Raw genomic sequence first — 54,902 nt, 5'->3', positions numbered from 1 at the left:
CACCGCGATGTGATCGGCGGTGCGGTATTCGAGACCTTCCGGAAGAGCGAGGCGGACAAAGCGTTTGACGCGCCGGTAGTCGGGAGCGGTGAGGCTGCGCGTCGCGGTGACGGTCATCGCGGTCACGTGGACGCCAGGACCGCACTTCTGGATTGGTCTGTGTCATGCTGCGGCTAGTTGGATCCGTCCAGCGGTTGCCGGCGGCCGGAACCTGGTGCGCTGCAGAACATCCGGAAATGCCGATTATGTGGTACGAGACCGCAGGCTCGAACAGCCCGGATTGCCAGCAGGCGGCGGGCTTGTTCGACTGCATGGATGGATTGGGTGGATCAGTCGTAGTGGACGGGCTGGTGCTCTCCGACAATCGCGCGGACTTCGTAGCGGGTCAGTTCGGCGAGAATGCGATCTCGGTTCGGTCGGGTCGTGGTGTCGGGAAACAACCAGTCGTCGAGTAGCGCGCTGGCGATGATCATGGCCATGGTCGCGGGTGCGGCGACTTCCACGTCGATGTCGTCCCAGCCGCGAGCTTTTCGCTCGGCCAGTGCCTGGGTGACCACATTGTTGATCGTGTCGATGAACGAGGCTTTGACGTTGCCCAGGCTGTCATCGTCGTGCGCATCCGCCGCGATGAGGGTGAGCATAATTCCGCGATGGGTTCGAGTGAAGTCGTAGAGCTGCTGGGTGAATCCGGCAATCAGTTCACGGGTGGGCAGCGTCGATGTGGACGCTCCTTGCCAGTCTCGAACCAGCTCGGCGAGGAACTCCTCGAAGGGGTGTAGCACGGAGTGCTCGAAAAGCTCCGCCTTGCTCGGAAAGTACCGGTACAGCATGGCCTGGGTGGTGTTGGCCTGGGTAGCGATCTGCCGTAGCGACGCCCCGTGGTAGCCGACCTCGATGAACGTTTTACGGGCGGCCTCGATGAGTTCTTGCCGGGCCTGGCCGATGGGACGTCGGGCTCGGCCCCGTGAATCTGCCTCGGCGGTCATGGCCATCAGCCTACCGAACCTTGCGTAGATAGCAGTCGACTTCTATCATTTCGAGGATCTGATCGACTGGTACCGGCAAGGGAGCACAACATTGTCTCAACTCGGGTCGCGGGTCTTGTCTCGGAAAGCGCAGCTGATGTGCGCGTGGACGGGCCCGATCTTCGTGATTGTCTTCATGATCGGATTCCTGCCGATTGCGCACATGTTGCCGGCGCCGAGCCCATCGTGGACCGGCCAGCGTGTCGTGGACTGGTACCGCGACAACCTCACAGGCATCCGGGTCGGCATGGTCATCGACGTCCTGGCGATCGCGCTGCTCGCGCCCTACGGTGCTGTCATCGCTGTGCGCACCCGCAAAACTGAAACCGGCCTGCCGATCTACACCTACATCCAGCTTGCCTGCCTCGGCTGTGGGGTTATGGACGCGATGATGACTCCTCTGGTGTTCTCCTGGGCGGCCTTCCGCCCCGGCGAGATGGATCCCGACATCACCCGCTCCATCAACGACTTCGGCTGGTTCGCCTTCTTGTTCACCTTCCCGCCGTTTACCGTGTGGTGTATCTCCATCGCCTGCGCGATCTTCACCAACCGCAGCGAACATCGGCTGCTGCCGCGCTGGATCGGCTACGTGAACATCTGGGCCGGCCTGCTGTACTTTCCTGCGGCCATGCTGCTGTTCTTCAAACGCGGAGTCCTCGCGTACAACGGCCTGCTCGCCCTGTACGTCCCACTCGCGGCATTTCTACTGTGGATGGTGCTCACGACCATCGAACTCGTCAAGACCATCAAGGCCGACACTGGACGCACGTCGCTCGAACAGGGAGTAGATGCGGTGACTGAAATCGTCACCGCTGGGCGTGGACGAGATCTTGTGTGATTGATCTGGTGGACTGACAGGGCGGTAGGGCGAAATGCTTTGCCGCCCAAAACCATGACTATGGGACAAGATACCGACGACCAGCGCGACGCCGGATGTAGATGCGCTGGCCGAGCACGGCCGGATCGAGCCGATGTCGATTCGATCTCGGATCGCGTTGCCCGACTATCCAACTCGAATCGTCGTCGATCTCGGTAACCGTCAGCGGGGTCAGACCACCGGTGGTGCGCCGCGGACCTCTCGATACTGGCCATACTTAACTAGAGTGAGCGGTAATGCCGCTGACCGCGCTGACCGAACCGGCCAGCGCGAGACGCCAGCGGCGAGACCGGCCGCGGCGCAGGAACATCCGCTACGGCCGCTACCCGCGCGATCCCAAGCAGCCGGCACGGGCGTGTGGAAGATCAACGGGCCGTGGGCTGCTCGGTCGTCGGCAGTGCACACGCTGCCGATTGGAGCTCAACTGGCTGAGTACCCGGTCAAGCGGGTGGGAGGGCGAGATCGCGACCGTCGAGCACCTCGATCCCCGTCACCCGATGGGATGGACCTGTCGGATCGATACGCAGAAACATGACGGGTTCGCCGTCGGATTCCAATATCACTACCGCGCCGTTCGGCGAGCCCAACGGCGCAGTCAGCAGGACCGGACAGGTGAGCGTGCAGGTGCACCGACCATGAAACCTCAAGTTGCGGACCGTTTGAGCGAGATGTTCGTCCTCGGGTTCCAGCAGATCGACGATCTCGGTAACAAGATCTGGGAATACCTCCGCCAGGTGCGGGAACTGAACCGCCGTCACGCCCCGAACCCTACCGCCGACACCGCCCGAACGGAGGTCGCCTGAACCCTGCCGAACCACAGGTATTGACAATTTCTCTGCAACGGGGCCAGGTCGACGAACCGAGAGCTGTTGAGGACCTCCAGGATTCGGCGTCGCTCCAGCGGGCTCAGCTTGTTGGCCGGATCGATCGCCGCCCGCGCCCCGACTACTGCGGAGGCGTTGCCCCGGCGGATCGCGGTGGAGCGCACCAGTCCGGTCAGCGCGGCCGCGTGCCGAGTGCAGACACCGGCGCCGGTCAACGACGCATACGCGGTCCTCAACGCTTCTTGCGCGGCTCGTCGGTGTCCGCTCTCTCGGACAGAGATTCCAAGCTTGAGATTTAACCCTCCTTCTTGTCGCCCCACGCCTTCGATGCGTCCGTTTTGCGAAGTTCTGATCCGAGTCGATAACGGGGCGCTGGGGTGTTGCCCCTTCCTGGTGGCCGCCCGGGGCCGGGACGGGTGGTTTTCGGCAGACGGGCCGGGGTGCCGATCCGGTCACGGAGATGACGAAATGCGCGTCGAACACGGTTGGGGGTCAAGGGTTTTCCACGACGCGGTCGTCGTTCCCAGGGGCGCCGCAGGTCGCGAGCCATGGTGCGGGCGAGCCGGAGTTGGGCGTAGGCGGCGATGAGCAGCCAGGTCCAGCGCACTGCCTGCTGGGGGTGTCTGACTCGGGCCGCGGTCCAGCCGAGCTGTGATTTCAGCAGCCTGAAGGTGTGCTCCATGTCGAAGCGGCGCAGGTAGGCCCGCCAGCACACGTCCAGATCGGGCGCTTGGGGGCCGGAATGCCACAACCACAGGGTGCGATGCGGGCTGCGGCCGTCGGGCAGCCGCTCGACCCGGACCTCGACCACGCTGCCCTCGATGACCGGCAGCCGGGAGAACAGTTCGGCATCAAGACCGGCGAAATATCCTGTGCGCTGGACCTTCTGGTGCATCCGATGCCAGGCGCGAACCTCTACGCGCCCGTAGTTGATGGTGTCGGGCACGATCAGAAGCTGATCGGGCCGGCGCAGATTCACCGGCGCGGCCAGTTCGAAGCGGTGGCCGTGGACACCGTTGCGGCCGGGGCCCGGTTTACGAGGTCCGGGCCGACCGTCGTAGAACACCCTGTCACCGGAAATACGCACCAGCAGTTGAACTTCCGTATCTGCGAGAGCGTGGGTGAGCGCGGCAGCGGCGTAACCCTGATCGAGGACGAACAACGGTGCATGCTCGTCGCCTGCCCGCGGCCGATCCTTGACTCGATCGGCGACCGCGCGGATCTGCTCCGCCGTGATGGTGACCGGGCACGAGCCTGCCGGGACGCGTCGCGCGTCGACCGGTAGCGTCCACGACGAGCTTCCCCACTCCAAGCCCATCACCCACTGAAACTCCCAGCCCGGCACCACCTTTCGATCCCCATCGCAGCGGCATGGCGCATAGTGCAGGCCCCGGTCCGGTGAGCATTCGGCGTTCGGACGCGGATAGGTCGTGGCATCGACACCGAAGATCAACGGCCCTCCGGCCGGAAGCTGATCGACCAGCAGGTCCCGCAACCGATCTTCGTCAACCCCGCCCTCGGACAGCGCGTCATACAGGGCTCCGTGTCCGCGCCGGAACACCGGGGCGAGCGACAACTCCACCAGCGACGTCACCGTGCCATCGGTGCAGATCACCGCGTCGGCCAGCTCGAACAGCGTGTCCGCGCGCGCATCCAGACACTCGTAGAACCGGTCACGGAATCGGGACAACTCGGCCAACGTCTCGACGTCGGCGTCCTTGTGCAGCACACTCACTCCTGCGGCCTTTGCGGATCGGTGTCGACTTCAGCGAGAAGACACGATCCCCGAAGGCCGCTCCACTGTCCGGCAAACGACGAAACCACCGCCGCACCGATCTTGGATTGGATAAATCTCAAGCCAAGAGAGCGTGTGCTTTCCTACGAAATCCAAGGTGACCACGGGCTGGTGAGTGCACGCGGATGCGACCGTCACCGGGTGACGGGGAATCTCTCGCCGACGGTTATGTGTTGTCGCTCAACGGTTTCAGTGTGACCTCGTATCCGAGGGTTTCCAGTTGTCGGACAGCGCGGGACTTGGCGGACCCGGGTTTTCGGGTGGTGAAGTAGTCCGGGCCCGGATCTCGGTAGAAGTCGCCGTGGATGAGCATGGCGTGGGCGGCGGTGACCATCGCGTGCTCGACCGCGACGATCGCTTTCATCGGACCGCGTCGGGCGGTGATCCGACGATACTTGGCAGCGAAATAGGTTTTCTTCGAACGCGATACCGAGATCGCGGCAATGCCCAGAGCGCCCTTCAGATGCCGGTTTCCCGGACGCGTCTTGGTGGACTTGATCCGGCCCGCGGACTCGTTCGCCCCGGGACACACCCCCGCCCACGACGCCAGATGCCCGCCGGTGGGGAACACGCTCATATCGCCGCCGGTCTCGGCGAGGAACACCTCGGCGACCGTGGTCGAGAAGCCCGGGATGCTGGCCAGCAGCTCCCTCGCCTGGGTCATGGTCGGTGAGAGCGCAGAGGTGATCGCGGCATCCAAGTCCGCGATCTCGGCGGTGCACGCGTCGGCCAGACGCAGATGCATCCCGATCAGAAACCCGTGATGGGCGGTGAACCGGCCGGCCAACGACGCGGTCAACGCCTCGGTCTTGGACCGCATGTTGGGCACCACGAGAGCGGCGATCACGGCCGGATCCCGCTCGCCGGAGATCAACGCGCCCAGCATCGCCCGCCCCGAAACCCCCATGATGTCGGTGACGACCGAGGTCAGTTTGATCCCCGCGTCCTCGAGGATCTTCTCGATGCGCTGCACCTGCCGGGCGCGGTCGCGCCGCAGGCTGGTGCGGGCACGGGTCAGATCCCGTAACCGGCGGATCGGTGGCGGCGGCACCAGCGACGCCCGCAACAGCCCGTGTGCCCCGAGATCGGCCAGCCACGCCGCATCGCTGACATCGGTCTTGCGACCGGGCCGGTTGCGTGCTTCACCCGGGTTGACCAGCATCACGTTCAACCCGTCCTCGAGCAGGTAGTAGAACGGCTTCCAATAGTCGCCGGTCGACTCCATCACTACGCAGGTCACCTCCTGCGCGATCAGATACTCACGCAGCGCCAGAATCTGGGCGCTTGTCGCACCCCAGGTCGTCACCGTCGAGGCCGTCGCCCGCCGGCCGGCGCCCTGCACCCGCACGCAAACCTTCGCGTCCTTCTTCGAGATGTCGATCCCCGCGCACCTGCCATGCACGACCTCCACCGCGACCCACCTCTCCCTCTCGCACGAAACCTGTTGTCGGCGTGCGTATCACGGGGAGGCGAAAACAAACAGGAATTTCCTACACGTGCTCGGGGCAACAATCCACGGATCCCGCGAAGGACGAGAACCGCCCTGCCTCCACCACCATCTTTCCCATCGGGCTCACCGGCACCGCAAAGCGTTCGGGGTCATCCGTGACACGCACCCCACCATCGTCCACCCCGCACCCACCCCGCAACGCAAGAACCGCACAGGATTTCCGCCTCCACGCAGTGGCGCTACGCGGCTCTGAGATTCTTTCCCATAATGTCCAGCGCGGTTTCGGTGGTCGCCAGCCGCTTGTTCGCACGCGCCAACTCGGCTGTGAGCCGGGCGATTTCGGCTTGCTCGGCGGTCAATTTGCCGATCTTCTCACCCGGCTTGCGGCCCGCGAGCACCCCAGCGTCGCGCTGCTTGCGCCACTCGCTGATCAACGACGAATACAGGCCCTGCGACCGCAGATACGCCCCGCCCTCACCGCGCTCAACTGCTTCCTCGTAGGCAGCCAGATGCGTGAGCTTGTCCGAAGCGCTGAACGCGCGTCGCCGCTTCGGCTCGTCACCGCGCGGCCCCACAGAACCCATGCGCCCATTGTGGTCGCTGACCCTCGAGGCCCTCGTACTGGTCATGAAATATCGATCCGTATCTCGCCCCGCGTCAGGCCGATTTGCTCTGAACCAATGGACTCAACTCAGCCTGACACGCAGGGGACCGACGAACTGATCGCGCAGTCCTCGCTGGGAAGCGATGGCGCACTGGCCGTCCGATACAAGGTTGCGCCGGGGCGCGCGAACAGGATCGTCTGCGAGCTGACCCCCGAACAGGCCGACGGAGAGCAGGCGTACGACGGGACGGAACTCGACGAAATGCCTCTCGCCGGCCAGGCGTGACTATCAGCCCTGAATCAGGGTCATGTCCTGCCCTGGCCAGCTAATGGTGGTGGACGGATTCGACGGTGTACAGATGCGGATCATACGAGGCGATCGCAGCGGCAGCGCTGGTGTGCCTCTGGGCGGCGGGATCGGCCAGCATCGCTTGTAATGCCCCGGCGCTTTCCCACTGGGCGTAGTTGACCACCCGCGTGCCGTCGGTGCTGGCGTGAATGTTCGCCGAGATAAAGCCGGGTACATGCTGGATGACCTGCTCCGTCGCTTCAATCAGCAAGTCGACAAGTTCACGCTGATGCTCGGGGACTACGGTGAACACGTTGATCAGCGTGACATGTGGGGGGTGCGGGCTGATCGTCGTTGGTGACATGGATTTCTCCTTCGACGGGCGGCGTGTTTTCCGCAGGTTAGCGGTCGCGTTCGTCACTCTACGGCGAACTCAGGAGCCGGTTTTCGTACTCACAGCCCGGCCGGTTGGTCGGTGTGCCGGAGGTCTGGTTTCGTGCCCACATCTCGCCCGCGCACAGCGAGAACATCAACTTCTTCGGCGCGATCGAGGTCGATATCGACGCCGAGCTCGCTCAGCTCGGACCGACCGGTTACCGGCCGCGGCGGGTGCGCGACACCCTGTTCTGACCCACATTCGGATCGGGGTCAGCCGACGTCGCGGGTGTGGATTTTCAGGCGTTGAACGTCACCGGTGGGGTCGTTCACGGCGAAGCTGATGAGCCGGTGCGGGTGGATGCGGATGATCGCGCCGTCGAAGCCGCCGCTGGGGTCGCCGTAGGCGGAGTCGGTCGGAGTGGTGAGGGCTTCGGCGTGGCCGCGGATTTCGAGCATCCGGGGCCGCCAGGGGGTGACCGAGGCCAGGTCGTCGACGACGAAGGCGACGCGCCCATTGTCGGCGACATTGCGGAATTTTCGGCTGGCGGCCATGTCGTGTCCGGCGATGTCGATGGTGCCGGTGCGGGGGTTGTAGCGGAATCCGACAGGGCTGACCTGCAAGGTGCCGTCGGGTTGGGAGGTGGCGAGCCGTCCGAGGGGCTGGCTGACCAGGTAGTGCAGCTCGGCGTCGGTGAAAACCATGGCGGGATCACTCCTCGAGGATGTGGATCGGCGGGTGTGCCGGTCCTGGCGTGTCAGTGCCGGGTTGTGAGGCGGATGACGGGCAGTTGCCGGTCGGTTTTGCGCTGGTATTCGGCGAATCGTGGTGCGGCGGTGGTGATCTGCTGCCAGGCGCGGTCACGGTCCGCGCCGTGGAGCTGTTCGGCGGTGACGTCGTGGGTGCGCCCGGCCAGTTCGATGCGGATCTTGTCGGGGTGGGCGGCGATGTTGTAGTACCAGGCAGGGTTCTTCGGTGCGCCGGCGGCGGAGGCGACGATGAGCCAGCTGCCGTCCTCGCCAGGGAACCAGCCCACGGGGGTGCGGCGTTCGGTGCCGGTTTTGCGGCCGACGGTGGTCAGCACGAGAGCGTTCATGCCGCCGAAGAAGGTGCCGCCCTTGCGGATTCGTTTGTCGGCGAAGCGGTTCAGCCATCGCATCAGGGGTCCGGCCGTGGGCTGGCGGGCGCCGGTGGTGCCGTTGGGGGTGTCGAAAGTCATCGCGGTCTCTCAATGGTGGGGTTCGTAGCACCGTCCATGGCCACCCGCTTACGCCGATTCCATTTCATAGCGAACGACTCTAACCAGCCATGGCGTGCACGAAGCGCTGCGACACAATCGTGCGAACTCAACCGTGCGATCCTCGGCCCGTTCGTTGAGACCAGGCGTCGAGCCCGGTGGTTCGGTTCGTTTCGGTTCCCCGCGAATCCGGACGTCCCAGCTAACTTTCCGCGTACGCTTGTGCGCTGGATCGATGACGAACGAAGGCGTCGCTGAACCAACCGGCAGAGGAGACGGGTATGGACCAGCTGCAGTTCATCGCCACCCGGCGGGAGTTCGACGAGATCGATACGGACAAGGACGGTTTCATCACCTTCGATGAAGCCATCCAGTGGGGTATGGCCCAGGACCGGGAAGTGCGGGAGGTCCTTGGGCGCCAGATTCAGCAAGACCGCATCTGGGCGGATGGGCAGGTTTCCTTCGTGGAGTTCCTGCGCTACAAGGAGCTGACCAACGACTCCTAGCCCGCGTGGGAAGCGTTGACAGCTACCGGGACGGTCCGATTGCTCCTCAGGGTGGGTGGATCAGTAGAGTCTGCGCGCCGATCCACCCGGCCGCCGAGCACGATGCACCGTTCGAGTTGGCGAAGCGGGGCGCCGGTTTCCGGAGTCGTGCACTAGTGACCCCGGCCGGATGATCCGACGTGAGAATGCGGCGAGATATCCCCAACTGGATCCCCCGCCACGCTCCACGACCAGCTCACCCGCACCGCACGGTACTGAGATCCTGTACCGGAGCAGCCCGAATACCGCGCGGAGGCACGAATCGCGAGTGCCCAGGCACGCAAGGTCGCAGATCTCTCGCTATCGCAGAGACGCCACCACTGCGGCCTGGATGTCACCGGTCCTGATCGATACGGTGCGCGCCTACCAGGGCACCACGCCGTCGCGGCCGATGAACGAGCCAGAAGTGGCGTCGACCTTCAGCATCGCGGCCTCGACCACGGGCTCGGCGCCTTGCGCGGCGGTGAGCGGCGCCTGCGCGCGGTTGATGGGTGAGAAGTCGGTCTGCACGAATCCCGGATCGACGGAGAACACCCTGATGTTCGTGCCCGCGAGAACCTTCGACAACGTGATGGTCAGGCTGTTGAGTGCCGCCTTGGAGGCTTGATAGGCGGGCACCACCATATCGGCCGGATCGGCTTGCGCCTGGAGGGTCAGCGATCCCACGAACGACGACACATTGACGATCCGGCCCGAGTCACTGCGCCGAAGCAACGGCAGCAATGCCTCCACCGTATGGAACACCCCGATCACATTGGTCTCAAGCGTCCGCCTCACCGACTCCGGATGCGCATACTGGCTGCGACTGGGCGCATCCCATTCGGCAGCGATGCCCGCATTGTTCACCAGCACATCCAACCGCCCATGGTCGCGCGCAATGATGTCGGCGAGGCGCTGCACCGATTCGAACGAGGCGACATCGAGCTCCTGCCCCTGCGCGTCGACACCCTGCTCACCCAGCCGCCGCGCCGCGGCGGCCGCCGCCTGCTCCGACCGGCCCGTCACGACGACCGTGTACCCCGACAATCCCAATGCCAGCGCCGTCTCGAACCCGATGCCACGAGTCGAGCCCGTCACCACCGCAATGTCCGCCACACCTATTCCTCTCCGGATGTCTTGTCTCGAAAGACCTTCCCTCCGAGGATGGCGGCAAGGACCTCGTAGCACCGGCGGGAAACCGACCTGACGTTCCGCTCTCCGCATCGTGCCGTGGGTGTAGATGGCTCGGACGAATCCGGTGCCCGGGAGGGGGATTCGCCCGGCGATCCGCAGGACGTGGGCGGCGCCGGGGATGCCGAACGGGACGGATGATCCGTGCGAGGCGGCGACGGTGGTGTTCGCCGATGATGGTGGGGTGCCGAGGTGGAGGCCGTCGGTGCCCAAGGGTTCGGCGAGTTCGGTGCTGTACAGCTCGCTCATGCCCTTACCGGTGACCGCGCGGGCGATTCCGGCGGCCAGCCAGCCGAAGGAGATCGCGTGGTATGCGGGTATTCCGCGCCATCGGTCCGGTGCGGCGGCGGCGATCCGCTCTTCCATCAGATGGTGGTCGACCAGTTCGTCGAGGTTCTTGGCCAGCGGGGTGACGTGGGAGAGTCCGGCGCGGTGGCTGAGGACTTCGGCGACGGTGATCTCCTTCTTGCCGTTGGCGCCGAAGGCGGGCCAGTACTCGGCGACCGGTGCGTGGTAGTCGATCAGTCCACGTTTATGCGGGTCGACCCCGATCGCCACCGTCAACCACGTCTCCTTATTCCTCGTCGGAGCTAGGAAGCCGCGGGCGACATTCAGGCTTTCGGCCTGTGTATCCCACACCTCTGTTGAGTCAGGCCCGCGGCCAGTGTCGGGCCGGGGCGCAAACCCCCCGGTGAGCCAGCCCAAACGGGCGGAAGGAACCTCACGAGCCAGCCCCGCTCGACACCTCCGGCAGACCACGGCCGGTGATCATCCAGCCCGCCAACCGGTGACATTCATATAAGCCGGAACCTCAAAGAACTGAGCATCGGCTTTCTCCGCGGAGGCAGGACATTGCGGTCTGCTTCTTTGGGCGAGTGCCGATTCGGGGACCTGCCGGCGGAACACGAACAAGCAGGCAGGTCCCGATCGTTACTTGCCGGCCTTGTTGTATGCATCCAGGATCTCGGCCGACACCCGACCGCGGTTGGAGACCTCGAAGCCGTTCTTCCGCGCCCAGTTGCGAATGGCCTGGGTCTGCTCGCGATCAACGGTGGGTCGAGGCTTGCTCGTCGTCGTCGCTTTCGGCGCTCGCCCCATCTTGCGGGCATGCGGGGTCCACTCCTCGAACATCCCACGCATGTTGGCCGCGTTCAGCTTGGACAGGTCGATCTCGTAGGCAACACCATCGACAGCAAAGAACACTGTCTCCTCGGCGGCGGACTTACCGTCATAATCGTCCACCAGCTCGACGACGACTTTGCGTGCCATGAAAGCAGCCTTTCCAGTTGCACCGATGTAGTGATACAGAATAGTAGTTGAAGCGATCACGGTGGTCGGACGCCCGACCGCTGATCGGCGCTCGCTGGTCATCCCGGTACGCGCCGGAACTGCCCCCAGTTCAGCTGCTCGGTCAATCCGGGCAGCCGATCCGCCAGTGCCACAACATAATCCGCGACGATTCGGACGCGACGATTCGGATCAGCACCGGTCGCTTCACCGTCAGCCCGCCGTCCAGCCACGCCAGAATCAGCTCCGCCGCCGGTGGTCAACCGGGCCAGGGCGGTCAGCGCCGCGTCGTCGCCCTCCGGAGTATCGAGTAGCGCGCGGGTCTGCTCGATGAGCAGCGCCGCGCCCTGCACCTCGTCCAAGCGGTGCCTCGGCCAGGTCTGTGAAGGACTCGTAGAAGAAGCGCGGCCCCATCTTCGCCTGCTCGCACACCCCGCGCACCGTGAGTGCGGCCAGCCCCTGCGTGCCGACGATGTCGAGGACTGCGTCCAGCAGCCCCGTACCGCGATTGGCGGACTGACCTGTTGTTACGCGTGCGCCGGCGAAGGCCCGCTCGGAAAAACAGGTATGCCCCCGGCCATTCGACCGTCGTGGGAGTACCGCGGACAGACGATGCTGACACGAAATCCACCAGCACCATTGCGCGGAGGCTTTCATGTTCCCATCGAATGCCCAGCCCCCAGACGGTGTCAGCGACGACAGCGCCCGGTGTGTCGAAGGCACGTTGACGATCCGGCGTTGCGCGGCCTGCGATAAGGTCTTCGGACCCCTGACCAGCGTGTGTTCGGTCTGCGCGTCCGAGGATCTCGAGTGGGTGCCCTCGTCGGGTGCTGGTTCGATCGTGTCGTGGCGGGCGGTGCGTCGCATGAGTTTTCCGCACGGCGAGGTGACGCCGTTGACGATCGCCATCGTCGAACTCGACGAGGGCCCATGGGTCTACACCTGCATCGACGGTGAAGTCCCGCTGATCTCCACCGGGCCGGTGCGTGTGCACTTCCGGCCGAGTCCCCGCCAGAACAGGTTTCCGGTCTTCACAGTCGACGCCGATCCACGGCAGCCACCGTTGTGGCGTGTGACCCGCGACACCGTTGCGACTGGGAACGACCGGCCGGAGGCGGCTGCGACCTCGGTGACAAGCCGGGTGCTTCGATGACTGCTCTATTACCTCTTGCCTACGGATACGTGCGCGACGATCTGCTGCGTGACCGCGACCCGAAGTCCAGCGACGACATACTGCGGGCCGCCGCCAGATCACTCGGGTATGCGCTGGGCACCGTATTCCACGAGCCGGCACCACAGAACGCGACACTGCCGCCGGCGTTCGTCGATCTCGTCCAGGAATGCCGGCGAGCCGAGGCACACACCGTGCTGACGCTCCCCGGACACCTGTCCGGCATGGCCGTGTGCCGCATGGTCCTGCTCGCGATCCTCGAGGCACGAGCCGAAGCCGCAGTACAAGAAGTCCGACCCTGACCGGTCAGTATCGACGCCGATGGTGGCGAAGAGCCCCGTCACGATGATGCGTGCCCGGTTGCTCCGGTGGCCCCACCATCGCCGCAACAGCGCACCGACCGGACGGCAGTGCGAACCAGAAAACGCTACAACGATATTCACGCATTGCTTGCCGAGGGCGAAAGCCTGCGCGGTATCGGCAGGAGGCTCGGGCTCGCCCGAGGAACGGTGCGCCGCTTCGTTCATGCCGCCATCGTCGAGGAGCTCCTGGTCAACAAACGGCACCGGACGCCGACCCAGCCTGCTCGATGAATTCGAGCCCTACCTGCACCAACGGTTCGGTGAGGGCTGCACCACCGCGGCCGTGTTGTTCGGAGAGATCACCGCCCGCGGTTACCGCGGCAGCGACAAGATCCTGCGCGCCTATCTGCACCCGTTCCGCACCACTGCGCCCGTCCGCGAGCCACCTCGCCGCCCTCCCTCGCCTCGGCGAGTGGTCGCTTGGATCATGAGCAACCCCACCACGATCGACTCCACCGATCAGCAGCGGCTCGATGCGATTCTGGCCCCGAGCCCGGCGTTGGCCACGCTCGTCGGCCATGTCCGCGCCTTTGCGACGATTTTGTGTGAACTGCGCGAACGAGATCTCGAGCGCTGGATGGCAGCGGTCGAGGCCGACGACCAACCGGCCGCATTCGTGTCACAGTTGCCATTTCGGTTTCCCCTTCGATAACCACCAAAGGTGGCCCCGGGCCATCCCTCGATGGATATCCTCAGATGAACCGCACTGCACCCAAGGATTGCACGGAATTCGAACGGTCCACGGTCCAGTTCATCCGGGCGGACCGAACGAAACGCAATGCCAAACACCTGGTCATTTGACCTATTTTCTTGCGGTTCAACATGCTTTTACTTCGGCCGCGTCGAGTTCACTTCCGGACTTGCGCCACCCCTACTGGTCAACATGCATCAAGACCTGGCAGCCAGGCCGCGATCCGCCAGTAAACTACTCGTGAACACCGGAAAACTATTGCGGGAAAACAACTTCCGATACGGCATCCACGAAAATTGAGTAGCGAACTATGCACTGCCCTCGGATACTGTGGCAATCATGTTCAGCCGCGCCGGACTCGGAATGCTGGCGTTCGGAGGTCGTTTATTCGTTACTGAAAGTCGGGATCGGGTGTGCCAGACGTCCTGATGTGCGTACCGAATCGGTGGCCTCTTATGAAGTGCGGCTGGGTGATGTGATCGAGGATCCGGCCGGGGCGAGCCTGTCGCGGCGCGTCGATAAATCGAATTGTGAAGTTGGTGTCTGGTGAAACAGGAGAACTGGAGCGGTGCTATGCCGGTTGACAGGCTGGTCGTCATAGGTGCTGGCCCGAAAGGGGTTGCCGTCGCAGCGAAGGCTTATGCGCTGCGGCAGGTGGGCATGCATGCCCCGGACGTGACGATCGTTGAGGCGGGTGCCGTTGCCAACAATTGGCGACGGGACGGGGGATGGACCGACGGGTGCCAGTCGCTCGGCACCAGCCCGTTCAAGGATCTCGGATTTCCATACGGCACCGATGAGTATCCGGCCGATCATCCCGTCACCGCCGAAATGTTCAAGGTCAGCTGGGGATCATATCTGGCGAAGACCGGTCAATACTCGAAGTGGACCGATCGCGGATCCCCCGCGCCGATCCACGAGGAATGGGCCGACTATCTCCAATGGGCGGTCGCCCAGATCCACGCGGACATCGTGTACAGTGCGGCGACTTCGATCGATCGGCATCGCGACAGCGGAGAATTCGAAGTCCTTCTGGACAATTCGGGAGTCGTCCGCGGTGACGCGATCATGTTCACGGGTTTCGGGCGCAGCCGGGCTCCGCTGTCGCCTGCCTGCTTGCTCGTGCACGATTTCTGGGCGACGAAGTCGAAGGACGAACGGTTCTTCGGAAAGCGAGTCATCATCGTCGGTTCGGGCGAGACCGCGGCCTCGATCACGAAGTGCCTGGTGGAGAAGTCTCGACCCGCCGATATAGTCGTGATCTCGCCGACCGAGACGATCTACTCCCGTGGCGAGTCCTACCTCGAGAACCAGCTCTACAGCGAGCCGATCCGATGGGCCGAGTTCAGCGTCGATCAACGGCGGGAGTTCATCCGGCGGACCGATCGCGCCGTGTTCTCGCAGGATGTACAGAACATGATTTCATCGCACGGGATTCATCGACACGTCCAGGGCCGGGTGCAAGCAGTCGAGTCCACGCGGTCCGGCGTTGTCGCCGAGGTTCACGATGCCACGAATGCCGGGGTCAGCTACCTCGAGGCGGACTACGTGATCGACGCGCGCGGTGGTGACCCGCTGTGGTTCGGCCCGCTTCTGACCGATTCCCTGGTTGCCGATCTGGCGGCCAGTGTCGGCGGGGCTTTCATCGAGTCCGCCGTCGAAGCCTCCATCGGGTACGACCTGGCGATCACCGGATTCTCGTCGAAGGTTTTCGTACCCAATCTGTCCGCGCTGCGGCAAGGGCCCGGCTTCCCCAATCTCAGCTCGCTGGGGCGCCTGGCGGATCGTGTCATGGTTGGTGTCGGCGCCGCACCGGGCCGTCGCGCGGCTCTCGTCCGAGTCGGTGCCCTGTGATCGATCCGGTCCCGCTCGTATCCTTCGCGGTCACCTCGTTGATCATCATCCTGGTTCCGGGATCGGATGTCTTTCTGCTGCTGCGTGTTTCGGTATCCGAAGGGGTCGTGGCAGGTCTGCGAGCCCTCGCCGGCATTCATCTGGGAAACGTGATTCAGGCAGCGATGATGATTTCCGGGATCGGCTTGATCATCTCCAGGATTCCTGGGGCGCTCACAGCGCTCAAACTGGTCGGCGCCGCCTACCTGCTGTATCTCGCGGTGTCGAGCCTTCGCGCGGTACTCCGCCCGTCGAATGGCCCAGGGGAGACGAGTGACAAACAAGAAGCGGGCGCCCAGCGGCTGTCATCCCCATTCCTGCAGGGGCTGCTGGCCAACGTGACGAACCCGAAGGTGCTGATCTTCTTCGTCGCGTTCTTCCCGCAGTTCCTCGGGAATGCCGGGAGTGTTTCCATCCAACTGTTGGTGCTGTCGGTCATTTTCATCTCGCTCGCGGTGATCTGGGAGGGAATCATCGTGGTCGGCGCCGGACGGCTCGGCCGAATGATGAACTCTGTCCGTTTCACCAAGGTGATGGACGCGGCATGTACGACCGCGTTCACCGGACTGGCAGTCGCACTGCTGGTCGGGGTCGCCTGAGCAGCACTCGATGGTCATGCGGCCGGGGGCGAGGAGTCGGGCCGCTGGCGGCTGCAGCGTGGTCGACCAGATCTTGCCGATATCTGGCTTGTGCGTGATCGTCGAGATGTGAGTAAGAGGCGTACCACCACGGTGAGCTGCGCTCGGAAATGTTGCGATTGACAGCCGAACAGATCGCAACGGAGGGCGTAGACGCTGTGTCACTGAGAGCGCTGGAGGTTGGGCCAGCAAGCTCTCCGCGCGCAATCCTCTTCGTGACCGTCCACTACCGGGCGCTCGGCACCCTGCTCAATGCCTACGACGTTGGGGTGCCCGCCGAAAGCTCGGCCGTGCGGAAATAGCTCACGATCCCGCCCGGACCGAAGAGGAGATTCACGTGTTCGACAGCTCATCCGACCCAGTCGACTTCGGCACCTTCGGCCGCCACATGGAACGCCGGCCAACAAAATGTCGCCGGAAATGCGCGACGCGTACGAATACACGTGGCAACTGCGCGGCATGATTCTCGCCCCGCACAAGATCTGGCTGGCCAACCCCAAACTGGCCAGGGCAATCGTGCCAACCGGGGCGTATTTCCAAAAGGATTCGTCGCCGTCGAAGGCGGAGATCGAGATCGAGATCGTGTCTGAGCTCGCATCAACCCTGGCACAGCCGCGCGTGGTTCCCGCCGGCATGTACCACCGGGCCGCGGCCGCGATCGGCGTGGCGGACATCGTCGATGTCACCGTGCTGATGGGCTGGTTCACCAGTTTTTCGCTCACCCTGGCCGCCTTCGACGTCCCGTCGAACGCGACCGGCCTGACGGAGGAGGAATAAGTCATGAAGCAGCTCCCCATGCCCTTGCCGTTGCCCGAATCGATCCCGATCCCGAGAGCCGACCCACCGGCCGAGATGGACCTCGTCGCGGTGCCGACCGGGGTAAATTACCGAACTGTCTTCGTGACACTGCCGAATCAGGTGCGTTATGCCCTGGTGGGAGATCTGGTGTGGCAGCGCGAGGGACTCACCCGCCGCGTGGAGCGTCCATTGCCGATCAGGCGGCTGGGCGACTTCGATGCCGAGGGCAACCGGCAGAACATCCTCCGCATGGTTTCGATCATGCAGCGCATCCCCGACCTGATTGTCGTGCCGGCCCACGATCAACGGGCCTTCGCGGAGATGAGCCAACTGCCGAACGTCACTACCAAGGGCCTGACCCTTTCGATCCGTGCAGACCGCTGAGAACCACAACTGTGTGCTAGACGTCGGCGGCGAGGTCTGTGGTCATCGGAACCGACCGGCACTACTGGCCACCGGCTACCGAACTTCGTTGTTTTTGCGCGACCGCGCAGTCCGGCACCCCTGGGCAGGGGCGGATGTACCGTAGGTGAAGGGTTCAATTTGCTTGCGAGAGCCGCATTTTCATGACAGATGAGGCGAACACTTCAGTTCTGATCGTCGGTGCCGGTGGGGCCGGTCTGTCGCTGTCGCTGCTGCTCGAGCAGCACGGCGTGTCCTCGATACTGGTCGAGCGGCGGGTTGATGCGTCCTGGTTCCCCCGGGCGCGCAATCTCAATTTCCGTACGCTGGAGATCTTTCGGGGCCTCAGGCTGGAGAAAGAGGTTCTGGCGGCAGGCACGCACGTGTCCCGCATATTCCGCAAGGACAGCTTGGCCGCGTCCGGGCATCAGGACTTCCCGTCCGTCGAGGACGCCCTGCGGATCACCGACCATCCCGAGGTCCTCAGTCCCGAGCCTATGCTCTGGTACTGCCCGCAAAGCGTGACCGAGCCGCTGCTGGGTGCGGCGCGAACGCGGGTGCGATATCCGCTACGGGCTCGAACTCGGGTCGTTCACGCAGGATTCGGCGGGCGTCACCGCCATGGTGAGCAATCGCGCCACCGGAGCGCAAACGGTGCTGAGAGCCGACTACCTGGTGGCCGCCGACGGCGCACGCAGCCACGTGCGCGAGCAACTTGGCGTGCCCGTGGTGGGGGAGGGTGTGCTCGAGGAGTACTACATCTTCGTCTACTTCCGTGCCCCCTGGGCCGACCTGGTTCGCGGCTACGAATCCGACGCCGTGCTCATCGACCGACCGGGCGTTCGAGGGTTCTTCCTGATCACAGACCCCGATCGCGGCATGTTTCTGATCCAACAGGATTTCGAGCAGGAGTACACGCCCGAACACTGCCGAGAATTGATCCTCGACGGCATTGGCGTGCCGGACTTTCCGGTCGAGGTGGTCGAGATCGCGCACTGGCGTCCGGCCCAGCAAGTGGCCGAGCGGTTCCGCGTCGGGCGGGTATTCCTGGCCGGGGATGCGGCACACACCATGCCGCCGAAACTGGGCATGGGTGTGAACACCGCCATCGCGGGCATGCACAACCTGGCCTGGAAGCTGGCCGCGGTCCTGCACGGGCAGGCGGGCGATGCGCTCCTGGATACCTACGAGGTAGAGCGTCGTCCGATCGCCGATCTGATCTCCCGACAGTCGCTGGTCGGCCCGGCCGCCACCCTGATCACCAGGGGCGAGGACGACGCCCTGCTCCCCGCCGAGGACCGCGTGTCGATGTTCTCGTTGACCATCGGCAACCGCTATCGCTCCCGCGCCGTCCTGTCCGAACACCCCGCGCCGGACGGCCTCGAACTCCTGAACGGACCCGAGGACCTCATCGGCACCCCGGGCACCCGCATCCCGCACGGCGGCTTGGCGCGCAACGGCGAGTCCATCTCGCCCCTGGACCTCTTCGACGGCCGATTCGTGCTGCTGACCGGCCCGCAGGGCAGGCCGTGGACCACCGCCGCACCCGAAGCGGCGGCCGCCACGGGCGTGCGCGTGGCCGCCTACCGCCTCGGCCCTGACGCGGACCTGCGCGATCCGGACGGAAAGTGGTGGGCGGCAACGGGTCTGTCCGCTGACGGAGTCCTGCTTGCGCGCCCCGACGGCATTGTCGCCTGGCGTACCGACGCCCTTCCTGCCGACCCCACCTCGGCCCTGACAGCGACCCTCACCGCTATCCTGGCCCGCAACACCTGATAGGGGTCGCGGACTCGCCGAAAATCCAACAAATTCGGTATATGCGCTGATCAACGCTTTGAACCGGGATCTCATGCGTGCCGTCATCTACTATCCGCTGAGCACCGGTCGCAACTTCGATGAGCTGCGCTTGATGCAGTGCCTGCAGACGGCCGACGCCTTCGGCGTGGCCACCCCGGCGGACTGGTGTGGGCGGATCCGGATCGGCCGCCGACATTGTCGGAGATCCAGTCGAGGATCCGGTTCACACAGCCGGGGACAGAGCCCCGGCCACGCTTGGCTACGGTGCCGCGGCCGGATCAGTCTGGGCCGCCGGGAGTTCGATCTGGGAAGGCGCGATCTGGAATTGGGGATAGGCAGGGGAGACTTCCTGCTCAGGCTGATCGGGGGCTGCTGGCGTGAACAGGTCCGAGCAGTCGTTGGGCACGCTGGGGCCCCAGGAGCACAGAATCAGGTCGGCCGTCGCAGTACCCACATCGACCTCCGTGGCACCGAGCACGCCGCAGAGGATGGCCGCGGCCAGCAGACGCGTAGTCGGTGCACCCGATGCGGTCCGTGGGATCCGGCGTACGGGCTGGGTGTTGTCGGGGCGGAGGGATGTCATCGAACTCCTTGGGCGCGTGGGGTGATCGCGTTCGGGGATGTCGGGCGGGAGTGAGTCTGGGGCAGGTCAGCGGCTTCGCGGTGACCAGTTGTCACGCCACTCGGGAGACGGATCGGCGGGGAGTCCCGGGGCAGATCGGGTATCACGGCCATGATTGCAGCCGGCGACGGCCAGCCCGGGCTGGCCCTGCGGTGTCGGCGGTGTCGCAGCGGAGGGGAGCCGCCGAATTGGAAGCGGATCTTTGGTCGAGTCGAGTGGGTGCTGCCCGATCGGGGTTTCGTAGGGGTCGAGATCCAACGGGTCGGCACCATGGCAGATTGTCGGCCGCTGCCGTGGTGGCCGCGCCGAGTGGGGCAACGCCCAGATGTCGAACAGCATGCCGATCGTGACGAATCGCTTCATGGCTGATCCTCAGGTGCCGCGGTCGCCTTGTCGAGATGGCCAACACCCGCGGAGATGGATGGGACGCGAAATGCGTTGGTCAGCAGTCGTTCTGAGACGTTCGGCACCACCGGGAGGCGCTTTTGAGGTTCACTCAATGGGTGGAGTCGTAGAACCGACACGGCCGAGCTGGGCGACAGCCGAGACCTGATGCCCTGACCTACGGTACCGTAACCGGCGAGGCGGCAGGTAGCTCATTCGAGGGTTTCACCGAACGGGCTCACCATCATGGCTGCCGGAGTGGGAATGATCGGATGTCACCAGCCCTGCAGGCGGAGCTTGATGCACGTCGCCCAGCGCGCGTGGCTGTTCACGGCGGTCGCGCCCTACTCCATGGACGAATTCCACAACCGATTGATCGGCTGGTTCGGTGCCGCCGTCGTCGGTAAACCTCGAGCGCCCAGCAGCGATGCTCGAACGCGCAGACATCCCGGGCAGCTGGCGAATCTGCGAAACGCCCGCCCACCGGTAAGCCCGCTGAGGCAGTCCCATGCGTTGTCCGCAGCTGCGAGCCCGACTGCTCCTCCGGCCAGACCCCAGCGAGCTGCTGGGAACCCACTACCCCCAACAGAATACGAGTCGGGGGAGTGACTGGCCGGAATTCCGCGCTAACACAGTGATGCCCCAGCGTAGTACCTCGGTCATCGTGAAAGTGATTGCGGCTTTTGTTATTTCTGGCCGGATCCGTCGCTGCTGTTGGTACTGGTTGCTCCCGCGGATCGGGCTCGGCTGGTCAACCCTGTTGTGGCCGTACGGCTGCCCGGGTTGAGGGCACGCAGCGCCACCGGTCGGCGAGATCCCGGGCCGCGATCAGGGCCCGGACGCCGGCAACACCGAAGAAGGCGACCGCTCTTCAGAACCGGAACCGCACGATGCGGGTGGATCGTTTCATGCCCGGCAGCAGGTTCAACAGGCGGAACAAGCGGCGTACGTTCGCGGGCGCCTTGGCCATCAGCACCGGTGAGTCGTTCATCGGCGCCTCGTCGACGAATTCGAGCCGTGGGTGCCAATCGGCCAGCGCGGCCGGATCGTTGAAGCCGCTGTGGAACTGGGTGTCGTATTTGCGCAGCGTGGGGAGCCATTTCGAGGTGCGCCACGCCCAGGCTGCCACCGTGTCGAACTGTATTTGGCCGGTGGGGAAGGCATCGACGACGGTGGTCAGTAGTCGCCGGATGTCGGTCTCTGTCAGGTAGGGCACGAGTCCCTCGGCGATCATCAGCACCGGCCGGCCGCGGGGGATACGTTCCAGCCAGGTCATGTCGGTGACGCTGGAGCCGATCAGGGTGTAGTGCTCGCGCGGCGGCAGGAATTGTTGCCGCAATTCGATTACGGCGGGGTAGTCCAGGTCGTACCAGTCGACGGTGGCGGGCGGGTCACACCGGTATACGCGGGCGTCGAGGCCGCAGCCCAGGTGCAGCACCACCGCATCGGGGTGATCGGCAAGGTAGCTTCGGGCCCAGTCGTCATGCGCCTTGGAGCGCACCACGGCGGCGAGACCCATCTGGCTCGTGCCGAATCTGCGGTTGTCGTAGTCGGGCTCGAGGCGGCGCATCGCCTGCTCGGCGTATTTGTCGCCGAGGATCGGGTCCCGCAGCCGGTTGTCGAGTGCTTTGGCCCTGAGGACGGGGTTGACGGTCTTCTGCACTCCGACCAGTTCGCTGTCTTGCACACTAGCGACGCTACTCACATTTCTGGCTGACGAAGCCACCATCATCGCCGTCACCCACCGCACCGACACCATCGCCACAGTCGACAACGTGGTCGATCTGATGCCCGCCGCAGTCCGCGCCTGGCTTGACTCACGCGCGTCGAGCCGGCTATTTCAGCGAACCTTCGAAACATCCGCCTTGACCGGGAACTCCGACTCCGAGCTGTTGCAGTAGGCGGATTGGCAGGCCGCCTATCGGCGGCGGAAGAGGGGAAGAGGGCCCAGTAGACAAGGCCGAGTCGTTGCTGAGCCCTGCCGGGATTCAGCCGTAGGGGCGGCGATGTCCAGGTAGTACCGGATCGATGTTCCGGCGGAATGCGCTCATGCGCTATCCAGCACATGCTCGAAGTCGGATCCATGCAGCCCGCTTGTTCGCGGCTGTGCCGTGCGCCGCGCGCACGGGTACCTGGCGCCGTTTCGTCGTGGAGGTGTCGGGTGGGAACAAATGTACAGCTGGTGCACGCAATGGTGGCGACACCGACCGGTCGCGGCACGAATCGCTCACTTGCACAGCGCATTCGAAGCATCGCGGCGCAGCCAGTCCGCTGGTGCCGCCAATGGTGGGCACACCACGGCGTAACAGTGCGCTTCGCCGCCCTGCACGCGGTCTTCGAAGCGGCCCGGGTCGCCGAGGACGGGACTGCCATGAGCACCCTGTTCGTTTCACACATCGACCCGCATCTGCGAATAATTCTCGATGCTGCACAAGGGCCGCTCCACCGCTGCACCCTGGACAGGCACGTCCCCCAGCCGGGACTGCCCGCTGCGCCGGTGCCAACCGGATGGTTCGACACCATGAGTAGATCGACTGCGGTCGAGGACCTCGGCTTCGGACCGGACTTCCGGCTTCTTCGGGACAGCAGCAGCCTCTGAATGCTGGACACGAGCGAAGTCGATGGCAGGTACCCCGAGAATGACCGGTCGGGCCTGCCCAGCCGTGGTGCGGATGGATAGAACCGTCGGCTGGTCACCTGTTCGCAAGGATGGGGCTCTCTCAGGCTCGTGAACTGAGCGTGGGCTTCGTACCGACATCGACGATCTCTACGCGGTCCTGCGTGAAGCTGCAGTACCGGACATCGAATGGCAGTAACGCAAACCTGATCCTCATGAGGGTACGAGGATCGGTCAGTTCGATACTTCTTGCTGTACAGGGATATCTTTGCGGCCGTACCTCGCAACACGGGCGGGCGGCGCGCGGACGGATCCGAGCTGATCGACTATCGTCGCGCGCTGTGCCGTTGCCGATGTTGCTACGCCGCCCTCGGATTCTCGCGATCTGGTCCGCGCAGCTGCTATCGGTCCTCGGTGACAGGTTCTATGCGCTGGCGATCATGTGGTTGGCGCTGGAACGGTCCGGCCCGGTGGTCATGGGCGCGGTCGCTATCGCCGAATCGGTGCCGTTCATCGTGATCGGCGCCTTCGGTGCGCGCCTGGTTCAGCGTTGCGCCGTTTTTCGGACCCTGGCCGCGATCGATGCTTTCCGCGCGGTTCTCGTCGGTGTGATGCCGCTGCTGTGGAACGTCGGCGGCATTGCCGCCATGCTGGCCGCCGCCGCGGTGCTGGGCGCGCTGGCCGCGGTCTTCGATCCTTCCCTCGGTGCCCTGGTTCCCGATCTGGTCGACGAGGATGAGCGGCACGCCCTGGTCGCGGCCATGGATCTCAACGGCCGGATCGCGCGGATCGCGGGCCCGGCACTGGCCGGTGTCCTGCTGGTGATAGTGCCCGTAGCAGCGCTGTTCATTGCGGACACAATGACTTTCGTGGTGTCGGTGGTGGCATTGCTGTATCTAGCTGCCACGGGCGCGGCAAGCGCGCCGGCGCAGCCCTTGGCCACGGGCTCGGCGCAACAGCGGGACCGGACCGCCTCGGCGCGGGCACTGCTGCGTGAGCGGCCTGCCCTCGGTGCTGCGTTCGTGGTTCATGGCGCAGGTTTGTTCTTGACTGCCCTGCCGGGAATCGGGTTGCCGCTGCTGCTCGCGCACCAGATCGGTGCGGGCCCTTCGGCGTACGGGTGGATGCTCACCGCGACCGGGACCGCAGGGCTGGCGGGAAATCTCACCGCGGCTCGGATCCGGCCGGCTGCGTTCCTGCCGAGGTTCTGTCTGGCCTGGGCGGCGGCCGGTGTGCTGATGGTCGCGACCGGCGTCGCTCACAGCCTCGCCCTGGTGCTCGTTTTCGCGGCTCTGTCCGGGTTCGTGACCCCGTTCATCTCGATCACGCTCGGCACCCAGCTGGCCTCGCACCCGCAGCCCGCGAGGCTGCGGCTGCTCACGGTCAACCACACCGTGATGCGTTCGGCAGGGACTGCGGGCATGGCGATCATTCCAGCGCTGATCGCGCCCGCACCCGCGCGGGGGTTCATCGTCGGGGGCACCGCGCTGGCGCTGGTCGCGATTACGGCCTGGGCGATCACATTCGCAGTCGCGTGGGCGCCCCGGACGCGCAGCGTGCGGGTGGCGGAGCCAACGTCCACCACCCGCACGGATTCAGCTGATCAGGCCGCCTGAGAGTCGCGGTCGACCAGATAGTGCGTCACCTCGACGTCGTCGATGGTCAGGCCGAGTCCGCCGTAGATGAGGGTGTGCATTCTCGACAGGTACGCGCCGCGCCGCTCGGTGTAGAAGGCGGGGTCGTACCAGGCCACGCCGAGAACGGCCCAGCCTGCGCCGGTCTCGCTGTCGCGTTCGGGTTTGAACCAGGTGTGCTGCCAGTCCCACAGCATGAGTTCCTGGGGGCGGGACCGCAGTCGCTCGTCGGATTCGCGCAGTGCCTCGATCACCGCGGCGGCGATGTCGGCGGTGCGGCAGTAGTAGCTGCACTCGGATTTGGCGAACAGGGTCTTGTTGCCACGGCGCGGGGTGCCGGGGCCTTCGCCCTCGAGCACGCGGATCATGGCCTCGGGGTTGTCGGGGATGACGGCATCGAGCGTGGGCGCGATGGTGAGTGCCGACATGGTGTTTCTCCCTACCAGAAATATGGTGAATAGGGTTCTCCCGTAACCGGTTTGGTCACAGAAGCTTGAGGGGCTGCCACCCTTCGCGGGTGGTAGCCGCGCCGCGCCGGTAGGCGCTTCGGTGGGCGTAGACGATGTTCAGGCCGATGCGGGGGCGCCGCGTCGCGTTCGGGCCGGACCGGTGCAACAGGCGGGTGTCGAACAGCAGTGCCTCGCCGGCGGTCGTTGGGACCGTGGTGAATTCGCAGCCGGTCAGCCGCGGGTGGTCGTGCGCGGCCAGCGCGCCGGTGTCGTCGAAGTCGTGCGGGAGGTATCCCCAGCGGTGCGAGCCCAGCGAGAATTGCAGGGCGCCAGCGGCTTCGGGGGCATCACTGATCGACGGCCAGCACGACACCGACCGCACCGGATCCAGCTCGATATCGACGCTCACCCCGTCCTGATGCATCGGCACCTCGGTCTGGTCATCGGGCCACTTGATCACCAGGAACGTTTGATCGATCCCGGCCTCAGGGCCGATCAGGCCCGCGACCCGGTTGATCAGCGGCGGTGTCTGGACCAGGTCACGCGCCCACTGCTCGTGCACGTGGGCATTGCGCACGACGGTGGTTCGGTTCTGGCTGTGCACCGATCCGAGATAGTGCGCCAGTGCACGTGCGGCCTGGCCAGTGGTCCACTGCACCGGTGCGAGGTAGCCGCGGTCCGCGAACAGGCTCGGCTCGCCGTGACGTGTCAGGTGTGTCATCGGTGTTCGTCCTTCGGGAATGGGGGTTGGCCGTCGACCACCTCGGCCACAAGGTCGGTCCACCGGCCGGCCAGGATCGCCAGCCGGTGAAAAGCGGCGTGCACCCGCTCGTCTCGCCCGTCTCGGCACGTCCGCAGGGTTTCGTTGGCGTCAAGCTGCGCGAGCGCCATTTCATCGACGGCGGCACCCAGCAGTCGCGGACACCGATCGGCGTGCGGGGCGTGCAAGTCCACCCATGCGTCGATCGATGCCACCAGGACTTCGCACGTGCCGATATAGAAGAGTCCGCCCTGACTGAAACCGCGGTAGGCGTGGTGGGTTTCGGCCAGCGCGCGGGCGCATTGGGTGACCGGATGGGCGTCGGGTTGATCGCCGATGTGCCCACAGAACGCGGCCATCAGCGCATGCCAGTCCGGCAGGATCGGATGGACCCCGGTGCCCAGGACGAGCTGGCGGCCGAGCTCGGTCGGAGAGCTGATCATGATCGGTATTCGCCTGCCGCCTGTTCGGCGTCGAGGCGGGCCTGGATCTCGGCCAGGCTGATGCGGGGGTGTTCGTGGTGTGCGCCGAGATGTCTTGGGCGGCTGGCCATATGAGTGGCCCCGAGCACCGCTGTTACGGCAATAATGAGGGCAAGTACCAGGTCCACGGTCGAATGCCTCCTGAGTTGGCCCGTGAGAGGGCGGCACCGGCGGACCGTTGTGTGCAACCAGAAAGGGGGTGTTCGGTTCGCACATGACGCCGGTGCCTGTCTTCGAGCGTGCCGGTCTCGACCGGGGTAATTCGAGTGCCTAACTGGGTAGAAACGGGTACTTTCCGGCTCAAACCGACCGCAAGCAGGGAGCAGACCTATGGTCGAGGTCGAGTGGACAGCGCGTGAGATCCGCGCGCTTCGAATAGCACTGAAGGAAAGCAGACGCGAGTTCGCGAAGCGGCTTCGCGTGTCGAAGCGAACCATCACGCTGTGGGAAGATGGCATCACCCGCAGACTGCAGGCCGCGAGCGTGCGGATGCTGGATGATGTTCTCGCAGGCGCCGACACCGCGACACGCTCCAGGTTCGAGGCGCTGGCACAGGCGTCCGCTTCCGCTGGGAGCAGTGACGACGTTGTCACAGACCATGGAGGTGATTCGACGAATCGCCGAGACGCATTGCGTATCTTGGGCATCGGTGGAGCGGCCGCGACCGGATTGCGGTACGCGGTGTTGGCCGCTGCTCACGATTCCGCGCTGCTGACGAGCGTGATCGATCGCAGCCCCGTCGAACCAACGACGATGAGTGAGTGCGCTGAGACGCTGCACCGGCTCGCCACGGACTATGTCCTCTGCCCTGACCTGGATCGGATATTCGTCGAGCTGACCGTGCTGCGCGACCGCCTCGCCGCGGTGATCCAGCGCGCCGGCAAGCTCAGCGATCTTCAACAGCTCTACGTGTTGCTCGCGGCTACCTGCACGCTGCTGGCGTCGGTGTCGCATGATCTGGCCGAGCCGCATGCGGCGATGATCCAAACCGACTCGGCTGCCGCGTTCGCCAGGCTGGCTGGTCACCGTTCCCTCGAGAACTGGGTGTACTGCACGCGCGCGATGATCGCGTCGTGGTGGGAGCCGCCCGCCCGCGTCCTCGAGGAAGCTGGCAAGGCCATTACGCCGCACGGGATTTCACACGTCCGGCTGTCTGGGCTCGTCGCTCGTGCCCATTCGCAGATCGGCAACCGCAGCGCAGCGTTCGCGGCCATGGATGCCGCACGCCGCGAACGCGACCGGCTGCCCGAGCACGAGAGCCTGACCGACCTGGGGCCGGTGTTCGCGTTCTCCCTTGCCCGCCAGCACTATTACGACGCGACCGCCTATGCCCAGCTCCGGGAGTGGACACGCGCAAAGTCCGAGGCCGAGAATGTGATCAGCCTGTACGCACCCACCTCGACGCAAACCTGGTCGGCCACACTCACCCTCGCGCGGGTGACCCTTGCCCGCGCAGACCTGCACCTCACCGGCCCCGATGCCGCACTGGCCCACCTGGAGCCGGTGCTGGCAATACCTGCCGGACAACGCATCCCGCAGGTCAAATCCGCGCTGAACGGCATCAGGTCCGATCTGGCGGGGTTGGCCGCCACACCGGACCGGCGCACACTCGGCGAGGCCGTACGCATGTTCACGCCGAGAAAGGAACCCGATGAGCAGTGACAATGCGATTGAACGCGCTCACCGGCTGCTCGCACCACGCATCGCCTACCTGATCGGAACCGTGAGCGCGGACAAGACACCGAACCTGATTCCGGTCTCGAATCTTACCTCGGTGTCCACCCAGCCGCAGCAGATCGCGCTCGCGGTATACAAGCAGTGGTCAACCTATGAAACCCTGCAAACTGCAGCGGGATTCACGGTGTCGGTGCCAGTGTTCGATCAGCTCGAAGCGGTGTGGAAGCTCGGCGCCCGCTACTCGCACTTCCCCCTGGCCGGGCCCGCCGAGAAGCTGGCAGCGAGCGGACTGACGCTGGATCACCAGGCGTCGGAGTACGGGCCCGTCGTGTCGTCTGGAATCGGATGGATGAGCTGCCGCACCATCACGCGCCTGGATCTCGGTGGCGACCACGGCATAGTCATCGGCCAGGCCGAACAGGTCTGGTTCAACCCGGATTATCTGGAACCTGATGGCACTCCGCGCGGAAATCCGCACCCGGTGATGCAGCAAACCGGCAACCAATTCACGTCGACAGCAGACGAATTCACATCCATCCCGTACTACTGAGTACGCTTCAGCGGCGGCGCCCGGCGACTCCGCACTGTCCACCGATGCTGTCACGGCGCCTGCCTGCCAAGCTGGAGGTCTTCGCGCCCGCGGCCACAGCGGGCAGAATGTCGGTCGCCAGGTGCACCGCGGCGTCGAGCGCGCCGGGTGACCAGGTCGACCCAGGTTCCCATTGCATCCACTCTGCTATTAGCTCTTCCAGCGAGGGGTGTGTGCCAGGGCCGATACGGCCGGTGATGACTCGCGGCGCGATCGGTTCGGCGCGTAACTGCTTCCATTCAAAACCGACGAACACGGCGTTTACGCCGAACCGCTGCGAGACGTCCGGCTCGGTGATCGCGCCGTATACCGGTGCCGGACGCCTGGGGGTGATCGTGTCGGGAAGGAAGCGGATCAGGCACGTCGTTGTCGCCTTACTCGTTGCCGAATTTCTTTGCAGAACAGCGGAATCGAAACTTTCGTGTTAGCCGGGGACGTAGGCGGGCGAGGAGTCGGGGTAGGCGCGCCACGCCCATGACAGCGAGTCGAGCAGGTTGCGTTTGAGCGTGCGCGCGTCGCGGGTGTCGCTGGGGCGTTGGGTGAGGGCCTCGCGGATCATCTGCACGAACCGCCAGCGGGTGACGCCGAAGGCGACGAGCAGCTCGCCGGCGCTGGCGCCGCCGGAGGGGGCCCGTCGGATCGCGAACTCGACCACGGATCTCGCGGCCGTGTCGAGTGATTTGTGGGCCGCCAGGAAATCGCAGTGCGTCATCGACGAACGAACCCATCCCGGGTCGCCGGTGGTGTGTGCCGCCGGGGATGTCACCGACTGCGGGCTCTTGGGATCGTTCGCGGGCGCGCGGTCGGGCGGGGTGCTGGCGGTCGGGGTCTGTGGATCGGTGGTGTCGATGGCGAAGACCGGGAACCGGTCCTCGGGCGGGTCGGGTTCGTATCGGACACGGATCGGCTGGTCCGAGGGTGGTGGGAGTTCACCGTAGATCGTGGAGTAGATCCAGGGGCCGTCGTCTAGTTCGACGATGGCGACCGTGGACTGCTCCCACGTTCCGGCGTTCGAGGGGTGGTGTGCCACCTTCCACGACACGATCGACCCGGTGCCCGAGGAGGGTACCCAGTCCAGGGTCGTGGCTCGGCACGATGAGCAGGCGTTGGTCATTGGCGCGACCAACGTTGCACAGTCGGTGCAACGCCGGATCATCAGGGTCGTGCCGCCGTGGTGTCGTGGGTTCTCCGGTTTGTGGTCGAACATCGGAATCCTCGCCAGTTCTTGCCTGCGCTGTCACTGACGAGCCTGCGTCACGCAGGGCCCTACCCGCGACGGCAGAACTACCCACGACATACCTATTTCCGGCTGCGCGGCCCTGCAGAGGCACCGGTCGACAAGGGCCGGGGGCGCGCCGGTCCCAGACGACGCGGCGCGTCAGCCGGATAGCAGCCGCGGGCATTCACCTGCTGGAAGGGCCCGCCGACAGGTGAGTGTCAGAGGTCCGCACCGGTCTCCGGCTCGATCGGTAGATCGGCTGCCGTGCTTCGCCATCCGGCGCGGTGAGGGAGTGTGACGGATCCGATCTCGGTCGGATGAGCCGAGCCTGATTGGTTCAGCAGCAAGAGACTGACTCATGTCGGACGCACTGGCCGCCATGGTGAGCCGGGCATCGACCTGATCGGCCCCGCAGGCTGCTCAACCACATGACCAAGATCGTGCTCGAATCTGCTCTCGAGGCGGAGAACGCCGAGCACGTAGTCTATGAGAAGCACGGCCTGGCCGACCGTGGAACGGGCAACTCGCGCAACGGAACCCGCGCCAACACGACGGTGATCACCGAGATCGATCCGGCCGAGATCTACGAGCGTCGATCCTCGAGATCTCCCGTCGCTGGGCCTTATCCGCGCCGATGCTCGTCGCGGACGTCGTCGTCGCCGAATGGTCCGCGGAGTAGACCAGCTGTGCGGCTCCCTGCAGCGATCCTTCCCCCGTTCAAAGTGGGGGAGATCGGTTGCCAGCCTCCGGTTCCCCCTTCTCGCGGAGGAAGACCAAACACTGGTCTGGGTCGAGGTCGTGCGGACGCAGAGCGAGTGCGCTGCCGCGGCGACAGGCGGTTTGGATGTGCAGGCGCAGGATAAGTGAGCCGAGCTCTGGGGCGTTGCCGGATGTGGCTGCGACCGTGCAGATCTCGGCCAGTTGGTGCGATGGGATCGTGTATCGGTGGGCGGCACGCCGGACCGGTTTGGCTACCTGGGCGGGCAGGGTTGTCGCCAGGGCGGATCCAACCGCTGTTCTCGGCATAGGGGGTAGACACGACGGACTGCAGCGACGAAATGCTCGACGGCACTGGAACCTCCGCGCGACGCCGGTTGGATCGAGTGTTGGCCTGCACCGCTTGGGCCGCTCCACGAGGTCCGCCTTCAAGAGCTGATCGAGCGCTCGCTGCAATGCTGTTCGGGCCATGTGAGATGGGTGCCATAGGTGCGCAATGCGCCCTTGGTGAGGGTGGCCGGCACTCGCTGGATCACTTCGCCGAACGTGAGTGTGAGCATTCGATTACTCGGCCGCGTCATGGGTCTGGGTTATGGCCCACGCCGCGATCTGCGTGCGCGAGGTGAAGCCCAGTTTGGTGAGAATATGCTCGACGTGCCCTTGCGCGGTCCGCGGCGAAATTACCAGGCGGTCGGCGATTGCCTTGTTGGTCAGTCCCTCGGCGACGAGGTTGGCGACCTGGCGTTCGCGTGCGGTGAGGTTCTCGAGCGGACGATCGGCCGACGAGGTGGCTCGGGATCGCTCGCCGAGTGCGAATGCGACTGCGGCATCGAGACTCATCGAGGCGCCCTCTTGTCGGGCGGCATCGAATGCGCGTGCACCGAGCGCTCGGCGGCTGCGCTGCTCGCATTCGTCATGATGGGCGAGCATTTCGGTAAGAAAGATGGCGGAGGTGCCGGCCAGGCGTCCTAAGGTATCCGCCGCGCCCATGAGGACAGCCGCACGCTGAGCATCGAGCTGTTCCGCGGCGATCCAGGCCAGCGTCTCGAGACAGCCGGCGGTGACGAGCGGATCGGCGGCCCTGTGGGCCAGTCGAATTCCCTCTGCGAGTGAGCGCGTGGCACGGTCGGGCTCACCGCCGCGGTACGCGGCGAATCCCCCTGACCACAGTGCCCACGACCGATAGATCGTTTCACCGGCGGATTCGGTGAGGTCGAGTGCCTTCTGCTGGCAGGCGAGGGCTCGGGAGGTATCGCCTTGCAGTGCGTAGGCCCATCCCAGCGTGTTCTGAGCGTCCAACTGCATTCCGCGGTCACCGCAGAGCTCGTAGGCGCGCAGCGCGTATTCCAGATCGGCAACCCTCCGGGACGGATCATGCTCGCTACAGATGAAATCGTAATTTGCATGGGCGTGCGCAAGCAGCGCCGGGACCATCGGGTCGGCTGTCTGTGCGGTCAGGCTGGCCAGTTCCGTAATCTGGCCAGCGGCGGTCTGCAGGTCACCCTGAAGCCCTGCCATCAAGCTGGCGGCGTAGAGCGCCTTGGCGCGGTCCACCGTCCGGCCTCCGGACGGGCGGGCGAGAACCCGTTCGTACCACCGGCGACCCTCGCTGATCCTGCCCCGCAACAGCCAGAACACGTACAGGGTGGTAGCGATCCGCAGCCCGCTGTCCTCGGACTCGGTCAGGCTGAACTCCAGCGCTTTCCAAAGATTCGGTAGCTCGCGCTCGAGCCGTTCGACCCAGTCCATCTGGTGCGGTCCGATCCAGTTGGCATCCACCTCGTCCGCCAGTTGCTCGCACCATTCCCGATGCTGTCGGCGCAGGAGGGCATACTCTCCGGACTCCTCGCCCTTCTCCTGACCGAATTCGCGGACCGTCTCGAGCATCTGGAACCGCACCGAGCCGGCCACTTCCTTCCGGATGAGGATCGATTTGTCCACCAGGCCCGACAACGTATCGAGCAAATCCGGCTCGGTCATGCCGGCGGAACACACCCGCAGGACCGCGTCGAGTTCGAACCCGCCGGTGAACACCGATAATCGACTCCACAGCCGCTGTTCGTCCGGTGTGCACAGGTCATAGCTCCAGTCCATGCTGTAATGCATCGTCTGCTGCCGCCTGGGTGCGCTGCGGCTGCCCCGAGTCAGGAGAGCGTAGCGGTCGTCCAGCCGGGCCAGAATCTGTTCGACGGACATCGTCCGCAGGCGCGCGGCGGCCAGTTCTATCGCCAGCGGTAGGCCGTCCAGCCGTGCACAGACCCTGGCGGCATACAACCTGTTGTCGTCGCTCACCTCGAACCCGGGCACTGCCGCGGCTGCCCGTTCTGCGAAGAGTGTCACCGCGTCGTAGCGTGCCACAGTCCGCAACGGCGGCTTGGTGGCCGGATCGGGTGTGTCCAGTGGCGGCAGCGGGTATACCGCTTCCCCTTCGATATCCAGGGCCTCGCGACTGGTGGCCAGGATCCGCACGTCCGGGCAGGCTCGCATGAGCGATTCGGCCAGTTGTGCGACGGCCTCGACCATATGTTCGCAGTTGTCCAGTACCAGGAGCAGATCATGGGGGGCCAGTAACTCGATCAGCGTGTCGAGTGTCGACCCACCGCCGCGGTCGGACAGACCGAAGATGGCAGCCACGACGCTCGGCAGCGACTCCGCGTCACGCAGGTCGCCCAACTCGATCAGCCATGTCCCGTTCCTGAATTTCCGCTGCAGGTTGTGAGCGACCCGCAAGGCGAGCCGTGACTTGCCTACGCCCCCGATCCCGGTCAGCGTCACCAGACGTGAGCCGGACAACAGGTTCTTGACTTCGGACAGCGGGGTCCTGCGATCGACGAAGCTGGTCAGCTCCAAGGGGAGGTTTCCCGTCCCCGCCCGCAACTTGTCGCCGCGGAAAGTTGCAACCTGGTGTGGCACTGCATCTTTCGAAGTGGTGGCAGATTCCTGTGCGGCGTCGGACTCGGCAGGCAGCGCCATCTCGTCGACCGAAAAACCGTGGTCTCGCTGTATCTGGCGCAGCTGCTCACCCAACTCCGCTGCGGTGGGACGGTCGTGCGGGTCACGAGCCATCGCCGTCTCGACGGTCGCGCACACGTCCTCGGGGATGCCGGACTCACGCAGGTCCGGGATCGGGTGGGTGGTGATCCGCACGAATTGAGCCACCATTTGTTCGCCGCTGCGGCGTTCGAAAGCGGCGTGCCCAGTGAGTGCGCAGAACAATGTGGCGCCCAGCCCGTACACATCCGAGGCGGGACTCACTGTCTGACCGCCGAGTACTTCGGGTGCGGTGAAGGCGGGCGAGCCTGTGATGGAACCGGACGTTGTCTCGTACCCGCCGGCGAAGTGGGCGATCCCGAAGTCCGTCAGCGCCGGCTCGCCGTAATCGGTCAGCAGGATATTGGCCGGTTTGACATCACGATGCAGAACACCCATCCGATGGGCCGTCTCCATCGCCCCCGCGATCTTCACTCCGAGGTGCAGGACCTGGGAGAGTGGCAGGGGACCGTCTCGCCGGATGCGTGCGTCGAGGGAGCCTCGGGAGTAATAGGGCATCACCAGGTACGGACGCCCGGTTGCGGTCTCCCCGATCTCGAGCATGCTGGCGATATTCGGATGACCGGTGAGCCGACCCATCGCACGTTGCTCTCGCAGGAAACGCTCCCGATTCTCCTGAAGTTCGCCGGTGAGAACTTTGACTGCCACCGTGCGGCCGGCGGCTATCTGACTGCACCGGTACACCACACCGAAACCGCCCCGGCCGATCTCGTCGGCGTCTTCGAACCCGGCCGTACTCAATTCCGTGATGACGTCGACTCTGACATCACGCTGCGTCTCGAGTGGGTCGCCGTCAACCATCTGTTGCTCGCAACCGCGGCACACCAGTCAGAATATCCCCGCCGATCGCATCCGACCACGTCGTGCGCGCCTTCCATCGCTCCGCTCGGGTGAAGCGGGCGCGGCGTCCGCCGAATCGCAGGGTCCGATCGACCTCGGTAACTACACATACCGGAAGCAGGACCTGCTCGGCTGGATCGGCCGTCGCGGTGGGGCGGGGTGTTGATCGACGCTGTTCTGGCTGTCGGTGTTGGCGGAGCTTCTCCAGGGCTTGTTCCGAGAGCCCGTGGCATCGCAGGACGTCTCAGGTCAGCGGCACGGCGAATCGGGTTCCGGTCCGCAGCCTGCTCTGGGACGCCTTCGGTCCGTCCTGGTCGCGCGCCAATCCAGGAGTCGAGATCGTTTACCGCGGTCGGGCCGGTTCGTGCGCCGTAGGCGTACGCAGTGGACGCCCTGCCTCTTGCCGAACGATGGAGCAGTGTATGACATGGATCATGTGCTCGATCTGAGCTTGAGAGTCGTGAAACGATCGTTCCGAAAGTAGGATCGTTAGTGAAGGCGTGTGCCGAATCGACTGCTTCAAGGATCTTTTGGAGGACCTACCGAGACGGATGCCGAGATGTATCAGGAAACGATCGTTCTCGCATCTGTTACGATCGGCCCGGAACGAGTGGATGCTCGGCAGTGTGAACACGCGACGTATCGGCTTTGGCCACAAGGTCTTCCGGCACAGTGACCGTCAACGGCAGGGGCCGGTGGCTTTCGTGAATATTTGAGTATCACTGACACCGAACGGAGTTGCCGACTCGATGGATCCTTTCGCCTACGACGAGAACGACGTCGTGGTATCGCCGGAGAAGGCGTCTGCAGCAGGTGTGCCCGCAGTCGTGGTATCGATGCGTCGCGGCATCGAACAGATGGGCGTCGTACGAACGGTGCGAACGCTGGCCGCGTTGAATCAGCGCGGCGGTTTCGATTGTCCTGGTTGCGCCTGGCCTGAGGCGCCGGGGCACCGCAAGCATGCGGAGTTCTGCGAGAACGGCGCAAAGGCGGTGGCCGAGGAAGCCACCCGGCGCACGGTGACACCGGAGTTCTTCGCTGCCCATTCCGTGCATGACCTACTCGGCCGCACAGACTATTGGCTGGGGCAACAGGGTCGTTTGACTCATCCGATGGTGTTGCGCCCGGGTGCGTCGCACTACACGCCGATCAGCTGGAGTGATGCTTACCGGCTCATCGCGGATGCGCTGCTCGAACTGGATAGTCCGCATGAAGCGGTTTTCTACACCTCCGGGCGTACCTCCAACGAGGCAGCCTTCGTCTATCAGCTGATGATCCGGGCCTTCGGCACGAACAACCTGCCAGACTGTTCGAACATGTGCCACGAATCGTCGGGCACGGCTTTGACCGACTCGATCGGAATCGGGAAGGGTTCGGTGTCGGTCGTCGACCTCGAGCATGCTGACCTCATCATCGTGGCAGGACAGAATCCTGGCACCAACCATCCGCGTATGCTGTCCACGCTCGAGAAGGCAAAGGCCAACGGCGCCAGGATCATCGCCGTGAACCCGTTACCGGAGGCAGGTCTGCTCCGGTTCAAGGATCCGCAGAAGGTGCACGGCATCGTGGGATCGGGCGTAGCCATCGCCGACACGTTTCTGCAAATCCGGATCGGCGGTGATCAAGCCCTTTTCCAGGCGCTGGGTCGGCTTGTCGTCGAGGCAGAAGATCGCAGCCCGGGCACGGTCCTCGACCGCGACTTCATCGACAGACACTGCGCGGGCTTCGACGAATATGTGGAGCACATCAGAAGGGTTGATCTCGAGGCGGTCGTGGATGCGACCGGTCTGACCTTGGACCAGATCGCCGATACCGCTTCGCAATTGGTGAACTCGCGGCGGACGGTCATCTGCTGGGCCATGGGTTTGACCCAGCAGACCCATGGCGTCGCAACCATCACCGACGCGGTCAACCTCCTGCTGCTCCGCGGGATGATCGGAAAAGCCGGTGCCGGTGTCTGCCCAGTGCGCGGGCATTCCAATGTCCAGGGTGACCGCACGATGGGGATTTGGGAGAAGATGCCCGAGTCTTTCCTCGCAGCTCTCGATGCGGAGTTCGCAATCACGTGCCCACGCGAACACGGCTACGACACGGTGGACGCGATCCGCGCTATGCGCGATGGACGTGCCCGCGTATTCATGGCCATGGGCGGTAATTTCGCAGCGGCCACCCCCGACTCGGACGCCACTGCGGCAGCGTTGCGCAAGTGTACGTTGACCGTGCAGGTGTCGACCAAGCTCAACCGCAGTCACCTCGTGCACGGCAGTACCGCACTGATCCTGCCGTCACTCGGTCGAACGGACAAGGATCTCCAGGCGGGGGTCGCGCAAGCGGTAACGGTCGAGGACTCGATGTCGGTGGTCCATCTGTCGAGGGGGAGGTTGAAACCGGCTGGGCCCCAGTTGCGCAGCGAGGTCGTGATCGTGTGCGAACTCGCCGAAACACTGTTCGGCCCGGAACATTCGGTGCCTTGGGCGCGGTTCGCGTCGAACTACGACACGATCCGCGACTCGATCGCACGGGTAGTGCCGGGCTTCACTGATTTCAACGCTCGGGTCCGCAAGCCCGACGGATTCGTGCTGCCGCACCCGCCCCGAGATGCTCGGATATTCGAAACCCGCAGCGGGAAAGCGAATTTCGCTGTGAACCCGATGAGATCCGTGCCGGTGCCTGCCGACGGGTTGATCCTGCAGACTCTCCGCAGCCACGATCAGTACAACACCACGGTGTACGGGCTCGACGACAGGTACCGGGGTGTAGCAGGCGGTCGGCGGGTTCTGTTCATCAATCCGATCGATCTGGAGCGGCTCGGCTTCGCCGACGGGGACAGGGCGGATCTCGTCTCGGAATGGACACGTGCAGACGGGGAAGTGGAACGACGCGTTGCCGAGAACTTCCGGTTGGTCACCTATCCCACCCCACCTGGAAACGCCGCAGCCTACTACCCGGAAACGAATCCACTCGTGCCACTGGACCATGTCGCCGACCGTTCCAACACACCAGTGTCCAAGGCGATTTCGATCAAGCTCGTCCGGCGGGCGGGCTGATGGGACGGGTTACGACGCGGACGCCGGTGCAAAGGGTGCGCGGTGCAGCCAAGAAGCGATACACCGACACCGTTGTAGTCGAGCAGCCGATGGAATTGCGGATGAACGGTCGGCCCGTCGCTGTCACCATGCGCACACCCGGCGCAGATTTCGAGCTTGCGCACGGATTCTTGTTGACCGAGGGAATCATCGGCGGCCGGGAGGACGTCAGCACTGTTCGATACTGCGGTGGCGCCATCGAGGAAGGGAACACCTACAACGTCGTCGACGTCACTCTTGCGGATGGGGTTCCGGTGCCCGCGCTCGGGCTCGACCGGAACTTCTACACAACATCGTCGTGTGGTGTGTGCGGGAAGGCGTCGCTGGATGCCGTCCGGCTTCGCAGCCGATATCAGGTCGATGCCGGTGAGACGAGGATGTCGGCGGCGACTCTTCAGAGGTTGCCCGAGATGTTGCGCAAGGAGCAGAAGGCGTTCGACAGCACAGGTGGTCTGCACGCCGCAGGCCTGTTCGACGTGCAGGGTGAACTTCATGTCGTGAGGGAGGACGTGGGGCGACACAATGCAGTCGACAAGGTTGTGGGGTGGGCGGTGCAGCGCGACATGTTGCCGCTGAGCCAGACGGTGCTTCTGGTAAGTGGACGTGCGTCATTCGAGCTTGTGCAAAAGGCGGTTATGAGTGGAATCGCTATGCTGGCCGCGGTATCTGCGCCGTCTTCGCTTGCGATCGAACTCGCCCAGGAGGCCGGACTGACTCTGATCGGCTTCCTTCGCGGTGATGCGATGAATGTCTACACCCACGGTCAGCGAGTCTGCTGAGCCGAGTTTCTGTCGGCACTCTCGAAGCCGCGTCAGAAGCCGATCAGTTCCCTGACTGCAGCAGCCTCCTGGAAGCCAATCACCCGCACCCACACGGCCTTTACGGGCCTGTGAGTTCGGGCGATTGGGTGTCCCGACTGCCCCCACGGGTCTGGTTCACGCCGACGCATTCACGACGACACCACCAGAGGTGCGAGGCCTACTCCGCGCCGATGGTGCGAGTAAACCCGGGCGGGATGATCACGTCCGCCGGGCAAAGTTCATGGACGCTGGAGCGGCCCAGTCCGCGCATGGCCGAATCGATGCCGCCGCGCATGATATCGAGGACGTTCTCAACGCCCGCTTGACCATTGGCCGCCAGGCCCCACAGGTACGCGCGTCCGATCATGACAGCCTTCGCGCCGAGCGCGACGGCCTTGACCACGTCGCTTCCTCGCCGTACACCTCCGTCGAGGACGACATCGAGTTGATCGCCGACAGCTGCGGCGATCGCGGGAAGCGCGCGGATGGATGCCGGGGTGCTGTCGAGGTTATTACCGCCGTGATTGGAAACGGAGATGGCGGTGATGCCGGCATCCACTGCTCGTCTGGCGTCATCGACGCGCATGACACCTTTCAGCATTATCGGGCCGCCCCATTGCTCGACGAGCCATTGCACGTCTGCCCAGGACGGCGGCGGAGTCTGCATCCATTCGCCGTAGGCGCCGAAGAAGGTTGGCGTCGGCGCGCCGGGTGTGGCCATGTTCGGCACGGTTAGGTCGGGCACGCGCAAGGTTCTGGCGTAGCTCGCGAGCCAGCGCGGGTGCGTGATGACTTCTGGCGCGAAACGCAGCATCGCGTTGAGGTTCACTCGCTCCGGAATTGTTGGGCTGCCCCAGTCTCGGCCGTGCGAGAACGACCAGTCCAGGGTGAGGATCAATCCCACCGCACCAGCTGCGCGTGCCCGTTCGATGCGTTGAACGAGCCGGTCTTTGTCCCCGGACCAGTAGACCTGCAGCAGGGTCCGCGGGTTGGCTGTGATGACCTCCTCCAACGGTTTGGTACCGAAGGAGCTCAACCCCATGATGGTGCCACGGGCGTGTGTCGCGCGGGCAACCGCGACCTCTGCGTCGGGGTGAACGGCCTGAGCTCCGACGGGCGAGATCATCACCGGCAGAGACAGAGACTGGCCCATCACCGTGGTGGAGAGATCGCGGGTTGCGGCTTGTCCGGCCACGTGGGGCGCGAAGCCGAGCTCGCCGAAGGCGGCTTGATTGTCTTGCAGGGTCAGGCCCTTCTCCGAGCCGGCAATCAAGGCTCCATAGACGGATTTGGGCAGGCGCTTTTTTGCTCGAAGTTGCGCAATGGCAACCGTTTCGAACCAGTCGTTACCCATGGTTCTCAGTCCTTTCAGTGTGTGGCGTCGGTGCCACGGGGTCTGCCTGACGGGCGGATCAGTGTTGGTCGAAGAGGAATCACCGTGCGGTGTCGCAATGAGCCCGCCCATACACCCATGCCGTATGCGATGTCGTCCGCCAGGCGGGCCGCTGTGAATCGGATGATGTCCAGCTGAGGACGGTCACGAACGAAAGCCGTCATCGGGGCAACGAGTATCAGTGCGACAGCTCTCGCCGTGTTCCTCCGACGCCTGGCTGTTGTCGCGCCAGGGGGACGCACCAAGGCGATGAGGAGAAGCGGTGCAGCGAACTGGTTGGTGTATCGGGCGATTCCGACGAGGGTCCGCCAACAAGCTTCGGCGACTATCGTGGGACCTTCATCGGTTGGCAATTGTGCTTGGCGCAGTGTGGATTTCGTGGTCAGGAAGGTCCCGATGAGCCCGACGACGGCTGCGACCGGTCGGCCGGCGAGTGCTGCGACAGAGGTCGCGGTCGGCCAGGTCGCCACGACGAGCGGAGTAATCGCTGTCGGATGACGCAGTGCAAGTGGCGCGGCGGACGTTCCGTAATGGAACCGTCTCGATAGCAGCGCCCACCACGTCTGCGGCTCCTCGTGTCGGAGGCACACAGCGGGCTCGTAGCGGATGCGGAGGCCCGCGTCGTGCAGCCGCCAGACAAGATCGACGTCCTCTCCGTAACGGAGTTGCTCATCGAAAGCTCCGATCCTCTGCAGAGCTTCGCGGCGTACAAGCAGCGCTGCGGTGGGTACGTATGAAACACGAGTACCCGGGGCCACCCGGCTTTCACGTGGACCCATGTCCAAGCTGCCGGCCGCAGCGGCATATCGCCCGGCCGTGGTGATCGAAGGTAGGGCCAAAATTCGCGGGGCAACCGCAGCCACCAAGGGGTCTGCGAGATGGTCTGCCAGCCTTTGGATCCAACCCGGTTCCGCCACGCAGTCGCTGTCGAGAAACGCGATAAGGTCGGTGTCTGCGAAAATCAGCCCGCTGTTACGCGCAGCAGCCGGTCCGCCACAGCAGGATCTGCGCACCAGCGTTGCCGAGTACATCTCGGCCAGCCGTGCGACCCCGTCTGCGTCCTGAGAGCCGTCGTCGACAACGACGATGGGGTATGCCCGGTCGAGTGCGGCCAGGCAACGTGCGACCTGTGGAAGCCGGTCGCGCACTGGAATAATGATCGTGACGGATAGCGGGGTGTCCGATGTCGGCGGACGCGGATGGGCGAGGCCACGATCGGTGAGATGGCGCGCCAGGATGGCACCCGCCGTCGAAACGACCGGCCCTGAGCGGAGCTCGTTCCACGCTGCCTGGCCGGCTACGGAAAACCGTACTATTCGGGCAGGCGACCCGCCGCGAACGGTACGTCGGTCGAGCTGACGAGTGGTTGGGTCGAGGGCGATCCGAAACCCCCGTGGGAAGGGGATATTCACAGAGAAAGCCCGCCATCTACCGGAAGGACTGCTCCGGTGATCCCGGTGCTTGCGGAGCCTGCCAGGAACAGCAGGGTGGCAGCGATCTCGTCGGGGTGCAGCAGCCGCCCGAACGGCTGTTGCACAGCGAAACTTTGGGCATCCGGCAGACCGTAGAGCCGGGCGCTCTCGGCCAGGATCGGGCTATCCGTCGACCCTGGGCTGACCGCGTTGGCGGTGATCCCCGTTCCACCCAACTCTGCGCCCAACGCGCGGATCAGTCCTGCCACACCAGCTTTGGCTGCACAGTAGGTCGCGAGCATAGGCATACCGCGGGTAGCCGCCGACGACGCGATCGCGAGAAATCGCCCTGATCGAGGTTCGGGCCGGCGCAGCAAAGCTGGAATCGACACTGCGGCAAGGGTGATTACACCGCCTAGGTCGATATCCAGCACCGCCTGCTGCTGGGATGTCGGCATCTGCCACAGCGGCACACCGCCGGCGATGACTCCGGCACATGCGATCGCGGCGTCGAGTCCGCCCCAGCGTCGTTCGGCCTCCGCCACAGCGGAGGCGAGCGCCGCGTGATCACGGACATCGGCGACATAACCCTGAACCCGGCCAGAGTCTCCTGCGCGGGAGCAATTCTCGGATACCACCCGATCGAGGTCGGCCCGCGATGCCATCGGGTAAGGCAGGTCCGGGTCGTCGGTTGCACGATCGACGGCGAGCACCGACCAGCCTTCGGTCACCAGGGCGCGAACGGTTGCTGCGCCAATTCCGCGTGCGGCACCGGTGACGAGGGCGACACGGCCGGTCATGGTGCCACCAGCGTCGGCCATGCCGCCACGGCATCCAGGAGCGCGGCGAACAAGGTGTCCAGAAGAGCCGCGCCCGCTTCGGCACTGGCATGCGTCGGGTCACCCAGCACTCCGTTTGCGCTGATCGCACCGACACCGGAAATCCGCAGAGTCGTGAGGATTTCGGCCAGCGGTCGGGTGTTGCCGCGTTCCGCGTTGTTCATTCGCACCCGATCGGGGTGCAAGCTCAACATCATCGACGTCTCGTGAAATCCCGCATGTGGATCGCCGTCCCAGAGCGGCCAGAACACGTGCACATCACGGGATTCGGATCGCAATTGCCGCGCGGCGCGGCTGATGGGTCCAGCGTTTCCGCCGTGGGCGGACACCAGCAACACGCGGTCGAAGGTGTCGGTCGCCGACCGCACCAGCTCGATCACGACCAATTCGAGCGCGGCTTGCCCGATCGACAGTGTGCCGGGAAATCCGGCATGCTCACCTGCAGAGCCGTAGGCGAGTGCAGGTGCGACGAGCACGTTCGTATGCGCGGCTGCCAGCCGATCGCACAGGGCAATAGCAAGATCGGTGTCGGTGGAGAGCGGCAAATGCGGGCCGTGCTGTTCGGTTGACCCGATGGGTATCACGAGCATGGTCGGCGACGCAGTGTTCTCGTCGACTTGTGTCCAGCTGAGGTTGGCGAGGCGGGTCATCGCGGACCGGTCTCGAGCTCGGGTGACCAGAGTCCAGCGAGCGGGTTCTCGTCACAGGAACGGTCTGGCATCGGGTGATCGGATTGCCTCCGCCCCAACGTCAATTCGACGGCGCGACCTCTGCGGTGCGAGTGGTCGCGCGAAGGGCGTGGCAACTCCGCGTCGTGCAGCGCGGACAGCGCCGCGGCACCGAACCCCTTGACGCACTCGGGGTCCGGGCCATCCAATGGCAGCCCTGTGAAGAACTTCGCGGCCATGCATCCGCCGCGGCACGCGTCGAAAGCCGAACACGTTGTGCACGCTCCGCCGTTTTGTGGGCGTCGAAGATCGGAGAACAGACTCGACTGCTGCCATACCTGCTCGAATCCGCCCGGCCCGCGGACGTTGCCGGCCAGGAAGTTGTCATGAATCGCAAACGGGCAGGCGTAGACATCACCGATCGGGTCGATGAGGCAGACCACCCGGCCCGCTCCGCACAGATTCAACCCGGGCAGCGCTTCGCCGTACCCCGCAAGGTGGAAGAACGAGTCTCCTGTCAGGACCCGTTCACCATGTCGCAGCAGCCATTCGTACAGCTCGCGCTGCTGTGCGGAGGTGGGGTGCAGATCGTTCCAGACATCGGCGCCACGGCCGGAGGGCCGCAGTCGAGTGATACGGAGCTGTGCACCGTGGTCGTCGGCGATTGCCTTGAATGCGTCCAGCTGGCCAGCGTTGTGCCGGGTGAGGACCACCGAGATCTTGAAGTCCGCAAAACCCGCGGTCGACAGATTCCGCATTGCGCGCAACGCCGTTGCGTAAGAACCGGTTCCGCGGACGGCATCATTGACCTCTGCTGTGGCACCGTCCAGTGAGATCTGTACGTCGACGTAATCGCTGGCCGCCAACCTCTGCGCCACCTCTGAGGTGATCTTGACGCCGTTGGTGGAGAACTTCACGCCGACGTGATGGGCGTTGGCGTAGTCGAGCAGCTCCCAGAAGTCGGGGCGGACCGTCGGTTCGCCACCACCGATGTTGACATAGAAGACCTGCATGCGTTCGAGTTCGTCGATCACCGACTTGCATTCGGCCGTGGTCAGCTCGCGTGGATCACGTCGGCCGGAGCTGGACAGGCAATGTATGCATGCGAGATTGCACGCGTAGGTCAGCTCCCAGGTCAGACAGATCGGTGCGGCCAGGCCGTATTGAAATTCTTCGACGAGGGACCCGGTGGGGGAGGGCGCGGAGATCATCAGGCGGGCCTTTCAGCGTGGGCGAATCATCATGGTGTTGGCCAGCGCCGTAAGTGCATTGGTATAGGAAGGCATCTGCTCGGGCGGAACCTCGGCAGCGGCGCAGGCCTCGAGCGCGCTGGGGTGCGAATCCAGCGCGCTGACAACTTCGAGCAACTTCGGGCTCTTCAAAAACGACAGGCGGCGGGTGCCGAAGTGGTACATCAGCGCACCGAACCGTTCTGGCCGCACGGACACCTGGGGGTGCAACCCCCAAGCGCGCTCCGGATCGAATCCGGCGTCGGTCACGTCAGTAGACACCGCACATCCCGTCGATCGAGACGTCCTCGACCAGGACGTCCTCGACGATCAGGTCTTCGGTCTGCTCGTTTGAAGCGGTCGGGGCAGGTGTGAAGCGGATCATGCGAACTCCTCATGTAGTTTTGGTACGCTGTGTCTCTTTAATCTCTTGGAGAGATTATCGTCAGTGCGTGACGGAATCAAGGCCCGACTGGAAGTGGGGACGCCAGTGTCAAATCTCGAGCCGGCAACCATGCCGTCGCGTCGGGGTCGTCCGCCGGGAACCAGTGCTCGCAAGATCGAACAGATCGCGTTGGCCCTGTTCGGCGAGCAAGGCTTCGACGAGACGACGGTCGAGCAGATCGCATCCGTGGCCGGCGTGAGCAGTCGGACGTTCTTTCGCTACTTCGACTCCAAGGCTGAAGTGCTGTGGTTTCAGTTCGATGCCGAGGTGCGGCGTTTGCAGCTGGCCTTCCTGGCCTTGCCTGCACAGATTGGGCTCATGGATGGTATTCGGCGAGTCGTTGTAGAGGTCAATCAGTACCGAGCAGAAGACCTGCCGGAGCTTCGTGCGCGGATGCATCTCATCGCGACCGTGCCTGCGCTGCAGGCCAGTTCGGCGCCGCATTACGACGCGTGGGGGCGAGCTGTCAGCGACTTCGCGGCCGGACGACTCGGGGGGCCTCCCAATTCCCTGTACGCACTAGCAGTGGGTCGTGCCACCTTGGCCACGTGCCGAGCGGCTTTCGATTGCTGGGTGGCGTGTGCCGACGGTGATCTCACCGCATATCTCGATCAGGCTCTGGTGGGGCTGGCGCGTGGGTTCGCATGACGGAGTGACGCTGATCGCTCGTCTGGGCCACGCTCGACAGCTGAACCGACCTGCGCTAATATTGAGATTCAATATCTCGTTATGTGGATGCTCGGTGGAGCCTCTTCCGAAGGGATTGGAGGGCCGAAATGACTGACCTCGTCGACGGGATGGCGCTCCATATGAGGAGTCAGTCGCAGCGGAGGCGCGATGTGCTGGCGGCGCGCGCCGCGCGGCGATCTCAGCTACAGGCTGCGGCGAGCGAGATATTCGTGCTTCGGGGCTATCATGGCGCCTGCATGGAGGAGATCGCGTCGCGTGCGGGTATCAGCAAACCCATTCTGTATCAGCATTTCTCGGGCAAGTTGGAGCTGTACCTGGCAGTGCTGAGTAGTCATGCTGACGCGCTGGTTTCAGAGGTACTGGGGGCGTTGCATTCAACCAGCGACAACTACCAGCGCGTGCGTGCGGCCGTACAGGCATACTTCGACTTCGTAGACAACGAGACCGAGGGCTTTCGGCTCGTGTTCGAATCCGATGTCATGAGCGAGCCGTCGGTGCAGAGAATCGTGGATCGAACCAACGACGCCTGCGTGGACGCCATCGTCGAATTCATTACCAAGGCTGCTCGGCTCGAGCCCAACAAAGCTCGTGCGCTGGCGGTTGGACTGGTCGGGGCCAGCCAGGCGACTGCGCGCTATTGGTTGGACGCTGACCGTCCCGTATCGAAGTGTGACGCGGTCGAGGCGAGCGTCGCCCTATGTTGGGGCGGCTTGTCCGGCCTTCCCCTTCAGACGACGGATCCCTCGAGGTGATGTCACGATGTGGTGTGCGGACTCGGAAGCTGGTTCGACAAGCCGCGCGGTTGAAGATCGACGGCTCGAGCCACTGCTCGATCCCGGGCAGCTGTTGTGCGCGATCCGTGGCGAACAAGTTGTCGACCATCCTCTCACGGAATGGGTCACCGACCTCGTCGCCGTCCATAAGCGGTTGGCGACCGCAGATGCCGGCGAGATATCCGAAATCGACCGACGCCGTGCGGATGTCGTCTACTCCATCGATCTGTGGATCGAGCGGTGCGTGCCTCAGCACCGCCGAGGCACCGCAATGCATACCGAAACACTCGGCACCGTGATCGACCGCATCGTGGCCGGTCACATCCATGCTGTTCAGGTTCTGATGACACTCGACATCAAACGGGACCCACGTGTACACGCGGCTTGGCATCGACTTGCCGAACTCGTCGGAGGGTACAGCGATCTGGCATTCGAGGTCGTGCTGGGGCGGCGACGACTGCCGGCACCGTCGACCGCATGACCGGCTATTAACCGAGACCGGGCTACGTTTGGCATCCGGGGGCGAACTTGGAGCCGACATCATTGTGACCGCAACGGGTTTGGACCTGCTGATGATGGGCGGCATCGAGTTGGTTGTCGACGGTGCGCCGATCGCGGTACCGATACGGCTGGCTTACAAGCGATGATGTTGTCGGGCGTACCGAACCTCGCCTGCGTCATCGGATTACGTCCACACCCCGTGGACTTCGAAGGCAGAGTTGGTGTGGAACTTCGTGATTCGCCTTCTGCGCAATATGGAAGCACACGATTTCGGTTGTGCTGGACCGGTCGCCGATTCGTCGCTGGGCACCGTCTCGTTCGTCGCCAACTTGACTCCCGGCTATATGCTGCGGGCAGGCGGCAGATTCCCCCGCCAGGGCGACCGCAAACCGTGGCGGGTGCGGTTGAACTACTTGCGGGATCTTCCCTCGTTCCGTTACGCCCGGATCGATGACAGCGTCCTCCGCTTCGCTAGGCGAGGGGGCCGCGCGTAGGGGCATCGAGTCTGAACGACTCGACTGCCGGAGGTTGTCGACTTCGCAAGGGTGCTGACAACCTGGGGCAATCCGTCCGCATCAGATCATTGAGCCGTTGGTCGGCGTTTGTCGGCGAAGGCACGGCGAGCTTCCTTGTATTCGGGGCTACGCTGGGCAATCCCTTGCGCCACGGCCTCGGCGGCCAGTTGGTCGGGCAGGTCTTCCATGAAGCTTCGACGAAGAAGGCGTCTGGTCGTTGAGACCGACGAGCCGAAATCGGCCAGTGACCTGGCGATCTCGACTGCGTTCTTCACCACCTGGTCTGTGGGCACAATAGAGTTGACCAATCCGATATCGCATGCTTCCGGTGCCGGCAAACGGCGTCCCAGCAGGGCGAGTTCGGTCGCTCGACCCAGACCCACGATTCTGGGCAATAGCCAGGTGGCGCCGGCATCCGGCACCAGGCCGACCGAGACGAACGCCAGTTGAAATGACGCCGTATCAGCAGCGACGCGGAGGTCGCAGGCGCAGGCGAGGGAAACCGCCGCGCCGACAGCGACGCCGTTGACCGCGGCCACCATGGGGGTCACCATGTCTTGAATTTCAAGGATCAGCGGGTTGTAGAGTTCGCGGACCACCTGTTCTGCATCGCTTGGGGCCCCGCGGAGATCTGCTCCGGCCGAGAAGGCTCGCCCTGCACCGGTCAGAACGATCGCGCGCACCGACTGGTCGTTATCCAAGTCTGTAAGGGTTCTGCGCAGGCGGCGCAAAAGGGTGTGGCTCAACGCGTTCAGTCGTTCGGGGCGGTTGAGAGTAACTACCGCAACTTGCCCGTCGCGCCTCACGAGTAGGTCGGGTTCCGGTGTGCTATCAGGCATCTCGGCTCCTTCGAGTGTGGTGTTGGGTGAGGACTGGACGTCGATCGCCAATGGCTGGATGCCGATGCAGTGAGCGAAGCTCAGGCTTTCGCGCGGTCACGCTGGCCAATGAGAACGATCGCTAACAGTGTATCTGCATTGGTGTCTTGCGTCTATATTGGGCCTGACCAGTGCAAATTGTCTCAGGAAGGAAGCCCAGTCGTGAACGAGCGATCACATCAGTGGCAATCGTTCGCGGTAGATGGGTGCTAGGCGTAGTGCTTGGGCGCGGTGCGTTGCGGCCGGATGGTGGCGCTCTCGGGGGATGCAGATTTGCCCGATCGCCCAGGACTACGTCGGCGTGGTCGTGGTCGGAGTCCCACGGAATTGACAGGGCGAGACGGTCATGGAGCTGTTCGTAACAACAGACCGGTGGCCACGGTCATGGAAGCTGCAGCTTCTGTGCACAATTTCGTCGGTGGTGGCCGGTCAGGCACTATCCGCCGGTTGTTCAGATGATGCCGTTACTGGCAGCAGCCTCGAGAAACTCGCTCACACATGTCGTGAACACATCGTTGTCATCGCCGGCAACCATGTGCCCAGCGTCGGCGACAGACGCGTGTTGGGCATGGGGCAGACCGGAGTAGGGCCGGGTCCCAGTGCCGGCACCACCGTCCGTTGACACCTGCCGAACATTCTTCAACAGGCCCTTATGACTGGTGCAGCTGGGGCGATGAGGGTTGTACCGGTGAATGGCCTCAGCGACCTGATCAAGTGACTCGAAGCCATCCGGTGACTCGGACATGAAGTCGATGATCCGATTTATCCCACCAGCGCGACGGGCTCGGCTGCAGCCGAAGCGATTGCGGCTAGATCCTCGACTGTTCCTGCGAGGACTGTTGTGTGCCTACTCGGCGGCCGTCACCCTGAGCGTGCAGGCTGTCCGCCGGGTGTTCTTGCCCTGCTGGCTGCGCCAACCCATCGAGTGCAGCAAACGCGAGGTTGAACAGCAGTGATTGCAGGTAGGGCATTCGCTTCGCACCCTGGGGGCGCGTGGTGTCGGACGTGATCAGTGCATGCATCGCGCGGACAGTTGATACGAGTTCTTCTTTCGAGTGCCCGGGATAGCACTGATCGAGGGCATTGATCCACCGTTCTGTGTAGTGTCGTTGCCGCCGTTGCAGGTTGCGTTGGTGCACTGAAGCCAACGTGCTCTGCTCTCGCGCCCAGATTGTGGCCAGAGCCTGGTGGCTGATCGCGAATTCCACGTGTGCGCGGATGAGGCGAACCAACTCCTCACGCGGATCGCTGAGAGGCTCACCGACGAGGCGCAAGAGTGCGTCGATCGCTTGGTCGAACAGCACAGCAAGAATCTCGTCCTTGTTGGCGAAATGCCGGTAGATCGCAGAGCCGGTAACCCCTGCCTCCTTGCCGATGGCGTCGACGCCGACGCCATCGAAACTGCGCTCGGCGAAGAGTTTTTCGGCCGCCTGAAGGATCTGCTGCTCGCGATTCACCCCGTCATTATATGGGTCTGGTCGTTCACGCTGTGTAACTGCTCATGCCAGGACCGAGTGCGAGACTGCTGGCAGAGGTGCGGTTCGAGCGCCGATGCTGTTGGCGAGAAGTCGTGAACGACCGTTCTCGGCGGCAGGCCTGACTCGGGTAAGGCGATGGCGTTCGGGGGTGGCCGAAGCGACGGCTGCCGAAGCGGGGCGCAATCCCAGCGTCGATTTGGGGCGCTGGGCAGTGTCGTGGTGCGGCCGAAGGTCCACCTAATCTGAGATGGCTGGGTCGGATAACCGTCGGCGCTCCATGCGGCCAGGTTTGCCGTCGGTCCACCGGGAGAGGATCGGCGGGACAGCCCAGGGCGACTAGCTGGGCGTCGAGCAAGTCGCCGCCCCGAGGGAGGCGTCCTGCGGTTCTGTTGAAACTCTGGACAGTGTGACGGTCGTCGCATACGATTTATGAGACCGTCGAGACAAAAATACATCGTCTGGGACGGTCGTAATGTTCAACCCGATGTCGAGAATGAGGGTCCCGCTATGTCTGCTGGACACGACAGAGGTGGAAACGACTTCGAGTACCGGTGGCGTTTCGGCACCTCGGTCCTTACGAACAGGTCAAAGGAGACATAGATGACCGACTACACGCTTCAAACGCTCGCTGCCGGCGGCGCCTACTTCGAAGGGCCGAGGTGGCACGAGGGTCTCTGGTGGGTGTCCGACCTGTATCGAAAGGGTGTGTACACCTATAGCCCTGAGGGCAAGGAAGAGCTGATCGTAGGGCTCGAACATCAGCCGTCGGGCTTGGGTTTCTTGCCGGATGGGAGCCTCCTGTTCGTCAGTCAGGAAGACCACATCGTCTACCGGCGAGACGTGGGCGGAACAGTCAGTGTCCATGCGGACGTTAGTGAACACTGCGTCGGGGACCTCAACGAGCTGGTTGTCGATCGGAAGGGCAATGCCTACGCGGGCTTCTTCGGCTTCGACCCATTCGCAGGGGAGGCGCCCAAAACCGCAGGCATCATCCTCATCCGGCCGGACGGCAGCCATGCCCTGGTCGCGAAAGATCTGATCTTTCCCAACGGGACGGTGATCAGTGCTGACGGCCGGACACTGATTGTCGGTGAAGGTCTTGCCGGTCGCTACACGGCCTTCACGATCGAAGACGACGGTAGTCTTGCGGACCGCAGGACTTGGGCGAAGCTGTCCGCCGATCCTGATCTGAGTACTTTCGAATCATTGCTGGGTAGCATCGACATCATTCTTGATGGCTGCTGTCTCGACGCTGAAGGTGCAATCTGGGCCGCGGACCCGAAGAACGCCCGCGTGGTGCGAATCCGCCAAGGCGGTGAGATCGTCGATGCGGTCCACGCGCCCGAAGGACAGAACATCTTCGCCTGCATGCTCGGCGGCGAGGATGGCCGGACGCTGTTGCTGTGCATGGCGCCGGGTTTGGTCGATAACGACCGGCTCGGGGGGTTGGCAGCGACGCTGCAGACGGTTCGAGTCGAGGTCCCGCACGCCGGATTGCCGTGATAAGGCGATCAGGTTCGTGTGGTAGCTGACGCGGAGGCCGGCTTCGGGAGTCGGCCTCCGGTTCACACACCCTGTCCAGGCGATCCTCCACGCTAGCGGTTGCAGCTACGGCAAACGCGCGTTGACGCCTGCGAAGTCTGCCTTCATATTTGAGACGACTTAGCTTAAAAAGCGAGATTATGTCGGCCTCACCTGGATACTCTGACCCGAAGCGGGTCGCATCGGAAGGAGTAACGTGACTCGCTGGCACAGGCGCTCGCCAGTGCTGGTCGGCCGCATCGTGGGGCGTCCGGGCTCGATCCGGACACGCGTGCTGGCGATCGCCCTCATCCCTAATGTGGTTCTATTGATCACCGCTGCGACCTTCGTCGCATTGCTGGTACGTGACGGCTACTCGGCCCGGGACTGGTCCAATTACCTACGTCTGCAATTGGATCCGGTGGTGACTTTTGTTTCTGCGGTGCAATCGGAGCGAACGGCCACGCTACGGAATCTAGGCGACGAGAACCGTCCTGCGGCGGACTTGGTTCCGCAACGGGATAAGACGGACACCGCCCTGCGCAGTATTGCCGAGATCGGTGCGGTGGCGAAGGAGATCAATCCCGACGCGCTGGAGAAATCATTCCCGGTATTCAACGCACTTGCTGCGCGGATACCGATAGTACGGTCGGATGTTGACCTCCACAAGGTTACAGCCGCGGAGGTAGACAAGTTCTACAGCGACCTGGCGGGCATCGTGGTCACCGGAATGGACAGTTCGGCCCGGGCGACGTCGGATCACACGACGGCACTGGAGGAGATGACCGTCGCGGGGCTCCTGCGTCTATCCGAGTTGCACTCGCGTTCGGTCGGATTTGCCGTCGGCGAGCTGGGTGGCGGAGGAGTCTCTGATTCTACCGAGCGGCTGGCCTTGAGCCGGCTGGTCGGCGGCTACCGAAATCAGCTCGACGGACTGCTGCCGGCACTGACCAGTGACGAGAGGTCCCGGGCCGACAAGCTTGTCAGCAGTGCCGATTGGAGTGTTGCAACAACAGCTGAGGACAGTCTCGGCGAACAAGGTAGCCTGGCGGTCTCGCTGCAACAGTGGATGTCGGCTGAGGACAAGGTCGGCGCGGAACTGAACGGACTGATGGCCGACCATTTTCGTCACGCTGAGGCGGTATCGGTCGCAGCCGCCGACAGCCTGTTGACCCGAGCAGCAATTGCCGGGATTGTTGCGCTGGGGCTGGCGATGGCAGCTTCGCTGGTTGCTGTTCGTTTGGCGAACGTGCTCGTGAGACGCCTCCTCGCGTTGCGTGCCAAAACATTGGAGCTCGCGGACAAGACTCTGCCGTCGATGGTGGAGAGGCTTCACGATGGGCTTCCCGTCGATCTCGACTCCGACTTGGTGACCGTCGACGACGGAGCGGACGAGATCGGTCAAGTAGCGGATGCGTTCAAGATGGCGCAGCGGACGGCGTTTGCCGCGGCTGCGGGGGAAGCCAAGACTCGTGCCGGAATCAACAAAGTGTTCATGAACATCGCTCGCCGAAGTCAGGTCGTGGTGCACCAGCAACTCGCGGTCCTCGATCGAGCCGAGGCCAACCAGGATGATCCCGAACACCTCCAGTTGTTGTTCGAGCTCGACCATCTGACAACCCGGGCTCGTCGTAATGCCGAGAATCTGTTGATCCTCGGCGGCGGACAGCCCGGCCGCAGGTGGCGCACGTCGATCGGTCTCGAGGAGATCGTGCGGAGTGCGATCTCCGAAACCCGGGACTATTCGAGGGCCAGCGCCCTGCGCATACCCGAAGTTCGGATAGTGGGTAGTGCGGTGGCCGATGTGATTCACCTACTTGCTGAATTGGTCGATAACGCGGCCGCGTTCTCGCCACCTGACGCTCCCATCTCCGTCCGTGGAAACCTGGTTGGTAGGGGAGTCGTGGTCGAAGTGGAGGACCAGGGGCTCGGTATTCGGTTCGAGGAGCGCGAGCGGCTGAACGAAGTGCTGCGCAATCCACCCGACTTCCAGGCGATGGCGCTTTCCGGGCATCAACATATGGGTCTGTTCGTGATCGGCCAACTAGCGCGCCGGCATGGTATCGCCGTGAGTCTCGTGGAATCTGCCTACGGCGGCATCAAAGCCATAGCCTTGCTCCCAGACCAGATTCTGGACCACGGCAAAGGCTCTCGCACTGCCGGCGGGGCCGACAATGCGACCCAATCCGGTAGCGGGGATCGAAGTATCAAGGGTATCGACGAAGCTGTCGTCGGCCTCATGGTGAACACGCCGTTGAACAGCTACTTCACACTTCCACCAGAGCTGGAAGCGAGGCCTTCCACGAGCGAATTCTCGCAGATCGTGGAGGACGCTGCTGGAGGCATCGGGCTGGTTCCCACATCGGCTGGGCCAGAATCCCAAGCGGTTGGGCGCAGCAAGGCGCCGCTACCCAAGCGACGCCGTCTGGCTCACCTGGTGCCGCAATTACAAACGAGCGGCGCCGCATCCGACGAAGTAGCACCGCGACACTCGCGTGGTCAACGCAGCGCCGACGAGGCACGCAGTGCGATGTCTTCCTTTCAAAAGGGCACGCGTGAGGGTCGTGGATTGCCTGGTCGGCACAGCGGATCGAAGAAGGATTGACGAGAGATGTGGGAGATCAAATGCAGGTGACGTCTGGCACGAATGGGGTCGGTTGGTTGCTCGTCGACTTGGTCAATCGCTTGCCCGGCGCTGAGGAAGCGGTTGTGCTGTCTGCCGATGGTCTGGTGGTGGCGAGGTCGCAAGGGTTGACCCGCGAGGACGCGGAGCATCTGGCGGCGATGGCATCCGCGTTGGGCAGCCTGGCCCGCGGTGTGGGTCAACACTTCCGCAAGGGCGCGGTTCAGCAGTCGGTGGTGGAACTCGAAAGCGGCTATCTCGTCGTGACCGAAGCGGGGGAGGGAGCGTGCCTCGCGTTGCTGACGTCAGCCAATGTCGACCTGGGCCTGGTTGCCTACGAGATGAACGTGATCGTCAAGCAAGTTGGTGACAGCCTGTCAGCGAGCCCGCGGGTACCGTCCGGCGGTAGCGGTTCCCGTTACACGACATGAACTTCGAAGAGGGCACCGACTGGTTCGACGATGAACCCGGACCACTGGTACGTCCTTTCGCGGTTACGCGCGGGCGCGCCGGCGGTGATCTGCACAACCTCGACATGATCACCCTCGTTGTGGCGATCGTTCCTGAAACCGCCGCCGCGACCTTGGACCGAGAATATGGAGAGATACTCCGCATGTGCCAGGCCAGGCCATTGTCGATCGCTGAAATCGCAGCCGAACTCAATCTACTGATCGCGGCGGTCAAGGTGCTTGTCAGCGATCTGATCAATTCAGGTCATGTCATATTCAGATCGCCACGGCACACGTCTGACAGTCCGAACCTCCAATTGCTCAAGGCGGTGCTCGATGGTGTTCGGAACATCTAACGCCGCCGGAGAGCCGGATCTCGAGGCAGTCAAGATACTGATAGCCGGCGGATTCGGCGTTGGTAAGACGACCTTTGTCGGTTCGGTAAGCGAAATACAGCCGCTGCGCACCGAAGAACGGCTATCGGACATCGGTATGGCAGTCGATGATCTGACCGGTGTCGAGTCCAAGACAACGACCACAGTTGCACTTGATTTCGGCAGGATTACGGTCTCGCCGGCCGTAGTTGTGTATCTCTTCGGCACACCCGGGCAGGACCGCTTCTGGTTCATGTGGCAGGAATTGTCGGTCGGCGCGCTCGGTGCCGTGGTCCTGGCTGATACTCGTCGACTCGACGACTGTTTCGGCGCTGTGGACTTCTTCGAGTCACGCGGAATACCCTTTGTGATCGGCGTGAACTGTTTCGACGGTGCGGACAGCTATGACGATCAGGAAATACGAGCCGCGCTCGATATTCCTGCTGATATCCCGATCCAGCTCTGTGACGCTCGTGATCGCAACTCGGCCAAGCTCGTCCTTGTCCGGCTGGTTGAGCATTTGATGGCCTCCGCGGTCGGCGGGCGCTGACAATAAGGGGTCTGTGCTGTGCCGGCCTAGGTTTTTGTCGAACTGGGGTGAGGGCGGTCCGTTCGGGCCGCCCTCACTCGTGTCGTATCCACTGATTGATTGCGGCGATATGGATCGTGGCCTTTATGTGGTTGCGGTGCAGCCAGTCTCGGTCGGCGCGGCTGGAATACGCATTGTCGACCTCGCCACCACTGCGCTGGTCACGAGGTCTCCGGTAGAACTCCGGGTTTTTCTTGGTCGTTGAACCACCTACCCGAGACCTCACCCATACACCAACGCAGACAACAGGTTTCATCAAACGAGTCGAGGGGGGGGGGCCCGCCCCCGGGGCCCCCCCCCCCCCCCAACAAACCCCAAACAAACAGGGGGGGGGTGGGGTTTTGGCGGGGAAGCCCCCACCCCCGGC

General features: G+C 64.1%; 60 protein-coding genes and 1 pseudogene (1 of these 61 cut by a window edge). 27 read left to right on the top strand and 34 right to left on the bottom strand.

All coding sequences use genetic code 11. The features are described 5' to 3' along the window. Together ACFXIV_RS43195 and ACFXIV_RS43190 are read right to left on the bottom strand one after the other, a co-directional pair. Positions 1 to 117 carry the beginning of a hypothetical protein gene (locus ACFXIV_RS43195; RefSeq protein ID WP_379405533.1) on the bottom strand. 1,032 nt of this gene lie to the left of the window's left edge, so 117 of the gene's 1,149 nt are visible here — the first part of the coding sequence; it begins with the start codon at positions 115 to 117; its stop codon lies beyond the left edge, outside the window. Positions 118 to 329: 212 nt separating this feature from the next. Next, positions 330 to 986, bottom strand: a complete 657-nt coding sequence (locus ACFXIV_RS43190) for a TetR/AcrR family transcriptional regulator (RefSeq protein WP_379405524.1) — start codon at positions 984 to 986, stop codon at positions 330 to 332. Positions 987 to 1,122: 136 nt separating this feature from the next. Here ACFXIV_RS43190 and ACFXIV_RS43185 point away from each other — a divergent pair, with 136 nt between their 5' ends. Further along, positions 1,123 to 1,863, top strand: a complete 741-nt coding sequence (locus ACFXIV_RS43185) for a hypothetical protein (protein WP_379405526.1) — start codon at positions 1,123 to 1,125, stop codon at positions 1,861 to 1,863. Positions 1,864 to 2,342: 479 nt separating this feature from the next. Here ACFXIV_RS43185 and ACFXIV_RS43180 read toward each other — a convergent pair whose 3' ends face one another. From ACFXIV_RS43180 to ACFXIV_RS43160, 5 genes are all read right to left on the bottom strand, one after another. After that, a complete protein-coding gene (locus ACFXIV_RS43180; RefSeq protein WP_379405527.1) occupies positions 2,343 to 2,660 on the bottom strand; it encodes a hypothetical protein in 318 nt (105 codons plus the stop codon). Beyond that, positions 2,657 to 2,962: a hypothetical protein gene (locus tag ACFXIV_RS43175; RefSeq protein WP_379405529.1), complete on the bottom strand. Its 306-nt coding sequence runs from the start codon at positions 2,960 to 2,962 to the stop codon at positions 2,657 to 2,659. The genes ACFXIV_RS43180 and ACFXIV_RS43175 overlap by 4 nt, the downstream gene beginning before the upstream one ends. Before the next feature lie 59 nt (positions 2,963 to 3,021). After that, positions 3,022 to 4,455, bottom strand: coding sequence for an NF041680 family putative transposase (locus tag ACFXIV_RS43170; protein ID WP_379405531.1), 1,434 nt, complete (start codon positions 4,453 to 4,455; stop codon positions 3,022 to 3,024). Between the two features lie 232 nt (positions 4,456 to 4,687). Beyond that, positions 4,688 to 5,932 carry an IS110 family transposase gene (locus tag ACFXIV_RS43165; RefSeq protein ID WP_379405951.1) on the bottom strand — a complete coding sequence of 415 codons (1,245 nt, stop codon included), beginning with the start codon at positions 5,930 to 5,932 and terminating at the stop codon, positions 4,688 to 4,690. A gap of 278 nt (positions 5,933 to 6,210) precedes the next feature. Next, positions 6,211 to 6,555 (bottom strand): hypothetical protein, encoded by a 345-nt coding sequence (locus ACFXIV_RS43160; protein ID WP_379404671.1) that lies wholly within the window; start codon positions 6,553 to 6,555, stop codon positions 6,211 to 6,213. A 96-nt stretch (positions 6,556 to 6,651) separates the two neighbouring features. On the opposite strand from ACFXIV_RS43160, the gene ACFXIV_RS43155 reads away from it, so the two are divergent. Next, positions 6,652 to 6,861: a hypothetical protein gene (locus ACFXIV_RS43155; protein ID WP_379404673.1), complete on the top strand. Its 210-nt coding sequence runs from the start codon at positions 6,652 to 6,654 to the stop codon at positions 6,859 to 6,861. Positions 6,862 to 6,901: 40 nt separating this feature from the next. On the opposite strand, the gene ACFXIV_RS43150 is transcribed toward ACFXIV_RS43155, so the two are convergent. Further along, the gene (locus ACFXIV_RS43150; protein WP_379404674.1) at positions 6,902 to 7,228 is read right to left on the bottom strand and encodes an antibiotic biosynthesis monooxygenase family protein; all 327 of its coding nucleotides are present in this window, start codon (positions 7,226 to 7,228) and stop codon (positions 6,902 to 6,904) included. Between the two features lie 113 nt (positions 7,229 to 7,341). Between ACFXIV_RS43150 and ACFXIV_RS43145 the strand changes: the two genes are divergently transcribed. Further along, positions 7,342 to 7,494, top strand: coding sequence for a hypothetical protein (locus tag ACFXIV_RS43145; protein WP_379404717.1), 153 nt, complete (start codon positions 7,342 to 7,344; stop codon positions 7,492 to 7,494). 18 nt (positions 7,495 to 7,512) lie between these two features. Here ACFXIV_RS43145 and ACFXIV_RS43140 read toward each other — a convergent pair whose 3' ends face one another. Both ACFXIV_RS43140 and ACFXIV_RS43135 read right to left on the bottom strand, forming a co-directional pair. After that, positions 7,513 to 7,944 (bottom strand): PPOX class F420-dependent oxidoreductase, encoded by a 432-nt coding sequence (locus ACFXIV_RS43140; protein ID WP_379404676.1) that lies wholly within the window; start codon positions 7,942 to 7,944, stop codon positions 7,513 to 7,515. Between the two features lie 53 nt (positions 7,945 to 7,997). Beyond that, entirely contained in the window at positions 7,998 to 8,459 is a 462-nt protein-coding gene (locus ACFXIV_RS43135; protein ID WP_379404678.1) for a nitroreductase/quinone reductase family protein, read from the bottom strand. Between the two features lie 299 nt (positions 8,460 to 8,758). Between ACFXIV_RS43135 and ACFXIV_RS43130 the strand changes: the two genes are divergently transcribed. Then, positions 8,759 to 8,983 (top strand): hypothetical protein, encoded by a 225-nt coding sequence (locus ACFXIV_RS43130; protein WP_379404680.1) that lies wholly within the window; start codon positions 8,759 to 8,761, stop codon positions 8,981 to 8,983. Positions 8,984 to 9,385: 402 nt separating this feature from the next. On the opposite strand, the gene ACFXIV_RS43125 is transcribed toward ACFXIV_RS43130, so the two are convergent. From ACFXIV_RS43125 to ACFXIV_RS43115, 3 genes are all read right to left on the bottom strand, one after another. Then, positions 9,386 to 10,750 (bottom strand): SDR family NAD(P)-dependent oxidoreductase, encoded by a 1,365-nt coding sequence (locus ACFXIV_RS43125; RefSeq protein ID WP_379404713.1) that lies wholly within the window; start codon positions 10,748 to 10,750, stop codon positions 9,386 to 9,388. A 372-nt stretch (positions 10,751 to 11,122) separates the two neighbouring features. Continuing rightward, positions 11,123 to 11,563, bottom strand: coding sequence for an Lsr2 family protein (locus ACFXIV_RS43120; protein ID WP_379404682.1), 441 nt, complete (start codon positions 11,561 to 11,563; stop codon positions 11,123 to 11,125). Beyond that, complete coding sequence (locus ACFXIV_RS43115; RefSeq protein WP_379404683.1) at positions 11,560 to 11,841, bottom strand: hypothetical protein; 282 nt, start codon at positions 11,839 to 11,841, stop codon at positions 11,560 to 11,562. Before ACFXIV_RS43115 ends, ACFXIV_RS43120 begins: the two co-directional genes overlap by 4 nt. 293 nt (positions 11,842 to 12,134) lie before the next feature. Between ACFXIV_RS43115 and ACFXIV_RS43110 the strand changes: the two genes are divergently transcribed. Beyond that, positions 12,135 to 12,632, top strand: coding sequence for a Zn-ribbon domain-containing OB-fold protein (locus tag ACFXIV_RS43110; protein WP_379404684.1), 498 nt, complete (start codon positions 12,135 to 12,137; stop codon positions 12,630 to 12,632). A gap of 98 nt (positions 12,633 to 12,730) precedes the next feature. Here ACFXIV_RS43110 and ACFXIV_RS43105 read toward each other — a convergent pair whose 3' ends face one another. After that, on the bottom strand, positions 12,731 to 13,177 hold the full coding sequence (locus ACFXIV_RS43105; protein ID WP_379404685.1) for a hypothetical protein: 447 nt from the start codon (positions 13,175 to 13,177) through the stop codon (positions 12,731 to 12,733). 118 nt (positions 13,178 to 13,295) lie between these two features. On the opposite strand from ACFXIV_RS43105, the gene ACFXIV_RS43100 reads away from it, so the two are divergent. The 7 genes and pseudogenes from ACFXIV_RS43100 (at position 13,296) to ACFXIV_RS43070 (ending at position 19,210) form a co-directional block, all read left to right on the top strand. Beyond that, positions 13,296 to 13,664, top strand: a complete 369-nt coding sequence (locus ACFXIV_RS43100) for a hypothetical protein (RefSeq protein WP_379404686.1) — start codon at positions 13,296 to 13,298, stop codon at positions 13,662 to 13,664. A gap of 714 nt (positions 13,665 to 14,378) precedes the next feature. Next, complete coding sequence (locus tag ACFXIV_RS43095) at positions 14,379 to 15,557, top strand: SidA/IucD/PvdA family monooxygenase (protein ID WP_379404688.1); 1,179 nt, start codon at positions 14,379 to 14,381, stop codon at positions 15,555 to 15,557. Continuing rightward, a complete protein-coding gene (locus ACFXIV_RS43090) occupies positions 15,554 to 16,195 on the top strand; it encodes a LysE family translocator (RefSeq protein ID WP_379421445.1) in 642 nt (213 codons plus the stop codon). The genes ACFXIV_RS43095 and ACFXIV_RS43090 overlap by 4 nt, the downstream gene beginning before the upstream one ends. Positions 16,196 to 16,654: 459 nt before the next feature. Further along, on the top strand, positions 16,655 to 17,011 hold the full coding sequence (locus ACFXIV_RS43085) for a hypothetical protein (protein WP_379404691.1): 357 nt from the start codon (positions 16,655 to 16,657) through the stop codon (positions 17,009 to 17,011). Positions 17,012 to 17,014: 3 nt separating this feature from the next. Then, positions 17,015 to 17,416, top strand: coding sequence for a hypothetical protein (locus ACFXIV_RS43080; protein ID WP_379404693.1), 402 nt, complete (start codon positions 17,015 to 17,017; stop codon positions 17,414 to 17,416). Between the two features lie 182 nt (positions 17,417 to 17,598). Continuing rightward, positions 17,599 to 18,601, top strand: a pseudogene (locus ACFXIV_RS43075) (FAD-dependent monooxygenase); the annotation flags it as partial. A 141-nt stretch (positions 18,602 to 18,742) separates the two neighbouring features. Then, entirely contained in the window at positions 18,743 to 19,210 is a 468-nt protein-coding gene (locus ACFXIV_RS43070; RefSeq protein WP_379404715.1) for a hypothetical protein, read from the top strand. Between the two features lie 280 nt (positions 19,211 to 19,490). Here the strand turns inward: ACFXIV_RS43070 and ACFXIV_RS43065 are convergent, their stop codons facing one another. Then, positions 19,491 to 19,814 (bottom strand): hypothetical protein, encoded by a 324-nt coding sequence (locus tag ACFXIV_RS43065; RefSeq protein WP_379404695.1) that lies wholly within the window; start codon positions 19,812 to 19,814, stop codon positions 19,491 to 19,493. 1,294 nt (positions 19,815 to 21,108) lie between these two features. Beyond that, positions 21,109 to 21,924: a class I SAM-dependent methyltransferase gene (locus ACFXIV_RS43060; RefSeq protein ID WP_379404697.1), complete on the bottom strand. Its 816-nt coding sequence runs from the start codon at positions 21,922 to 21,924 to the stop codon at positions 21,109 to 21,111. A gap of 484 nt (positions 21,925 to 22,408) precedes the next feature. Here ACFXIV_RS43060 and ACFXIV_RS43055 point away from each other — a divergent pair, with 484 nt between their 5' ends. The 3 genes from ACFXIV_RS43055 to ACFXIV_RS43045 all read left to right on the top strand — a co-directional run bounded on the left by ACFXIV_RS43055 (position 22,409) and on the right by ACFXIV_RS43045 (position 24,470). Then, the gene (locus ACFXIV_RS43055; RefSeq protein ID WP_379421444.1) at positions 22,409 to 22,543 is read left to right on the top strand and encodes a DUF4913 domain-containing protein; all 135 of its coding nucleotides are present in this window, start codon (positions 22,409 to 22,411) and stop codon (positions 22,541 to 22,543) included. Between the two features lie 65 nt (positions 22,544 to 22,608). Next, positions 22,609 to 22,836: a DUF4913 domain-containing protein gene (locus ACFXIV_RS43050; RefSeq protein WP_379421448.1), complete on the top strand. Its 228-nt coding sequence runs from the start codon at positions 22,609 to 22,611 to the stop codon at positions 22,834 to 22,836. Between the two features lie 359 nt (positions 22,837 to 23,195). Further along, positions 23,196 to 24,470 (top strand): MFS transporter, encoded by a 1,275-nt coding sequence (locus ACFXIV_RS43045; protein ID WP_379404700.1) that lies wholly within the window; start codon positions 23,196 to 23,198, stop codon positions 24,468 to 24,470. On the opposite strand, the gene ACFXIV_RS43040 is transcribed toward ACFXIV_RS43045, so the two are convergent. The 4 genes from ACFXIV_RS43040 to ACFXIV_RS43025 are packed head-to-tail and all read right to left on the bottom strand — an operon-like array spanning position 24,458 to position 26,307. Then, the gene (locus ACFXIV_RS43040) at positions 24,458 to 24,916 is read right to left on the bottom strand and encodes a hypothetical protein (RefSeq protein ID WP_379404702.1); all 459 of its coding nucleotides are present in this window, start codon (positions 24,914 to 24,916) and stop codon (positions 24,458 to 24,460) included. The genes ACFXIV_RS43045 and ACFXIV_RS43040 overlap by 13 nt on opposite strands. Before the next feature lie 55 nt (positions 24,917 to 24,971). After that, positions 24,972 to 25,658, bottom strand: a complete 687-nt coding sequence (locus ACFXIV_RS43035; protein WP_379404703.1) for a phytanoyl-CoA dioxygenase family protein — start codon at positions 25,656 to 25,658, stop codon at positions 24,972 to 24,974. Then, entirely contained in the window at positions 25,655 to 26,140 is a 486-nt protein-coding gene (locus tag ACFXIV_RS43030) for a DUF4254 domain-containing protein (RefSeq protein ID WP_379404705.1), read from the bottom strand. The genes ACFXIV_RS43035 and ACFXIV_RS43030 overlap by 4 nt, the downstream gene beginning before the upstream one ends. Next, on the bottom strand, positions 26,137 to 26,307 hold the full coding sequence (locus ACFXIV_RS43025; protein WP_379404706.1) for a hypothetical protein: 171 nt from the start codon (positions 26,305 to 26,307) through the stop codon (positions 26,137 to 26,139). The genes ACFXIV_RS43030 and ACFXIV_RS43025 overlap by 4 nt, the downstream gene beginning before the upstream one ends. Positions 26,308 to 26,509: 202 nt before the next feature. Between ACFXIV_RS43025 and ACFXIV_RS43020 the strand changes: the two genes are divergently transcribed. Next, complete coding sequence (locus tag ACFXIV_RS43020) at positions 26,510 to 27,841, top strand: helix-turn-helix domain-containing protein (protein ID WP_379404707.1); 1,332 nt, start codon at positions 26,510 to 26,512, stop codon at positions 27,839 to 27,841. After that, positions 27,831 to 28,406: a flavin reductase family protein gene (locus ACFXIV_RS43015; RefSeq protein WP_379404708.1), complete on the top strand. Its 576-nt coding sequence runs from the start codon at positions 27,831 to 27,833 to the stop codon at positions 28,404 to 28,406. The genes ACFXIV_RS43020 and ACFXIV_RS43015 overlap by 11 nt, the downstream gene beginning before the upstream one ends. 7 nt (positions 28,407 to 28,413) lie before the next feature. Here ACFXIV_RS43015 and ACFXIV_RS43010 read toward each other — a convergent pair whose 3' ends face one another. From ACFXIV_RS43010 to ACFXIV_RS42995, 4 genes are all read right to left on the bottom strand, one after another. Beyond that, a complete protein-coding gene (locus tag ACFXIV_RS43010) occupies positions 28,414 to 28,584 on the bottom strand; it encodes a hypothetical protein (protein ID WP_379404710.1) in 171 nt (56 codons plus the stop codon). Between the two features lie 285 nt (positions 28,585 to 28,869). Then, positions 28,870 to 29,559 carry a Zn-ribbon domain-containing OB-fold protein gene (locus ACFXIV_RS43005; protein ID WP_379421443.1) on the bottom strand — a complete coding sequence of 230 codons (690 nt, stop codon included), beginning with the start codon at positions 29,557 to 29,559 and terminating at the stop codon, positions 28,870 to 28,872. Between the two features lie 1,250 nt (positions 29,560 to 30,809). Then, positions 30,810 to 30,941: a hypothetical protein gene (locus ACFXIV_RS43000; protein ID WP_379403517.1), complete on the bottom strand. Its 132-nt coding sequence runs from the start codon at positions 30,939 to 30,941 to the stop codon at positions 30,810 to 30,812. 4 nt (positions 30,942 to 30,945) lie between these two features. Further along, positions 30,946 to 34,233, bottom strand: a complete 3,288-nt coding sequence (locus ACFXIV_RS42995) for a protein kinase (RefSeq protein ID WP_379403518.1) — start codon at positions 34,231 to 34,233, stop codon at positions 30,946 to 30,948. Positions 34,234 to 35,021: 788 nt separating this feature from the next. Between ACFXIV_RS42995 and ACFXIV_RS42990 the strand changes: the two genes are divergently transcribed. Both ACFXIV_RS42990 and fdhD read left to right on the top strand, forming a co-directional pair. Further along, entirely contained in the window at positions 35,022 to 37,319 is a 2,298-nt protein-coding gene (locus tag ACFXIV_RS42990) for an FdhF/YdeP family oxidoreductase (protein WP_379403519.1), read from the top strand. Then, positions 37,319 to 38,137: a formate dehydrogenase accessory sulfurtransferase FdhD gene (gene fdhD, locus ACFXIV_RS42985; RefSeq protein ID WP_379403520.1), complete on the top strand. Its 819-nt coding sequence runs from the start codon at positions 37,319 to 37,321 to the stop codon at positions 38,135 to 38,137. Before ACFXIV_RS42990 ends, fdhD begins: the two co-directional genes overlap by 1 nt. A gap of 199 nt (positions 38,138 to 38,336) precedes the next feature. Here fdhD and mftD read toward each other — a convergent pair whose 3' ends face one another. From mftD to mftA, 7 genes are read right to left on the bottom strand one after another with little or no spacing between them, the layout of a single operon-like run. Continuing rightward, positions 38,337 to 39,512 carry a pre-mycofactocin synthase MftD gene (mftD, locus tag ACFXIV_RS42980; protein WP_379403521.1) on the bottom strand — a complete coding sequence of 392 codons (1,176 nt, stop codon included), beginning with the start codon at positions 39,510 to 39,512 and terminating at the stop codon, positions 38,337 to 38,339. 14 nt (positions 39,513 to 39,526) lie between these two features. Further along, positions 39,527 to 40,963, bottom strand: a complete 1,437-nt coding sequence (mftF, locus tag ACFXIV_RS42975) for a mycofactocin biosynthesis glycosyltransferase MftF (protein WP_379403522.1) — start codon at positions 40,961 to 40,963, stop codon at positions 39,527 to 39,529. Beyond that, positions 40,960 to 41,784, bottom strand: a complete 825-nt coding sequence (locus tag ACFXIV_RS42970; protein WP_379421442.1) for a mycofactocin-coupled SDR family oxidoreductase — start codon at positions 41,782 to 41,784, stop codon at positions 40,960 to 40,962. The genes mftF and ACFXIV_RS42970 overlap by 4 nt, the downstream gene beginning before the upstream one ends. Next, positions 41,760 to 42,452 carry a mycofactocin biosynthesis peptidyl-dipeptidase MftE gene (gene mftE, locus ACFXIV_RS42965; RefSeq protein WP_379403524.1) on the bottom strand — a complete coding sequence of 231 codons (693 nt, stop codon included), beginning with the start codon at positions 42,450 to 42,452 and terminating at the stop codon, positions 41,760 to 41,762. The genes ACFXIV_RS42970 and mftE overlap by 25 nt, the downstream gene beginning before the upstream one ends. Continuing rightward, positions 42,449 to 43,681, bottom strand: a complete 1,233-nt coding sequence (gene mftC, locus ACFXIV_RS42960) for a mycofactocin radical SAM maturase (RefSeq protein WP_379403525.1) — start codon at positions 43,679 to 43,681, stop codon at positions 42,449 to 42,451. Before mftC ends, mftE begins: the two co-directional genes overlap by 4 nt. Before the next feature lie 12 nt (positions 43,682 to 43,693). After that, positions 43,694 to 43,969: a mycofactocin biosynthesis chaperone MftB gene (gene mftB / locus ACFXIV_RS42955; RefSeq protein WP_379403526.1), complete on the bottom strand. Its 276-nt coding sequence runs from the start codon at positions 43,967 to 43,969 to the stop codon at positions 43,694 to 43,696. A gap of 1 nt (position 43,970) precedes the next feature. Beyond that, on the bottom strand, positions 43,971 to 44,084 hold the full coding sequence (gene mftA, locus ACFXIV_RS42950) for a mycofactocin precursor MftA (RefSeq protein WP_379403527.1): 114 nt from the start codon (positions 44,082 to 44,084) through the stop codon (positions 43,971 to 43,973). Between the two features lie 63 nt (positions 44,085 to 44,147). Here mftA and mftR point away from each other — a divergent pair, with 63 nt between their 5' ends. From mftR to ACFXIV_RS42935, 3 genes are all read left to right on the top strand, one after another. Further along, entirely contained in the window at positions 44,148 to 44,792 is a 645-nt protein-coding gene (gene mftR / locus ACFXIV_RS42945) for a mycofactocin system transcriptional regulator (RefSeq protein ID WP_379403528.1), read from the top strand. Positions 44,793 to 44,920: 128 nt separating this feature from the next. Further along, complete coding sequence (locus ACFXIV_RS42940) at positions 44,921 to 45,586, top strand: TetR/AcrR family transcriptional regulator (protein ID WP_379403529.1); 666 nt, start codon at positions 44,921 to 44,923, stop codon at positions 45,584 to 45,586. 7 nt (positions 45,587 to 45,593) lie between these two features. After that, positions 45,594 to 46,088, top strand: coding sequence for a DUF4254 domain-containing protein (locus ACFXIV_RS42935; protein ID WP_379403530.1), 495 nt, complete (start codon positions 45,594 to 45,596; stop codon positions 46,086 to 46,088). 600 nt (positions 46,089 to 46,688) lie between these two features. On the opposite strand, the gene ACFXIV_RS42930 is transcribed toward ACFXIV_RS42935, so the two are convergent. From ACFXIV_RS42930 to ACFXIV_RS42920, 3 genes are all read right to left on the bottom strand, one after another. Continuing rightward, positions 46,689 to 47,462, bottom strand: coding sequence for an enoyl-CoA hydratase/isomerase family protein (locus ACFXIV_RS42930; protein ID WP_379403531.1), 774 nt, complete (start codon positions 47,460 to 47,462; stop codon positions 46,689 to 46,691). Between the two features lie 490 nt (positions 47,463 to 47,952). Further along, a complete protein-coding gene (locus ACFXIV_RS42925) occupies positions 47,953 to 48,246 on the bottom strand; it encodes a hypothetical protein (protein ID WP_379403532.1) in 294 nt (97 codons plus the stop codon). A 64-nt stretch (positions 48,247 to 48,310) separates the two neighbouring features. Further along, a complete protein-coding gene (locus tag ACFXIV_RS42920; protein WP_379403533.1) occupies positions 48,311 to 48,958 on the bottom strand; it encodes a TetR/AcrR family transcriptional regulator in 648 nt (215 codons plus the stop codon). A 621-nt stretch (positions 48,959 to 49,579) separates the two neighbouring features. On the opposite strand from ACFXIV_RS42920, the gene ACFXIV_RS42915 reads away from it, so the two are divergent. The 5 genes from ACFXIV_RS42915 to ACFXIV_RS42895 all read left to right on the top strand — a co-directional run bounded on the left by ACFXIV_RS42915 (position 49,580) and on the right by ACFXIV_RS42895 (position 54,496). Continuing rightward, positions 49,580 to 50,482: an SMP-30/gluconolactonase/LRE family protein gene (locus ACFXIV_RS42915; RefSeq protein ID WP_379403534.1), complete on the top strand. Its 903-nt coding sequence runs from the start codon at positions 49,580 to 49,582 to the stop codon at positions 50,480 to 50,482. Between the two features lie 235 nt (positions 50,483 to 50,717). Continuing rightward, positions 50,718 to 53,105, top strand: a complete 2,388-nt coding sequence (locus ACFXIV_RS42910) for a nitrate- and nitrite sensing domain-containing protein (RefSeq protein WP_379403535.1) — start codon at positions 50,718 to 50,720, stop codon at positions 53,103 to 53,105. A gap of 20 nt (positions 53,106 to 53,125) precedes the next feature. Further along, positions 53,126 to 53,554, top strand: a complete 429-nt coding sequence (locus ACFXIV_RS42905; protein ID WP_379403536.1) for a roadblock/LC7 domain-containing protein — start codon at positions 53,126 to 53,128, stop codon at positions 53,552 to 53,554. Continuing rightward, entirely contained in the window at positions 53,551 to 53,928 is a 378-nt protein-coding gene (locus ACFXIV_RS42900) for a DUF742 domain-containing protein (protein ID WP_379403537.1), read from the top strand. Before ACFXIV_RS42905 ends, ACFXIV_RS42900 begins: the two co-directional genes overlap by 4 nt. After that, positions 53,909 to 54,496: an ATP/GTP-binding protein gene (locus ACFXIV_RS42895; protein WP_379403538.1), complete on the top strand. Its 588-nt coding sequence runs from the start codon at positions 53,909 to 53,911 to the stop codon at positions 54,494 to 54,496. The genes ACFXIV_RS42900 and ACFXIV_RS42895 overlap by 20 nt, the downstream gene beginning before the upstream one ends. Positions 54,497 to 54,902: the final 406 nt, after the last annotated feature.

This window comes from Nocardia sp. NPDC059236, assembly GCF_042754085.1.
GTDB lineage: Bacteria > Actinomycetota > Actinomycetes > Mycobacteriales > Mycobacteriaceae > Nocardia.
The sequence above is the reverse complement of the archived record's forward strand: the minus strand, read 5'-3'. Positions and strand labels throughout refer to the sequence as shown.

Coding starts and splice junctions, on each gene's coding strand:
- ACFXIV_RS43185 (WP_379405526.1), top strand. CDS start 1,123: ATGTGCGCGTGGACGGGCCCGATCTTCGTGATTGTCTTCATGATCGGA.
- ACFXIV_RS42925 (WP_379403532.1), bottom strand. CDS start 48,246: ATGTCCGAGTCACCGGATGGCTTCGAGTCACTTGATCAGGTCGCTGAG.
- ACFXIV_RS42990 (WP_379403519.1), top strand. CDS start 35,022: ATGGATCCTTTCGCCTACGACGAGAACGACGTCGTGGTATCGCCGGAG.
- ACFXIV_RS43035 (WP_379404703.1), bottom strand. CDS start 25,658: ATGACACACCTGACACGTCACGGCGAGCCGAGCCTGTTCGCGGACCGC.
- ACFXIV_RS43000 (WP_379403517.1), bottom strand. CDS start 30,941: ATGCTCACACTCACGTTCGGCGAAGTGATCCAGCGAGTGCCGGCCACC.
- ACFXIV_RS43155 (WP_379404673.1), top strand. CDS start 6,652: ATGGACTCAACTCAGCCTGACACGCAGGGGACCGACGAACTGATCGCG.
- ACFXIV_RS43065 (WP_379404695.1), bottom strand. CDS start 19,814: ATGACATCCCTCCGCCCCGACAACACCCAGCCCGTACGCCGGATCCCA.
- fdhD (WP_379403520.1), top strand. CDS start 37,319: ATGGGACGGGTTACGACGCGGACGCCGGTGCAAAGGGTGCGCGGTGCA.
- mftC (WP_379403525.1), bottom strand. CDS start 43,681: ATGATCTCCGCGCCCTCCCCCACCGGGTCCCTCGTCGAAGAATTTCAA.
- ACFXIV_RS43140 (WP_379404676.1), bottom strand. CDS start 7,944: ATGGTTTTCACCGACGCCGAGCTGCACTACCTGGTCAGCCAGCCCCTC.
- ACFXIV_RS42930 (WP_379403531.1), bottom strand. CDS start 47,462: ATGCCTGATAGCACACCGGAACCCGACCTACTCGTGAGGCGCGACGGG.
- ACFXIV_RS43020 (WP_379404707.1), top strand. CDS start 26,510: ATGGTCGAGGTCGAGTGGACAGCGCGTGAGATCCGCGCGCTTCGAATA.
- ACFXIV_RS43055 (WP_379421444.1), top strand. CDS start 22,409: ATGTACAGCTGGTGCACGCAATGGTGGCGACACCGACCGGTCGCGGCA.
- ACFXIV_RS43015 (WP_379404708.1), top strand. CDS start 27,831: ATGAGCAGTGACAATGCGATTGAACGCGCTCACCGGCTGCTCGCACCA.
- ACFXIV_RS43010 (WP_379404710.1), bottom strand. CDS start 28,584: ATGCAATGGGAACCTGGGTCGACCTGGTCACCCGGCGCGCTCGACGCC.
- ACFXIV_RS43080 (WP_379404693.1), top strand. CDS start 17,015: ATGAAGCAGCTCCCCATGCCCTTGCCGTTGCCCGAATCGATCCCGATC.
- ACFXIV_RS43030 (WP_379404705.1), bottom strand. CDS start 26,140: ATGATCAGCTCTCCGACCGAGCTCGGCCGCCAGCTCGTCCTGGGCACC.
- mftE (WP_379403524.1), bottom strand. CDS start 42,452: ATGACCCGCCTCGCCAACCTCAGCTGGACACAAGTCGACGAGAACACT.
- ACFXIV_RS43110 (WP_379404684.1), top strand. CDS start 12,135: ATGTTCCCATCGAATGCCCAGCCCCCAGACGGTGTCAGCGACGACAGC.
- ACFXIV_RS43135 (WP_379404678.1), bottom strand. CDS start 8,459: ATGACTTTCGACACCCCCAACGGCACCACCGGCGCCCGCCAGCCCACG.
- ACFXIV_RS42940 (WP_379403529.1), top strand. CDS start 44,921: ATGACTGACCTCGTCGACGGGATGGCGCTCCATATGAGGAGTCAGTCG.
- ACFXIV_RS42970 (WP_379421442.1), bottom strand. CDS start 41,784: ATGGCCGACGCTGGTGGCACCATGACCGGCCGTGTCGCCCTCGTCACC.
- ACFXIV_RS43070 (WP_379404715.1), top strand. CDS start 18,743: ATGTTCTCGTTGACCATCGGCAACCGCTATCGCTCCCGCGCCGTCCTG.
- ACFXIV_RS42900 (WP_379403537.1), top strand. CDS start 53,551: ATGAACTTCGAAGAGGGCACCGACTGGTTCGACGATGAACCCGGACCA.
- ACFXIV_RS43040 (WP_379404702.1), bottom strand. CDS start 24,916: ATGTCGGCACTCACCATCGCGCCCACGCTCGATGCCGTCATCCCCGAC.
- mftA (WP_379403527.1), bottom strand. CDS start 44,084: ATGATCCGCTTCACACCTGCCCCGACCGCTTCAAACGAGCAGACCGAA.
- mftD (WP_379403521.1), bottom strand. CDS start 39,512: ATGGGTAACGACTGGTTCGAAACGGTTGCCATTGCGCAACTTCGAGCA.
- ACFXIV_RS42915 (WP_379403534.1), top strand. CDS start 49,580: ATGACCGACTACACGCTTCAAACGCTCGCTGCCGGCGGCGCCTACTTC.
- ACFXIV_RS43190 (WP_379405524.1), bottom strand. CDS start 986: ATGACCGCCGAGGCAGATTCACGGGGCCGAGCCCGACGTCCCATCGGC.
- ACFXIV_RS42905 (WP_379403536.1), top strand. CDS start 53,126: ATGCAGGTGACGTCTGGCACGAATGGGGTCGGTTGGTTGCTCGTCGAC.
- ACFXIV_RS43120 (WP_379404682.1), bottom strand. CDS start 11,563: ATGACCAGCGAGCGCCGATCAGCGGTCGGGCGTCCGACCACCGTGATC.
- ACFXIV_RS43150 (WP_379404674.1), bottom strand. CDS start 7,228: ATGTCACCAACGACGATCAGCCCGCACCCCCCACATGTCACGCTGATC.
- ACFXIV_RS42895 (WP_379403538.1), top strand. CDS start 53,909: ATGGTGTTCGGAACATCTAACGCCGCCGGAGAGCCGGATCTCGAGGCA.
- ACFXIV_RS42935 (WP_379403530.1), top strand. CDS start 45,594: ATGTGGTGTGCGGACTCGGAAGCTGGTTCGACAAGCCGCGCGGTTGAA.
- ACFXIV_RS42995 (WP_379403518.1), bottom strand. CDS start 34,233: ATGGTTGACGGCGACCCACTCGAGACGCAGCGTGATGTCAGAGTCGAC.
- ACFXIV_RS43085 (WP_379404691.1), top strand. CDS start 16,655: ATGCGCGACGCGTACGAATACACGTGGCAACTGCGCGGCATGATTCTC.
- ACFXIV_RS43105 (WP_379404685.1), bottom strand. CDS start 13,177: ATGAACGAAGCGGCGCACCGTTCCTCGGGCGAGCCCGAGCCTCCTGCC.
- ACFXIV_RS43160 (WP_379404671.1), bottom strand. CDS start 6,555: ATGGGTTCTGTGGGGCCGCGCGGTGACGAGCCGAAGCGGCGACGCGCG.
- ACFXIV_RS43130 (WP_379404680.1), top strand. CDS start 8,759: ATGGACCAGCTGCAGTTCATCGCCACCCGGCGGGAGTTCGACGAGATC.
- ACFXIV_RS43005 (WP_379421443.1), bottom strand. CDS start 29,559: ATGACCAACGCCTGCTCATCGTGCCGAGCCACGACCCTGGACTGGGTA.
- ACFXIV_RS43050 (WP_379421448.1), top strand. CDS start 22,609: ATGAGCACCCTGTTCGTTTCACACATCGACCCGCATCTGCGAATAATT.